This is a genomic window from Hydrococcus rivularis NIES-593 (assembly GCF_001904635.1).
In the GTDB taxonomy this organism is placed as follows: Bacteria; Cyanobacteriota; Cyanobacteriia; order Cyanobacteriales; family Microcystaceae; genus Hydrococcus; species Hydrococcus rivularis.
Genome location: NZ_MRCB01000010.1, coordinates 1 through 57,671, shown reverse-complemented (window position 1 = coordinate 57,671; position 57,671 = coordinate 1). Strand labels below are relative to the sequence as shown.

The 57,671-nt window shown below is 44.4% G+C and carries 51 protein-coding genes, 1 tRNA gene and 4 pseudogenes (1 of these 56 running past the window's edge); 19 read left to right on the top strand and 37 right to left on the bottom strand.

Translation table 11 applies throughout. The annotated features are described in order from the left end of the window. Both NIES593_RS10400 and NIES593_RS10395 read left to right on the top strand, forming a co-directional pair. Positions 1-1,628, top strand: the 3' portion of a protein-coding gene (locus NIES593_RS10400) for a glycosyltransferase family 39 protein (RefSeq protein ID WP_073599519.1). Its footprint begins 22 nt before the window's first position; only the last 1,628 of its 1,650 coding nucleotides appear in the window; its start codon lies beyond the left edge, outside the window; it ends in the stop codon at positions 1,626-1,628. 40 nt (positions 1,629-1,668) lie between these two features. Beyond that, the gene (locus tag NIES593_RS10395) at positions 1,669-2,655 is read left to right on the top strand and encodes a DapH/DapD/GlmU-related protein (protein ID WP_073599518.1); all 987 of its coding nucleotides are present in this window, start codon (positions 1,669-1,671) and stop codon (positions 2,653-2,655) included. 106 nt (positions 2,656-2,761) lie between these two features. On the opposite strand, the gene NIES593_RS10390 is transcribed toward NIES593_RS10395, so the two are convergent. The 5 genes from NIES593_RS10390 to accA all read right to left on the bottom strand — a co-directional run bounded on the left by NIES593_RS10390 (position 2,762) and on the right by accA (position 8,399). After that, a complete protein-coding gene (locus tag NIES593_RS10390) occupies positions 2,762-4,486 on the bottom strand; it encodes a TonB family protein (protein WP_073599517.1) in 1,725 nt (574 codons plus the stop codon). A gap of 252 nt (positions 4,487-4,738) precedes the next feature. Further along, on the bottom strand, positions 4,739-5,914 hold the full coding sequence (locus tag NIES593_RS10385; RefSeq protein WP_073599516.1) for an LL-diaminopimelate aminotransferase: 1,176 nt from the start codon (positions 5,912-5,914) through the stop codon (positions 4,739-4,741). A gap of 86 nt (positions 5,915-6,000) precedes the next feature. Next, complete coding sequence (locus tag NIES593_RS10380) at positions 6,001-6,327, bottom strand: thioredoxin family protein (RefSeq protein ID WP_073599515.1); 327 nt, start codon at positions 6,325-6,327, stop codon at positions 6,001-6,003. A 132-nt stretch (positions 6,328-6,459) separates the two neighbouring features. Continuing rightward, positions 6,460-7,233 (bottom strand): PspA/IM30 family protein, encoded by a 774-nt coding sequence (locus NIES593_RS10375; RefSeq protein ID WP_073599514.1) that lies wholly within the window; start codon positions 7,231-7,233, stop codon positions 6,460-6,462. A gap of 185 nt (positions 7,234-7,418) precedes the next feature. Beyond that, positions 7,419-8,399: an acetyl-CoA carboxylase carboxyl transferase subunit alpha gene (gene accA, locus NIES593_RS10370; protein WP_015142285.1), complete on the bottom strand. Its 981-nt coding sequence runs from the start codon at positions 8,397-8,399 to the stop codon at positions 7,419-7,421. 258 nt (positions 8,400-8,657) lie between these two features. Here accA and ffh point away from each other — a divergent pair, with 258 nt between their 5' ends. Beyond that, a complete protein-coding gene (gene ffh / locus NIES593_RS10365; RefSeq protein ID WP_073599513.1) occupies positions 8,658-10,118 on the top strand; it encodes a signal recognition particle protein in 1,461 nt (486 codons plus the stop codon). A gap of 324 nt (positions 10,119-10,442) precedes the next feature. Here the strand turns inward: ffh and NIES593_RS10360 are convergent, their stop codons facing one another. The 5 genes from NIES593_RS10360 to NIES593_RS10340 all read right to left on the bottom strand — a co-directional run bounded on the left by NIES593_RS10360 (position 10,443) and on the right by NIES593_RS10340 (position 13,757). Then, a complete protein-coding gene (locus tag NIES593_RS10360) occupies positions 10,443-11,606 on the bottom strand; it encodes an LptF/LptG family permease (RefSeq protein ID WP_073599512.1) in 1,164 nt (387 codons plus the stop codon). 38 nt (positions 11,607-11,644) lie between these two features. Beyond that, positions 11,645-12,373, bottom strand: a complete 729-nt coding sequence (lptB, locus tag NIES593_RS10355; RefSeq protein ID WP_073599511.1) for an LPS export ABC transporter ATP-binding protein — start codon at positions 12,371-12,373, stop codon at positions 11,645-11,647. Between the two features lie 29 nt (positions 12,374-12,402). After that, positions 12,403-12,882 carry an LptA/OstA family protein gene (locus tag NIES593_RS10350; protein ID WP_073599510.1) on the bottom strand — a complete coding sequence of 160 codons (480 nt, stop codon included), beginning with the start codon at positions 12,880-12,882 and terminating at the stop codon, positions 12,403-12,405. 81 nt (positions 12,883-12,963) lie between these two features. Next, positions 12,964-13,380 (bottom strand): DUF309 domain-containing protein, encoded by a 417-nt coding sequence (locus tag NIES593_RS10345; RefSeq protein ID WP_073599509.1) that lies wholly within the window; start codon positions 13,378-13,380, stop codon positions 12,964-12,966. An 8-nt stretch (positions 13,381-13,388) separates the two neighbouring features. After that, positions 13,389-13,757, bottom strand: a complete 369-nt coding sequence (locus tag NIES593_RS10340; protein WP_073599508.1) for a ferredoxin-thioredoxin reductase catalytic domain-containing protein — start codon at positions 13,755-13,757, stop codon at positions 13,389-13,391. Positions 13,758-14,121: 364 nt separating this feature from the next. On the opposite strand from NIES593_RS10340, the gene NIES593_RS10335 reads away from it, so the two are divergent. Genes NIES593_RS10335 through NIES593_RS24075 form a run of 3 tightly spaced genes read left to right on the top strand, consistent with a single transcriptional unit; the run spans position 14,122 to position 15,347 of the window. Continuing rightward, positions 14,122-14,412 carry a DUF1816 domain-containing protein gene (locus NIES593_RS10335; protein ID WP_073599507.1) on the top strand — a complete coding sequence of 97 codons (291 nt, stop codon included), beginning with the start codon at positions 14,122-14,124 and terminating at the stop codon, positions 14,410-14,412. A 53-nt stretch (positions 14,413-14,465) separates the two neighbouring features. Then, on the top strand, positions 14,466-15,149 hold the full coding sequence (locus NIES593_RS10330) for a ComF family protein (RefSeq protein ID WP_073599506.1): 684 nt from the start codon (positions 14,466-14,468) through the stop codon (positions 15,147-15,149). 48 nt (positions 15,150-15,197) lie between these two features. Beyond that, positions 15,198-15,347 carry a hypothetical protein gene (locus NIES593_RS24075; RefSeq protein ID WP_175561094.1) on the top strand — a complete coding sequence of 50 codons (150 nt, stop codon included), beginning with the start codon at positions 15,198-15,200 and terminating at the stop codon, positions 15,345-15,347. Here the strand turns inward: NIES593_RS24075 and NIES593_RS10325 are convergent. After that, a complete protein-coding gene (locus NIES593_RS10325) occupies positions 15,303-16,535 on the bottom strand; it encodes a DUF4336 domain-containing protein (RefSeq protein WP_073599505.1) in 1,233 nt (410 codons plus the stop codon). The two genes, NIES593_RS24075 and NIES593_RS10325, sit on opposite strands and share 45 nt — an antisense overlap. Before the next feature lie 192 nt (positions 16,536-16,727). Here NIES593_RS10325 and NIES593_RS10320 point away from each other — a divergent pair, with 192 nt between their 5' ends. Beyond that, positions 16,728-18,647 carry a GTPase family protein gene (locus tag NIES593_RS10320; RefSeq protein ID WP_073599504.1) on the top strand — a complete coding sequence of 640 codons (1,920 nt, stop codon included), beginning with the start codon at positions 16,728-16,730 and terminating at the stop codon, positions 18,645-18,647. Positions 18,648-18,694: 47 nt separating this feature from the next. Continuing rightward, entirely contained in the window at positions 18,695-19,795 is a 1,101-nt protein-coding gene (gene leuB / locus NIES593_RS10315; protein ID WP_073599503.1) for a 3-isopropylmalate dehydrogenase, read from the top strand. Between the two features lie 167 nt (positions 19,796-19,962). Here the strand turns inward: leuB and NIES593_RS10310 are convergent, their stop codons facing one another. The 5 genes from NIES593_RS10310 to NIES593_RS10290 form a co-directional block, all read right to left on the bottom strand. Beyond that, entirely contained in the window at positions 19,963-21,639 is a 1,677-nt protein-coding gene (locus NIES593_RS10310; RefSeq protein ID WP_073599502.1) for an NAD(P)H-quinone oxidoreductase subunit 4, read from the bottom strand. A 242-nt stretch (positions 21,640-21,881) separates the two neighbouring features. Further along, a complete protein-coding gene (locus NIES593_RS10305; RefSeq protein ID WP_073599579.1) occupies positions 21,882-22,241 on the bottom strand; it encodes a DUF6464 family protein in 360 nt (119 codons plus the stop codon). Between the two features lie 111 nt (positions 22,242-22,352). Next, complete coding sequence (locus tag NIES593_RS10300; protein ID WP_073599501.1) at positions 22,353-23,258, bottom strand: S1 RNA-binding domain-containing protein; 906 nt, start codon at positions 23,256-23,258, stop codon at positions 22,353-22,355. Between the two features lie 233 nt (positions 23,259-23,491). Then, on the bottom strand, positions 23,492-24,358 hold the full coding sequence (locus NIES593_RS10295) for a carbonic anhydrase (protein ID WP_073599500.1): 867 nt from the start codon (positions 24,356-24,358) through the stop codon (positions 23,492-23,494). A gap of 141 nt (positions 24,359-24,499) precedes the next feature. Continuing rightward, positions 24,500-25,705: a tetratricopeptide repeat protein gene (locus tag NIES593_RS10290; protein ID WP_073599499.1), complete on the bottom strand. Its 1,206-nt coding sequence runs from the start codon at positions 25,703-25,705 to the stop codon at positions 24,500-24,502. A gap of 58 nt (positions 25,706-25,763) precedes the next feature. Between NIES593_RS10290 and NIES593_RS24070 the strand changes: the two genes are divergently transcribed. The 3 genes and pseudogenes from NIES593_RS24070 to NIES593_RS25510 form a co-directional block, all read left to right on the top strand. Further along, the gene (locus NIES593_RS24070) at positions 25,764-25,901 is read left to right on the top strand and encodes a hypothetical protein (protein WP_175561093.1); all 138 of its coding nucleotides are present in this window, start codon (positions 25,764-25,766) and stop codon (positions 25,899-25,901) included. A gap of 241 nt (positions 25,902-26,142) precedes the next feature. Continuing rightward, entirely contained in the window at positions 26,143-26,418 is a 276-nt protein-coding gene (locus tag NIES593_RS10285) for a pirin family protein (protein WP_217651869.1), read from the top strand. 673 nt (positions 26,419-27,091) lie between these two features. After that, a pseudogene (locus tag NIES593_RS25510) lies at positions 27,092-27,331 on the top strand (TIGR04283 family arsenosugar biosynthesis glycosyltransferase); the annotation flags it as partial. On the opposite strand, the pseudogene NIES593_RS10275 reads toward NIES593_RS25510, so the two are convergent. The 8 genes and pseudogenes from NIES593_RS10275 to NIES593_RS10240 form a co-directional block, all read right to left on the bottom strand. Then, a pseudogene (locus tag NIES593_RS10275) lies at positions 27,323-27,625 on the bottom strand (Uma2 family endonuclease); the annotation flags it as partial. The pseudogenes NIES593_RS25510 and NIES593_RS10275 sit on opposite strands and share 9 nt — an antisense overlap. A 19-nt stretch (positions 27,626-27,644) precedes the next feature. Next, positions 27,645-28,559 carry a branched-chain amino acid transaminase gene (locus NIES593_RS10270; protein WP_073599578.1) on the bottom strand — a complete coding sequence of 305 codons (915 nt, stop codon included), beginning with the start codon at positions 28,557-28,559 and terminating at the stop codon, positions 27,645-27,647. A gap of 40 nt (positions 28,560-28,599) precedes the next feature. Then, entirely contained in the window at positions 28,600-30,381 is a 1,782-nt protein-coding gene (locus NIES593_RS10265) for a M61 family metallopeptidase (RefSeq protein ID WP_073599497.1), read from the bottom strand. 2 nt (positions 30,382-30,383) lie between these two features. Then, complete coding sequence (locus NIES593_RS10260) at positions 30,384-31,067, bottom strand: Crp/Fnr family transcriptional regulator (protein WP_073599496.1); 684 nt, start codon at positions 31,065-31,067, stop codon at positions 30,384-30,386. 87 nt (positions 31,068-31,154) lie between these two features. Next, entirely contained in the window at positions 31,155-32,135 is a 981-nt protein-coding gene (locus tag NIES593_RS10255; RefSeq protein ID WP_073599495.1) for an ABC transporter ATP-binding protein, read from the bottom strand. A 256-nt stretch (positions 32,136-32,391) separates the two neighbouring features. Next, positions 32,392-33,180: a hypothetical protein gene (locus NIES593_RS10250; RefSeq protein WP_073599494.1), complete on the bottom strand. Its 789-nt coding sequence runs from the start codon at positions 33,178-33,180 to the stop codon at positions 32,392-32,394. Positions 33,181-33,322: 142 nt separating this feature from the next. Beyond that, positions 33,323-33,592 carry a SemiSWEET family sugar transporter gene (locus NIES593_RS10245; RefSeq protein WP_083602410.1) on the bottom strand — a complete coding sequence of 90 codons (270 nt, stop codon included), beginning with the start codon at positions 33,590-33,592 and terminating at the stop codon, positions 33,323-33,325. Positions 33,593-34,030: 438 nt separating this feature from the next. Continuing rightward, the gene (locus NIES593_RS10240) at positions 34,031-35,065 is read right to left on the bottom strand and encodes a Gfo/Idh/MocA family protein (protein WP_073599493.1); all 1,035 of its coding nucleotides are present in this window, start codon (positions 35,063-35,065) and stop codon (positions 34,031-34,033) included. A gap of 327 nt (positions 35,066-35,392) precedes the next feature. On the opposite strand from NIES593_RS10240, the gene NIES593_RS10230 reads away from it, so the two are divergent. Then, positions 35,393-36,601: a 4-hydroxy-3-methylbut-2-enyl diphosphate reductase gene (locus tag NIES593_RS10230; protein ID WP_073599491.1), complete on the top strand. Its 1,209-nt coding sequence runs from the start codon at positions 35,393-35,395 to the stop codon at positions 36,599-36,601. Positions 36,602-37,119: 518 nt separating this feature from the next. On the opposite strand, the gene moeB is transcribed toward NIES593_RS10230, so the two are convergent. The 4 genes from moeB to recN form a co-directional block, all read right to left on the bottom strand. Continuing rightward, positions 37,120-38,298: a molybdopterin-synthase adenylyltransferase MoeB gene (moeB, locus tag NIES593_RS10225; RefSeq protein ID WP_073599490.1), complete on the bottom strand. Its 1,179-nt coding sequence runs from the start codon at positions 38,296-38,298 to the stop codon at positions 37,120-37,122. 142 nt (positions 38,299-38,440) lie between these two features. Continuing rightward, positions 38,441-39,421 (bottom strand): class I SAM-dependent methyltransferase, encoded by a 981-nt coding sequence (locus NIES593_RS10220; protein ID WP_083602409.1) that lies wholly within the window; start codon positions 39,419-39,421, stop codon positions 38,441-38,443. Positions 39,422-39,473: 52 nt separating this feature from the next. Next, positions 39,474-39,929 carry a M67 family metallopeptidase gene (locus NIES593_RS10215; RefSeq protein WP_073599488.1) on the bottom strand — a complete coding sequence of 152 codons (456 nt, stop codon included), beginning with the start codon at positions 39,927-39,929 and terminating at the stop codon, positions 39,474-39,476. 7 nt (positions 39,930-39,936) lie between these two features. Next, positions 39,937-41,745, bottom strand: coding sequence for a DNA repair protein RecN (gene recN / locus NIES593_RS10210; RefSeq protein WP_073599487.1), 1,809 nt, complete (start codon positions 41,743-41,745; stop codon positions 39,937-39,939). A 230-nt stretch (positions 41,746-41,975) separates the two neighbouring features. On the opposite strand from recN, the gene NIES593_RS10205 reads away from it, so the two are divergent. Then, the gene (locus tag NIES593_RS10205) at positions 41,976-43,994 is read left to right on the top strand and encodes an ABC1 kinase family protein (RefSeq protein ID WP_073599486.1); all 2,019 of its coding nucleotides are present in this window, start codon (positions 41,976-41,978) and stop codon (positions 43,992-43,994) included. 91 nt (positions 43,995-44,085) lie between these two features. Here the strand turns inward: NIES593_RS10205 and pgsA are convergent, their stop codons facing one another. Together pgsA and NIES593_RS10195 are read right to left on the bottom strand one after the other, a co-directional pair. Continuing rightward, positions 44,086-44,628, bottom strand: a complete 543-nt coding sequence (gene pgsA, locus NIES593_RS10200; protein ID WP_073599485.1) for a CDP-diacylglycerol--glycerol-3-phosphate 3-phosphatidyltransferase — start codon at positions 44,626-44,628, stop codon at positions 44,086-44,088. Positions 44,629-44,730: 102 nt separating this feature from the next. Further along, on the bottom strand, positions 44,731-45,405 hold the full coding sequence (locus NIES593_RS10195) for a sugar transferase (RefSeq protein WP_073599484.1): 675 nt from the start codon (positions 45,403-45,405) through the stop codon (positions 44,731-44,733). A 305-nt stretch (positions 45,406-45,710) separates the two neighbouring features. Here NIES593_RS10195 and NIES593_RS10190 point away from each other — a divergent pair, with 305 nt between their 5' ends. Then, complete coding sequence (locus NIES593_RS10190) at positions 45,711-46,160, top strand: DUF4278 domain-containing protein (RefSeq protein ID WP_073599483.1); 450 nt, start codon at positions 45,711-45,713, stop codon at positions 46,158-46,160. 206 nt (positions 46,161-46,366) lie between these two features. Here NIES593_RS10190 and NIES593_RS10185 read toward each other — a convergent pair whose 3' ends face one another. The 4 genes from NIES593_RS10185 to NIES593_RS10170 all read right to left on the bottom strand — a co-directional run bounded on the left by NIES593_RS10185 (position 46,367) and on the right by NIES593_RS10170 (position 49,912). Beyond that, on the bottom strand, positions 46,367-46,555 hold the full coding sequence (locus NIES593_RS10185) for a DUF2949 domain-containing protein (RefSeq protein WP_041392677.1): 189 nt from the start codon (positions 46,553-46,555) through the stop codon (positions 46,367-46,369). Positions 46,556-47,190: 635 nt separating this feature from the next. Then, on the bottom strand, positions 47,191-47,901 hold the full coding sequence (locus NIES593_RS10180; RefSeq protein ID WP_073599482.1) for a hypothetical protein: 711 nt from the start codon (positions 47,899-47,901) through the stop codon (positions 47,191-47,193). A gap of 45 nt (positions 47,902-47,946) precedes the next feature. Then, positions 47,947-48,411 carry a hypothetical protein gene (locus NIES593_RS10175; protein WP_073599481.1) on the bottom strand — a complete coding sequence of 155 codons (465 nt, stop codon included), beginning with the start codon at positions 48,409-48,411 and terminating at the stop codon, positions 47,947-47,949. Between the two features lie 22 nt (positions 48,412-48,433). Next, a complete protein-coding gene (locus NIES593_RS10170; RefSeq protein WP_073599480.1) occupies positions 48,434-49,912 on the bottom strand; it encodes a MotA/TolQ/ExbB proton channel family protein in 1,479 nt (492 codons plus the stop codon). Positions 49,913-50,065: 153 nt separating this feature from the next. Between NIES593_RS10170 and NIES593_RS10165 the strand changes: the two genes are divergently transcribed. Both NIES593_RS10165 and hypE read left to right on the top strand, forming a co-directional pair. After that, entirely contained in the window at positions 50,066-50,527 is a 462-nt protein-coding gene (locus NIES593_RS10165; RefSeq protein ID WP_073599479.1) for a cupin domain-containing protein, read from the top strand. Then, positions 50,517-51,620, top strand: a complete 1,104-nt coding sequence (hypE, locus tag NIES593_RS10160) for a hydrogenase expression/formation protein HypE (RefSeq protein WP_073599478.1) — start codon at positions 50,517-50,519, stop codon at positions 51,618-51,620. Before NIES593_RS10165 ends, hypE begins: the two co-directional genes overlap by 11 nt. Positions 51,621-51,862: 242 nt before the next feature. Here the strand turns inward: hypE and NIES593_RS10155 are convergent. Next, positions 51,863-51,934 (bottom strand) — tRNA-Cys (locus tag NIES593_RS10155). A 173-nt stretch (positions 51,935-52,107) separates the two neighbouring features. Here NIES593_RS10155 and NIES593_RS10150 point away from each other — a divergent pair. Both NIES593_RS10150 and NIES593_RS25770 read left to right on the top strand, forming a co-directional pair. Beyond that, on the top strand, positions 52,108-52,446 hold the full coding sequence (locus NIES593_RS10150) for a hypothetical protein (protein ID WP_073599477.1): 339 nt from the start codon (positions 52,108-52,110) through the stop codon (positions 52,444-52,446). A 101-nt stretch (positions 52,447-52,547) separates the two neighbouring features. Further along, positions 52,548-55,380: pseudogene (locus NIES593_RS25770) on the top strand (efflux RND transporter permease subunit). Positions 55,381-55,413: 33 nt separating this feature from the next. Here the strand turns inward: NIES593_RS25770 and NIES593_RS24065 are convergent. Then, the gene (locus NIES593_RS24065; RefSeq protein WP_073599474.1) at positions 55,414-56,265 is read right to left on the bottom strand and encodes a PEP-CTERM sorting domain-containing protein; all 852 of its coding nucleotides are present in this window, start codon (positions 56,263-56,265) and stop codon (positions 55,414-55,416) included. Between the two features lie 229 nt (positions 56,266-56,494). On the opposite strand from NIES593_RS24065, the gene hpnA reads away from it, so the two are divergent. Further along, entirely contained in the window at positions 56,495-57,481 is a 987-nt protein-coding gene (gene hpnA / locus NIES593_RS10130) for a hopanoid-associated sugar epimerase (protein WP_073599473.1), read from the top strand. A gap of 110 nt (positions 57,482-57,591) precedes the next feature. Here the strand turns inward: hpnA and NIES593_RS25505 are convergent. Beyond that, a pseudogene (locus NIES593_RS25505) lies at positions 57,592-57,671 on the bottom strand (photosystem II protein D2); the annotation flags it as partial.

Genomic DNA, 57,671 nt, shown 5'->3' with positions numbered 1-57,671 from the left:
CCCCAAACTGGTTACGTTTTTTAATTATTATTCTGCTAGTATTAGGTGTGTTTTTTCGCTTTGCTAACCTTGATGGCAAAGTTTACTCGATTGAAGAAGCTGCTACCTCTCTACGAATTTCTGGCTACACGGAGCAAGAGATTAGGCAACAAATCTTTAACGGTAAAGTAATTAGTCTCAAAGATTTGCAAAGGTATCAACACCTGAATCCTGAAAAGACTTTAGCTGACACTATCAAAGGATTAGCTATTGAGGAGCCTCAGCTACCTCCCCTCTACTATGTAATGCTACGCTCTTGGGTACAGTGGTTTGGCGATTCCATAACAGGAATTAGAAGCCTATCTGCTGTCATTAGTCTGTTAGTATTTCCTTGTCTTTATTGGCTATGTATAGAACTATTTGGGTTGCCTCTCGTAGCTTGGATTGCCATTGCACTTATGGCTGTCTCGCCATTTTTTATGCTCTATGCTCAAGAAGCACGGTTATACAGTTTATGGACAGTAATTATACCGCTAACAAGTGCTGCATTGCTGCGAGCCATTCGCGTCAAAACTATATTTAGTTGGGTATTTTATTCACTTACCTTATCATTAGCATTTTATACTACTGTCTTATCTGGATTGGTTGCCATTGGACATGGGATTTACGTAGTTGGGACGCAAGGCATCCGATTGAGTAAAACCTTAAGTGCTTATCTGATTGCCTCTATTGTTGGACTGCTAACTTTTGCACCTTGGATATATGTAATTGTTAATTACTTTTATGCAAGTTATAGTGCAACTGAATGGGCTTCTTTAAGAAAAATACCTTATGTATTCGTAATTGTTGGTTTTCTATCAAATATCATCCGCGTTTTTTTTGACGTGCCTAATAAGCTTCTTTGGCAAGCACTTCCAAATACCTATCAACCTATAGATGTAATCCTGGGAATAATTAGTTTACCACTCTTCTTATCGATTTTATTTTTAGTTGGCTATTCAATTTATTTTCTCTGCTTAAAAAGCCCTAAACGAGTTTGGTTGTTTATCGTTTCTTTGATTGCAGTAAATAGCCTAATTTTTCTCTTGCCAGATTTGTTTATAGGTGGCATTAGAGCGGTGATACCAAGATTCCAAATACCTAACTATATGTGTATACTGCTAGCTGTCGCTTATTTATTAGCTATTAAAATTAGTGCTGTATCTAATAGTTTTCGGCAACAACAGATAGGGAAAATTATTATGCTTGCTCTTATTTCATGTGGAGTTATATCTTGTACAATTAGTTCTCAAAGTAATTTATGGTGGAATAAATATTTCAATATAGACAATATCCCTATAGCAAGGATTATTAATCAAACTCAATCCCCCTTAGTTATTAGCGACTCTGGAGGCAGTCACTATATTAATATTTTATCACTTAGTCATGTTTTAGATCCAAAAGTCAAATTTCAATTAATATCTAAGATAGAGGATTTAACTAAAATTCCTTCAATTTCTAATTCCTTCAGCGATCTTTTCTTGCTTAATCCCTCTGAAATCTTGCGAGAAAGACTTGAAAAAGAACAAAAATTTAAGACCAATTTAGTTTTCGATGGAAGTAAAATAAATCCTTGGAAAAGCGATCTTTTTCTTTGGAAATTAGAATGAGTTTAATTAAGCTACTTTAGCTGAATAGTGGGGTAACATCATGACAAAGACTAAAAATAAAAAAAGCATGAATAGTCTTTATGTTTTGGGGTTTCCTATCAATCTTTTCCTTGAATTATTTATCCAGTTTACTTCATTAGTCATTCCCGTTACTTTATTTAGGAAATCGCTTCAAGAAAGTAATATAGTGATAGCAACTATAGTAGTTCTTCTTGGATTATATATTTATCCTCTAACGATCTTATTTCTTAGCGCTATTATAACAAGACTTCTTCCTAAGCCAAGATTAGGCAAGATTGAAACTCAAAAGGATGCACTTAAATATCAAACCTTAATTGCTCTTAATACTTTTGTAAGACGAACACCTGCACGATGGCTATTGATCTTTCCTTTTCCAGGTTATCTCTTTTATAAAATTAGTGGAACTAAGATAGACAGTAGCGCACTAATCACAAGTCCTGATTCTTTACAAGACGTTTATTTAGTATCAATTGGAAAAAATAGCTTGCTTGGGTGGGGCTGTCTTGTTCTCGGTCATTATTCTGGTGATGGTTCTACGACTTTTTTAGGTGAAGTGAAAATAGGCAATAACGTTTTGATTGGTGAAGGTGCTACAGTTTGGGCTAATGTTAGAATAGGCGACAGAGCGATTGTGCAAAATAAATCTGTTGTTATGCCTGGTACGATTATTCCCCCTGATGAAATATGGGGAGGTGTGCCTGCTAGAAAGATCAAAAGTATAAAAGAGAACGAAGAAAGTTCCAAAAGCAGTTTTGTTAGTCCAGATGAACTTGAGATTTATCTTCTAGAGTTGTTGAAAAATAATTATGGAATTCAAGAGTTAAATCGAGATGCTCCATTACTATCTTTAAATTTAACAGTAACTGATATTACGCATATATTACGTCTTCTAGAAAAGAGATATAAGATTTCTATTAATAGAACCTGCATCAATATTACAACTTTTAGTCTTAACGAGATGATTTTAATTACAGAAAAAGAGATTAAACAGAAAAGATTGCTTTAGTTCTTTAGCGCGATCGCTCTTTATAATAAAAATAAGAAAAGATGAGAAGCGATCGCATTTCTTTGGTAAAAAAAGAAAGAGAAAATTCTCTTGTATTTTCTAATAATCAATCGTTATCTTCCGTTGATTGCTTTTGCTCGTCCGAAGAGGTTTCGCGAGAATTATTAGAATCTTCTTGAAGTTTCCGAGGAGCGACCGTACCGAGAGGGCGAGATTCTGGGTTCTTTCTAAAGCTTGCAGATGCAGGAGCAGGTTCCCATTGTGGCTTGGGCTTGATCGATGTTTCTGTCTCATTCGCTTCTGGAGTTTTCCGAGGAGCCGTTAGCGCAGGGCTGAGGCTTTCCTGTTGTGGCTTAGACTGAGTGGGCGTGGTAGTTGCCTCAGACTCCTGCGGAACTTGCCGCCAACTATTGCGCGTCGGTGGTGTCGTCTCTGCTGGGGCTGGTTTGGGTGCGGGTGTAGTAGTCGCCTCAGTCTCTTGTGGCACCTGTTGCCAGGTATTGCGCGTCGGTGGCGTCGTTTCTCCGGTTGCTGGTTCGGGTGCGGGCGTGGTGGTTGCACCAGTCGCTTCTGGTGCTTTTCCGGGGGTAGCTGGTGGGGTGGGTTTTTGCGTTGCCGACGGTTCTCCAGTCGGTTTATTCTCGGTAGACTCTGGTGGGGCTACAGCTAAAGACGGACATACCTTTGGATCGTATTTATAGTTCACGACTACTCGGTAAGGTTGCGTTTGTCCGGTTTGATTGGTGAAACTGCGCTCTTTAATCTCATTGAGTGCCTGCTGATTTAGAACGGGATAGCCCGCGCTTCTGATTAAATAGGGACGGTACGGAGAACTTGCCACTCTTCCTTGGGAATTGACCATTACGCCATAAACGGTCGTCCCTTCTAGCTTTCTCATACAAGCTGCTTTCGGATACGTTCCTTCAAGGGTAATCTCTGTCGGTTGCGCGACTTTTACCCTGACTCTCCAGTTCACCTCATTTTCCCTAGCTTCTTCGTCGGTCGTATTTTCTTTATCCGCGATGAGACTCTCTGCCCCTCGGATGTTTTCAGCAACTAATTGTTTGATGCGTCTCTCTTGCAGGGCTGCTCTATCATTGACTGCGGCATTGGTTTGTCCTCCATTGCCATTAACCATTGCCTGTTGAGAGGTTTCAGCAGGATTGTCCGTTGGCGTACCGCTTCTAGTAACGACAGAATCTCTCCTATTAATCAATTCATCAGCCGGAATTGGCGGTCTGAGTTCGCCGAAATCGGGTCTTTGAGTTCTGAGTTCGTTAATTGGAGGGGGCTGAATCGGTGTCGATGTCGAGGTATTGGAGGGATAGGTGGGAGGATATTGGAAGTTAGGTGGTTGGGAGGGTAAAGTGGGCAATGTACTCGGTGAGGGCAATGCTCTCGGCAAAGACGGCAAGGCTGGTATTGACTGTTGCGGAGGAACGACGACGGGTAAGTTATTGCCAAGCGCTATGGTATCGGGAGGAGGCGGCAGAGAAGGAAGATTGCTCGTGCTGGGATAAGATGGTGGCAGAGAAGGCAGAGAAGATGAGTCGAAAAAGGAGCCATTGAGAGAAGATGGATTGGGATATTGCGGTATGTCTTCTAAGGAGGGCCGATCGAGATTCGGCAAACGGCTTTGCTCGGCGGGGTTTAATTCTATTAATCCCACTTCTCGCGGGTTCGTTGATTTGTCTTTTTGCCAGGTATTTGGGAAGATTGGCAATCCTACTCCTAGAACAAAAGCATGAATCCCTATAGAGGCAAGAATAAAAAGACTCTTGACATTAAATATCTTGCTGGATGTGGTTCCGATTATCGAGGGGGAAGACATAACTATTCTCGTCCAACTCCGCTTTGTCTTTTATAGCAAAAGTAAATATATTCTTTGAGGTTTATGGAGGTTTATGTAGGTATTTTAGTAGCCAAACTCGTTATTTCAGCAAAAACTTACTATGTACCTTACCAGAATTGGTGAAGACGATCGCGGACGGCTGACAGTCAATCGCTTAGCATTACGGTCAATCACCTTAGAGAGACTACTCTTTGTCTGATGCCAAAGAATAACTTTCTCCCAACCAATTATCTACTCTCTTTGTAAAAATCCGGCTATTTTTTCGACTGCGATTTCTAAAATTTCTGGTTCTTGTACGAGGGCAAAACGAACGTAACCTTCGCCGCATTTTCCAAATCCCGAACCGGGAGAAACCGCTACTCCAGTGGCAGCGACTAATCGGGTACAAAATTCGACAGAGTTATTCTGCCAGGGTTCGGGTAATTTTGCCCAGATATACATGGTAGCTTTGGGTGTAGGGACTTGCCAGCCAATGCGATGCAGGGCACCAATGAAAGCATCTCTTCGTTTTTGGAAGGTGGCAACGGTTTCTTTGACCGATGCTTGAGAACCTTCTAAAGCTGCGATCGCTCCCTGTAAAATGCCTCGATATTGATTAAAATCGACGACGGCTTTGATTTGTCTGAGTGCCAAAATGAGCTGAGGGTTGCCAATCGCGTAACCGATGCGAAACCCGCCCATATTGTAAGACTTGGAGAAGGTAAAAAATTCTATAGAAACTTCTTTATGAGGATCGGCTTGCAAAATCGACGGGGGAGGATTCGTCTGGTCAAAAAAGATATCGACGTAGGGGAAATCGTGGACTAGGACGAGGTTATGCTGGCGACAGAAATCGACCGCTTGCTCGAAAAAAGACAAAGGCGCGATCGCGCTGGTAGGATTGTGGGGATAGCTCAGCACCATCATGCGAGCTTGTGCGAGAACTGGTGTAGGAACGTCTTCGAGGACGGGTAAAAATTGATTTTCTGCCCATAGCGGCATCGGGTAAATCTGTCCGCCAGCGAGATAAACGCCGCCTGCATGAGAAGGATAGCCGGGATCGAGGAGTAGGGCAAAATCTCCCGGATCGAGCAGCGCTAGGGGCAAATGCGCCGTTCCTTCTTGGGAGCCAATCAGGGAAAGAACTTCTGTTGCCGGATCGACGGGAATGCCAAATCGGTTAGTATACCAGCGAGCCACGGCTTCTCGAAACGCTTGCGTTCCGTGATAGAGCAAATAGCCGTGAGTGCTGGGATCGTGCAGCGACTGTTCGATCGCGGCAATAACATGGTCTGAAGCGGGCAAGTCGGACGAACCCAGGGACAAGTCTATAATTTCTTTTCCTGCTGCCCTCGCCTTTGCCTTCGCCCGATCCATATCGGCAAACACGTTGGTTTGTATGGCTTTTAACCGTTCGGCGAATTTCATTTTTGTGAGATGTTGGTTAATCGTTAGTTGTTGGTAGTTATTAGTTAGGGCAAAACTCTACTAACCAATAACTAATAACCAATAACTTAATTCAGACAACCATCCACCAATGTCTGGAGTTGCTGTTTGCCGATCGCGCCTTCGTGCGATTTCACAAGTTCTTTGTCTTTGAAAAGTCTGAGGGCAGGAACGCCTTCGACCTTGCATTTAGCAACTGCATCTGGATTAGCATCTACCTCTAGTTTAACGACTTTTAAGCGATCGCTGTAGGTATTGGCAACCCAATCGATTGACGGCGAGACTAGGCGGCAAGGACCACACCAACTCGCCCAAAAATAGACGAGAACGGGTTTGTCTTCGCTAAATACTTCTTTCTCGAATTCAGTATCTGTGATTTCTAGGACACTACCCATATCAGTTATTGGTTCTTTTGTGCTCGATTATTAATTATCTCAGCTAGCCGTTCTCGCTTCTCAAAAAAATGAAAAATAAGGGGCAGGTAACGGGAAAGCGCTATCGTTTCCCCATTTCCTACTCCTTAGTCTCTATACATCTTTGAGCTTCGAGCGCAGTTCTTCTAGCTCGGCATCGACAACCGAGTCGGAGGCAGAAGACGATTTAGTTTCTGAAGCTTGAGGTAAGGCTTCTGGAGGTTTCGACCCTTCTATCATCTGAGCTTTGAGCATTGCCAGTTCGTCGTCTACGTCGCTGCCCGCTTCTAACTGAGCGAACTGTTGTTCTATACCATAACCGCTCAATTCCCCAAATGCCTGAGAGCGAGCTTCCATTTCTAGCACTTTGGTCTCCATGCGCTCGAAGGCTCCCGTGGCACTGTTGATATCGATATTGCCCAGAGTCTTTTGCAGTTCTTCGTTGGCTTTAGCCGCTCTAGCCCGTGCCTGAAGCATATTTTTCTTGGTTTTGGCTTCAGAAATCTTGCTTTCTAGAGCCACCAAATTCTTTCTGAGGCTATCGACTTGAGCGACTTGCCCCTCGAGTTGCTGTTTGAGAACGGTTGCCGTATCCATATGGGATTTTTTGCGCATCAGAGCTTCGCGAGCTAGGTTCTCGTCTCCTTTAGAAAGAGCGAGTCTCGCCCGTTGGTCCCACTTGTTGGCTTCTCCTAGGTCTTGGTTGTACCTTTGCTCGGTACGTTTCTGCTCCGCAATTGCCCTAGCAACGGCTTGGCGTAGCTGCACCAAGTCCTCTTGCATATCGATAACGGCTTGTTCCAGAACTTTTTCTGGATCTTCAGCCTTGCTTACCATATCGTTAAGATTAGCTCGGACAACTCGGCTAAGGCGATCGAATAATCCCATGGCGCTGTCTATCCTCTCGGAATTTACAAAAGTAGTAGCAATGCAGGTTTAATTGATTGACCTGCCTATTAAAAGTTTATCTCGATGGGATTGGGAGCTTGACGATCTCCCGTTTGCCCAATAGAGCGGGCAATGCCCGCTTTATCGATATTAACTTTCTTAAATTCTATTAATCAACCTATTTTCTATTCTAGGCATTCTTCAAAAGCCCCTATGCGACGAAATTTCTGATAGCGCAGTTCTTGTCGCTGCCCAGGGGACATTTGCGAGAGTTTTTCTAAATTTTCCAGTAGGGCGGTTTTGAGAAGCGCTGCTGCCTCAAGGGGATGGGAGTGAGCGCCACCAGAAGGTTCTGGTACGATCTCGTCGATAATGCCCAATTCTTTTAAGTCTGAGGAAGTAATTTTCAGCGCCACGGCCGCCCGATCTGATTTTTTAGCATCTTTCCAGAGGATGGCAGCGCAGGCTTCCGGAGAAGCTACCGTGTAAACAGAATGCTCTAGCATCAAGAGCCGATCGCCGACCCCAATCCCCAAAGCGCCGCCAGAACCGCCTTCGCCAATAACGGTGCAGATAATCGGGACTTCAAAATCGAACATTTGCCGAAGGTTATAAGCGATCGCTTCTCCCTGCCCTCGATTTTCGGCTTCTACTCCCGCCCATGCTCCCGGCGTATCGATAAAGGTAATAATTGGCATGCCAAACTGGTTGGCATGTTCCATCAGGCGCAGAGCTTTGCGATAACCGCTCGGAGAAGCCATGCCGAAATTGCGAACGACATTATCCTTGGTATCTCGACCTTTCTGGTGTCCCAAGATCGTTACGGGTCGTCCATCTAAGCGAGCGATGCCACCTACGATCGCCGGATCGTCATAACCGCCGCGATCGCCGTGCAACTCGAACCACTCGTCGCTCATCGCTTGGATATAGTCGAGGGTGCTGGGACGGCGAGGGTGACGCGCTAGTTGCAGGCGTTGCGAGGGGGTTAGGGCGCTAAAAATTTCCTGGCGCAATTGTTCGGCTCGATTTTCTAACTCGACGATTTTCTCAGAGACATCGACATTATTTTCCTCAGCGAGTTCCCGGATTTGGTTAATCCGAGCTTCTAATTCGTATAAGGGTTTTTCAAAATCCAACAGGAAGGTTCGGCGATTGGTCTTTGTCATAGTTTCGGCTGCCTCGACGATTTCTAGAGATTTTTAATAGGCGGACAGAAGTTGAAAAATTATCTAAATATAGGGTTCTACATCTTTTGAGCAACCACCTCCAAGAATAACAAATCCCATCGCCTTTATTCCTCCTAATTGCCTTGTCTCCAAGAACTACCGGAAAGAGACAAGCCTCATACTAGACCCTAAAAACGTTATTCTGGTAAGAAGCCTAACCACTACAGTAGAGAAACTAATAACGCTAAATACTGCTTTATGTTTGATGCTCTTGCCGAACGCCTAGAAGATGCCTGGAAAAAACTGCGCGGTCAGAACAAAATTAGTCAATCGAATATTCAAGATGCGCTTCAAGAGGTACGTCGCGCCCTCCTAGAAGCCGATGTCAACCTGCAAGTCGTAAAAACTTTTGTTGCCGAAGTTGAACAAAAAGCACTCGGTGCTGAAGTGATTTCTGGGGTTAACCCAGGTCAACAATTTATCAAAATTGTCTATGACGAATTAGTTAAAGTAATGGGGGAAAGCAACGTTCCCCTCGCCCAAGCCGATAAGCCACCTACCGTCATCCTGATGGCAGGATTGCAAGGGACGGGAAAAACCACCGCTACAGCTAAACTCGCCTTGTACCTGCGCAAGCAAAACCAAACTTGCTTGATGGTGGCGACCGACGTGTATCGACCTGCCGCGATCGACCAATTAATTACCCTCGGTCAGCAGATAGACGTTCCCGTCTTCGAGATGGGCAGCGATGCCGACCCGGTAGAAATTGCCCGCGCTGGGGTAGAAAAAGCCAAAGAAATGGGAGTCGATACCGTTCTCATCGATACTGCCGGACGTTTGCAGATCGATCGAGATATGATGGCGGAATTAGCCCGCATTAAAGCCACGGTTAACCCCCACGATACGCTACTGGTCGTGGATGCGATGACGGGTCAAGAGGCAGCTAACCTAACCCGTACCTTCCAAGAACAAATTGGCATTACTGGAGCCATTCTTACTAAACTAGACGGGGATACGCGCGGCGGGGCTGCCCTATCGGTACGGCAAGTTTCCGGTCAACCGATTAAATTTGTTGGCGTTGGGGAAAAAGTCGAGGCGCTGCAACCGTTTTATCCCGATCGCATGGCTTCGCGCATTCTCAACATGGGCGACGTTCTGACGCTGGTAGAAAAAGCCCAAGAACAAATTGACATCGCCGATGTCGAAAAGATGCAGTCGAAGATCTTAGAAGCCAAATTCGATTTCAACGACTTTCTCAAGCAAATGCGACTGCTCAAAAATATGGGGTCTCTGGGCGGTCTTTTGAAAATGATTCCGGGCTTCAGTAAGCTTAGCGGTGCCGATATCGAGAAAGGCGAAACCGAACTCAAGCGCACCGAAGCGATGATCAACTCCATGACAACGGAGGAACGGGCGAACCCCGATTTACTGGCAAAATCGCCCAGTCGCCGTCGTCGTATTGCCAGAGGTTCCGGCTACGAGGAATCGGATGTTACCAAGCTCGTTTCCAACTTTACCCGCATGCGCAACATGATGCAGCAAATGGGTCGAGGCGGAATGCCTGCTATGCCCGGAATGCCTGGAATGGGCGGTATGGGAGGAATGTTTGGCGGCATGGGCGGACAAACTCCACCGCCAGGTTTTCGCGGTTATGCTGGCGGCAGTTCTAAACCCAAGAAGAAAAAAGAGAAGAAGAAGAAGGGATTTGGAACCTTATAGGGTAGAAGGCAGGAGGCAGTTACCAGTAATTCGATGAAAGGATCGATCGTAGGGGCGGGTTTTTGCAGTAGGTGTGAGTAAATCTCTAATACCATTTTTCATTCATTAATGACAGAGATGGTCGATTGTCCTCACCCCTAACCCCTCTCCCTATTTGGGAGAGGGGAGAAGGATGTCGATCGCGAAAACCTGAAAATTGGTAGAATATTTTCAATTTAGATCGACCCGCCCGTACAGTGGTTAGTAGTTAGTAGTTAATTGTCCCCTTGCCCCTTTGTTCCCCATCTCCCCACACTTCCCACACTCCCCACTCTCCCCACTCTCTCACTTAGAGGAGCGGAATAATAAAAATCCTCCCGCAGCCAGCCCTAAAAAGTTAGGCAGCCAAGCTGCCATAAACGGCGATACAAGCCCTTTAGTCCCTATCGATCGCGTCAAAACCAATAACATGTAATAACCAAAAATCAATCCGATGCAAATGCCAAAACTGGTTGCCCTGCTGGCATTTTGAGGGCGAAGGCCCAGAGCGGCTCCTACCAGCCCAAACGCGACGCAGGCAAAGGGAATGGCTAGTTTTTCTTGGATGCGGATTTCTAGCTTGCGAACTTTCTCTTCGTTGCCGCTAAGTTTGACGATTTCTAGATACTCTCGCGCTTGGGCGAGACTCATTTCTTCGTGATCTCGCTTTTGAGTGAGATCGAGAGGTGCTCTGGGAAATGCCAATTTATGGTGTTTGAAGCGAACGATATTGCGATAGGAACCGTCAGGCGCGATTACATAGATAGTTCCATTAAAAAAATCCCAGATATTTTCGTTAAAATTCCAAGTTGCCGATCGCGCGGTTACAATTTGGTTGATTCCTTCTTGAGAGCGATCGAGAATCGTCAACCCTCGCATTTGCTCGCCATCAAACTCTTCTGCATAAAACAGCCGCGAGAGAACATTTCGTCTATTGCCATTTGGCAGCTCGATTTTTTTGTATTCGGGAAAAATCATATTTCTATCTCTGAACGCGGGTTGTTTGTCGTTCAGCGCCGTTTTGAGCGTCACAGTAGCTTGATAATTGGCTGCAGGAGTAACAACATCGCTGACAAAAAAGGTTAACCCCGCGATCGCCAAGCTGAGGGCTAGGGCTGGAATCACCAGTCGATAGACGCTAAGACCCAAGCTACGCAAGGCAATCAGTTCGCTATCGCTCGCAAGGCGACTGTAAGCCATTAGCGCTGCCAAGAGGGTTGCCATCGGAAACGCCAAGACGACGAAGGCTGGTATTTTCAGCAACAGGATTTGAATCGCGATGTTAAACGGCAAGCCGGATTCGGTGACTCGGCGAACGAGATCGAATAAAGTGCCGATTGAGATGCCTAACGACGTAAACAAACCCATTCCGAACAGGAAGGGTAACAACAGCTCGCCGATAATGTAGCGATCCATGACTGATAAGCCAGGAATTCGCCTTTTAAACCAGTGATATTCACCTATCTTCATCCTATTAACGGTTATGTCATTCTGTTTATATTTAGCGTTTAGAGGTAGTATTTGTCTCCCAAATAATATTGCCGAACTTGGGGATTATTGTAGAGTTCTTCAGCGCTTCCAGAGGCAAGAATTTGACCGTCGCGCATGATATAGGCGCGGTTGACGATTGCCAAAGTTTCTCGCACGTTATGATCGGTAATCAAAATACCGATATCGCGATCGCGCAACTGACCGATAATTGCCTGAATTTCGGCGACGGCAATGGGATCGACTCCAGCGAACGGCTCATCTAACAATAAAAATTTCGGACCCTCCAATCCTACGGCTAGCGCTCTTGCCAGTTCTGTTCGCCGCCGTTCTCCCCCAGAGACTTGAAAGCCTTTCGTCTCAGCCACTCTTTCGAGGCGAAACTCTTTGAGTAATTCGTACAGGCGGACGCTTCTGTGACGAAACGGTACGCCGGTCTGCTCTAGGGCTAATTCAATATTCTCCCGCACGTTGAGATAGCGAAAAATGCTTGGTTGCTGAGTTAGATAGCCGATCCCCAAACGCGCTCTCTCGTTGATGGGTAGGGCAGTGATCTCCCTGCGATCGAGCCAGACTCTCCCCTCATTTGGCTTAACTAAACCCGTCGCAATGTAAAACGTCGTTGTTTTTCCAGCACCGTTGGGGCCGAGCAAGCCCACAATCTCGCCCGGTGCCACTTGAAGATTGACCCGATTGACGACGAATCGTCTGCCGTAAGCTTTATGAATGTTCTCCAGGATGAGTGTCACGATATCTAGAAATTTTCAATCGGAGGTTCTTAGGGTTGGGGATTGAGCGACGGACCGGGCGGAACCTTGACAGGATCGGAAGAAGTCGCTTCGGGATCGGTAACGAGGTAAATCGATTCTACCTGTTGATTGGCTTGCGGAGTCGCAATAAAACGCCCCTCATCGACTAGATAAGTCATCGTTTCTGCTCTCATGCTATTGCCTTCTTGCAAGACGTAAACATTCCCGCTCAGAACCAGACGACGCTCTCGGCTAAAGTATTGTGCCTGCGCGGCGGTGGCTTGAATTTTTCTAGCTGGATAATTTACCTGTACGTTACCTCGCGCCGTAATTACTCCCGTGCGCGAGTTTGCCTCCTGAATATCGGAACGGACGGTCATAGCGTTTCCCGACGAGGGCGAGGTTTGAGCTTGAACATTTGTCGGCAAACCAGAGGTAGCCATAATGCTACCCAAAAAAATTGGCAGTCCCAAAAGAAAAGACGAGCGGTGTTTGCGAGCGATAGACATAGCGACCAACTGAGTGTGGAGATAAGTCTAGTGTAATCAATCGGTTACCCGTTACTAACGACCTGTTACCAGTTTCTTAACTTACACTCGCTCGTTCTCAATTGCGATTATTTTTGGCAAGCTGCAAGTTAAATTTTCGTCACTCTTTTTTGAGGGGTCTAAGCGTTCTACAAACTCGGCAATTCGATCTGGCTCTATTTGTTGTAATGTTTTGAGCAAGCGATCGCTCTGTTCCACTAACCGCTCTACGTCAATGCCTTCGTGGATGGGTTGGTAGTCTCGCAGGCGCCTAATTCCTTCCCCTAATAAAATGACTGCTCCACGCCAGTTATAATTTCCCAGGTGATAGCAGCCAACAGCAATTTGTAAAATTCCTTGATAAAAATTTTTTTGCGTTTGTGTGGCTTCCATCCACAAAGCTTCTAGGGTATCGTGACAGGCATAAAACTCCTGCCGATTAAATTCTTCAACACCTTGCCAAAACGCTTGCGGTGGCATTACTGTCCTTAGGAAGCCATACTTGCACGGACTTCTTTTATGTACTCTAGATCTATCTCTTGCTTGTCGCCAGCAAACTCGTTATCTGGCGTGATAAACAACATGCAGTGACATTCTTTCCGCTCGCGCATGGGTACGCAAGGACAGTTCCAATAGGTATTTTTTACCTCAGCTTCCTTATCTTCATAGTGACGGCAAGGGCATAGGGGGGCACCTAACTCTTCTTTGTGTTTTGCAAGTCCTTCAATTACGACTGCTGTAACGGAGGGATCGCTACAAAAATAGGTACCAGTACGCTTAGCGTACTGTTCGGCAAAATTTTTCATTGCCTCAAGGACTTTATCGCTGCCTGTTTTATCGGTGTTTACTGAAGTCATAAATTTAACAGGTGAATCATAAACTTTTTAACATGGTATCTCAAAACTTTGCTGGACTTATAAGGTTATACGATTNTTTCATTCATTAATGACACAGATAGTCGATCGCCCTCACCCCCAACCCCTCTCCCAAATAGGGAGAGGGGTGAACAAGGTCGATCGCGAAAACCTGAAAATTGTTATTACTTGCCATTGACAGTCAGTTGCGATCGCGCTATGGTTGCTACTCATCAATTGATTGTTGCAAAAATTGCATGATTTGGTTCTCAAGAAAAAGCTTTTCTATCTAAGATAGTAAAAATTGGGGAGTCCGCCTGGGAAAACTATGGACAGACATATTTAAGATAGTGCGGGAGCCATTTCAATGCTTGGCATACTTCTATTCGGTCTATATTTCACCCTCTTTTCTTTAGTTGTTTATTACTTTAGGTCTTGGGCGCAAAATCGATGGTGGGTCAAAATAGATACTCAATCTCCTCAATGTACGTACTATTTTGGCCCTTTTGACGCAGAGGAAGAAGCTAAAAGTCTCTACGGCGACTATATCGAGGATCTGCAAGAAGAAGGAGCGCGTGGAATCAGCATTCAGATTCAGCGCTGTCAACCCCAACAGCTAACGATTTTTGAGAAAGATTCTGAAGCAACGTGCCAGTAAGAAATCTTAATACTATTTGCTCCCTTAGCGCGATCGCATCGAGATTTTTTTTCATGATAAAAAGCTGGTTTTCTCTATTTCTTAAATCTAACTGTCCTTTATGCGATCGCTCGGCTGACGAGTATATTTGTCACTACTGCCAACAACAACTAAACAACTGTCGTTTCCAAAATCCCTGTCAATTTTGGTCTGGCGATCTACCTCTATTTGTTTGGGGGATTTATAGCGGAAAATTAAAGATGGCGATCGCGGCATTAAAATATAACAATTCTCCCCAGTTAGGAGAATTAATGGGATATTGGTTAGGGGAAGCATGGCTCAATGCGCCTGGGCGCGATCGCCCTAAAAAACTTATCGTTATTCCCATTCCCTTACATCAAAAGCGATTGCAACAAAGAGGATTTAATCAAGCCGAATTAATTGCAAAAAGTTTTTGCCGATTGACCGGACATAGTTTGCAAGTCAAAGGATTGGAACGAATACGAGACACACAACCCATGTTCGGTTTGAATTCTCTTGTAGAGAGAGAAAATAATCTTAGCAAGGCTTTTATTTTGGGGAAAGACTTGCAAAAACGCCGTCCCAAAGAGCCTGTTTTATTAATCGACGATATCTATACAACGGGAACGACGGTTAGAGAGGCAGCCAATCTCCTGCGTTCTCAAAAAATTCCGGTTTTAGGAGTAGGCGCGATCGCGATAGCAGAAGGCAGAAGGGAAAACTCAGGTTATCCTTAAATTTGAGTCTATAAAACCAACAAGTGTCATACCATTTTTCATTCATTAATGACACAGACAGTCGATCGCCCTCACCCCCTACCCCTCTCCCTATTTGGGAGAGGGGAGAAGGATGTCGATCGCGAAAACCTGAAAATTGGTATTAGACTCAACCTACACCTTCTCCTTGGGTGGCGGCACGATCGCACGCTTGGTTAGACCTTCATCGATTTCTTTAAGTGCCTTAAAATCCTCTTCTGGTAAAGGATATGTGCTACTCGCGAACAAGCCCGCACTGACAGAAGGGAGCTTCTCTAGAAAAGAAAATGCTCGGCGGAACTGCTGCGGTTCTGCTGTAATGGGCGAGTCAAAGTGACAGGGAATGATGCGCTCAAAGTTCCAACTCGCCACCTTATCAGCCCAAGCGAGGGTTTCTCTAGGTGCGCGGTTGAGAATGAGCGTCTGTAGAATCGGTGCTACGAACAAACGACCGTTTCCTCGTAGGGCATTAAACGATCGCTGCCAGTCTTTTTTCCATTTAAAGGGAAATAAACCAAAGTAAGCTTTTTTTGAGCGATCGCTAGCTTTAAATGCGTTGAGAAATACTTCACCCCATGTGGGAACTTCTAGCACGCTCGCTCGAAAGTACAATGCAAATAAAGAAATGCGCTGCCATCCCTTACGGCGATTTTCCTGAGTGTCTTCGATCGGGTCGGTCGCCTTGTCTCTGGCATGAAATAGCAAAGGGTATGGTTCTAATTGCACGATCGCGGGCGGATCTTCTGGGACGCAAACCACTGAATCTGTAACAAGTAAAGTGCGCGATCGCTTGTCGAACAAGGCAACTTCCTCAAACGATCGCAGTCCTAAGTCGATAGGACCCAGAATCGCGTAGTCAAATTGTTCGGCAAAAGGCGCTTTGCTACTATCTTCTGGAAGTACTTGAGTGCGTTTGGCAGGAAAGCCAAGCCAACTTAACGGAAGATCGATCGGGAAACTCCACTGATTGGGAGCCACAAAAACTTGTGCGTTCCGAAAATATCTGGCAAAGGGACCGACGAAAACCTTGTGTTCTAGACCGGAGATCGTTGGCAGGATAATGTATTTAACATCGCCGTGTTCTGCTACTAACTCATTGACGAGCCGAATGCATTCTGGAGTAGGCGCAATGGGTGCATAGACGAGCAGTCCCCCTTCCTCTAGCTTAACGACGGTCATGCGAATGGGCACGACCACATAAAAGATGCCCTGGATCTGATCGAAAGTCCAAATCCTATCCTTGATGACCTCGTGACGAATCGTTCGCCGCCTGCCATATGGATATATTGGTACAACGAACCAGAACGACCACGAAAAGTCTCTCGAATGAATGTGTTTTAAGTTTTCTGTGCGTTCGTCATCAGCCACTTCACAATTCCCTTCCCCATTCCCAATCTCTAAAAGTTGGAGTGTAGCAAATTGTTGACCCGATCATCTAATTTTTTCAAAACTTTAGTCGATCGCGAGAGGTTTCCTGCCACAGGCAGACTAACGCCGATCGCAAGTGTGTTAGACCAGAAATAATCCTATGAGACGTTCGAGCTAGGCAGGTACGGAACAATGGTGCGTTTAAAACCGTGGCAGTGGATAGTATTAGCAATCCCGCTCGTCACGATCGTCGCTTTCTTACTAATAGCGGCGGGGTGGCAAATTCATCGATGGGGCATTAACTGGATCTGGGGGGTATTCACGCTTCTATTCGTAGGCTGGCGTTGGCTATTGGTCAAGTGGACTCGATCGCAGATGGCGCAGGTTGAAGCGGCTATCGCAGAAGCCGAAGAAGAACTAGAATCTTCTGTAGAAGACACGATAAAGCTATCGGCAGATACTGATGCTGCTAAAAAAGCAGAAACAGCACTCCAAGAAATTCTCAAAGCAGCACACAACGATCGCCCCATCTGGGAAGACTGGTCAACCTTTTGGAAGCGATGCCAGGAACTTGTCGCTGCGATCGCTGAGATCTACAATCCTGAAGTTAAATATCCCCTGTTGAATATTTATGTTCCCCAAGCTTACGGATTGATTCGGGGAACAGTAGACGATTTGGATAGGTGGATACAAAACTTATCTCCTGCCCTCAATCAAGTTACAGTCGGACAAGTATACCAAGCCTACGAAGGCTATCAAAAGTTGGAGCCATCGGCGCGGAAACTTTTGCAAGTGTGGAACTGGGCGCAATGGTTCTTGAATCCTGCGGCGGCATTGGCAAGACAAGCGAGCCAGCGTTCGAGCGATCGCGCTACTGAGCAATTGCTGGTGAATTTAAGTCAATTGCTCCGAGAAGCGGCTTTGAGAAACTTATATCGGCAGGCGATCTCGCTCTACGGCAGCACTACCCCACCAACTTTGGCACCCTCTCCTATGCCGACGTTACCCAAGGCGAAAACCAAAACCCTGCAAGAAATCCTAGCTCGTGCCGAACCCATTGAAGCAGTCGAGCAAAAACCCGTCAAGATTTTGCTGGCGGGGCGAACGGGAGCTGGAAAAAGCAGTCTGATCAATACCCTATTTCAGTCGGAACTGACACAAGTCGATGTTTTGCCCAGTACCGATCGCATTGGCAGTTACCACTGGCAAACCCAAACCGGAGAAACGCTGACCCTTTGGGATACGCCAGGGTACGAACAGGTAAACCGTGGGGAACTGCGGGAGCAAGTGTTGGACTGTGCTACCCATGCAGATTTACTTTTGTTAGTTACGCCTGCCCTCGATCCTGCCTTGCAAATGGACGTGGATTTTCTCAAAGACATCAAAGCACAAGTGACGGATCTGCCTGCGATCGCGGTCGTTACCCAAGTCGATCGCCTGCGCCCCATCCGCGAGTGGGAACCTCCCTACGATTGGCAATGGGGCGATCGCCCAAAGGAAAAAGCGATTCGAGAAGCTACCGAATATCGCGCTCAGTTACTGGGGGATTTGTGCGATTTGGTTCTGCCTGTCGTGACGGGGGATTTCAAAACGGGTCGAGTTGCCTGGGGTGCGGACGCGCTCTCGTTGGCATTAGTAGACGCGATCGCGCCTGCCAAGCAACTCCGTCTCGCCCGCTTCTTAAGAAACCTGGAAGCTCGTACTGTTGCTGCCGCCAAGATTATCGATCGCTACACCTTTCAAATGGCAACCGCCCAGAGGTTGACTGCCCTGCTTAAAAGTCCCGTTCTCCAGTTCATTTCCACGCTGTCCACCGGATCTCCCAACCTAGCTTATCTGCTAGCAGAGCAAATACCAGTCGAACAGCTACCCGTCGTCATTGGCAAGCTTCAGATGGCCTACGAGCTGTTCTCGCTTTTGAATGCAAGTGAAAACCCGCTCAACTTTGACTTGCGCTCCCTCTGGCTGTTGCTGCTGGAAACCCCTGCCTCGCCCGATCGCAATGCTTGGGCATTCGGTCATGCCCTAGTGGAGTATTGGACTCAGAATCTGACGGTCGAACAACTGCGAGAGCGGTTCGAGCATTATCTAAAGCAGGTTTCGAGGGAATAAATAGGATATGATAATAAATTGACATCGAGCAGATTTAGAACTCAACCATGACTCAGCAATACCGAATCACCTTACTTCCTGGCGATGGCATCGGCCCCGAAATTTTGGCAGTAACGGTAGAGGTGCTGAAAGTCATTGGCAAGCAATTTGAGATTCAATTCGATTTTCAAGAAGCCCTTATCGGCGGTGCGGCAATTGATGAGACGGGAGAGCCGCTACCAGAAGAGACGTTGAAATGCTGTCGCAGTTGCGATGCGGTTCTCCTGGCTGCCATTGGCGGCTATAAGTGGGACGATCTCCCGCGCCATCAACGCCCGGAAACTGGCTTGTTAGGGTTGAGGGCAGGCTTAGGACTATTTGCCAATTTGCGACCTGCGACGATTTTTCCGCAACTGATCGACGCTTCTACCCTCAAACGAGAGGTGGTAGAAGGGGTAGATATTATGGTAGTTCGAGAATTAACCGGAGGGATTTACTTCGGGCTGCCCAAAGGGATTTTTGAAACGGAGACGGGAGAAAGGCGAGGCGTGAATACGATGGCGTATACCGAGTCGGAAATCGATCGCATTGCCAAGGTTGCTTTTGAAATCGCCAGAAAGCGCAGGAACAAGCTATGCTCGGTGGATAAGGCAAACGTGCTAGATGTTTCCCAATTGTGGCGCGATCGCGTTACCAAAATCGCACAAGACTATCCCGATGTCGAACTTTCTCACCTGTATGTAGACAACGCTGCCATGCAGCTAATTCGCGCCCCCAAACAATTCGATACGATCGTCACGGGGAACTTGTTTGGAGATATTCTCTCCGATGAAGCGGCAATGCTGACGGGAAGTATCGGCATGTTACCCTCTGCGAGTTTGGGGGCTGACGGTCCCGGCGTATTTGAACCCGTTCACGGTTCTGCGCCCGATATTGCAGGTCAAGATAAGGCAAACCCCCTCGCTCAAGTCCTCAGCGCCGCTATGATGCTTCGCTACGGCTTAAATCAACCCCAAGCGGCTAATAAAATTGAAGAATCCGTCTCCCAAGTTCTGGAGTTGGGCTATCGGACGGGAGATATTATGTCGGCACGAATGCAGCAAGTCGGCTGTCGGCAAATGGGAGAAATGCTGCTAAAAGTTTTGGAATCGGGATCGATTCTTCGGTAGGGGCAAGATCTGGGGAAAAGAAAGAATTAAATTTTCTGATTTGAAGCAAGAGACGAGCATGATGGCGCGCGCTCTCACAATCGAGGATGAAAATCTATTTTCACCCACAGGTTTATTGAAAGACCAAAAAGCGATCGCCCCTGCAAAAGCGATCGCTCGATTAAAGATTACTCGACCATTCCCGAAACAGAAGCTACTTCAGGCTCTGCAATTCTAGGAAATAAGAATCCTTTGGCATAGATTTTGGGATTTGCTTGCGCGATTTGGGCATAAGATTGGCGAACCTGAGCGTTCACCGCCACAGTTTTCGCGTCGTACATCTGCGTAGCCAGCTTGGGATAGAACCCGATGCCGATAATCAGCAACAGGAGGCAAGCAGCGATAAACACTTCGCGCGGTTTTGCATCGCTATATTTTGCCTCGGCAGGCAGGACGCAGTTCGTGCCGAAGCAAACCGCATCCTGATTCTCCGAACCTGCGTCGGTCAGGACGCATGCGGGTGCTGCATTAGAGCCGTAGAATAGCTGTCGCAGCATGGAGAGCAGATAAATCGGCGTCAGGATGAGTCCTACTGCGGCAAGGAAGACGGTCGCGGTACGGAAGGTCGAGCTGTAGATGTCGCTGGTCGTCACGCCAACAAAGACCGAGAGTTCGCTGACAAAGCCGCTCATGCCGGGGAGAGCTAGCGATGCCATCGCACCTGCCGTAAACAGGGCAAACACTTTGGGCATGACTTTACCAATATCGCCCATCTCATCCAAGGCAAGCGTATGGGTGCGATCGTAGAGCACGCCTGCTAGGAAGAACAGTACCGCTGCTATCAAACCGTGGGAGATCATTTGTAGTAGCGCCCCGCTGATTCCTAAATCGGTGAAGGACGCAATCCCCAGCAGGACGAAGCCCATATGAGAAACCGACGAATACGCTAAGCGGCGCTTCATGTTGGACTGGCCAAAAGAGGTAAACCCGCCGTAGATAATGTTGACAACACCGAGAACGACTAGAATTGGTGCAAAGTAAACGTGTGCGTCGGAGAGCATTTCCAGATTGAGCCGAATCAGCCCGTATCCGCCCATTTTTAGCAACACGCCAGCCAAGATCATCGATACCGGGGCGGAGGCTTCGCCGTGCGCGTCAGGCAGCCAGGTGTGTAGGGGGAAAACAGCTAGCTTGACACCAAACGCAATCAGCAATCCCGCATAAATCGGCAGTTCTAGAGCAAGCGGGTAATCTTTCATGGCAAGCTCGACCATATCGAAGGTCATATTGTTGCCATAGAGCGCCATTGCCAGTGCCGCTATTAAAATAAATATGGAAGCGCCTGCAGTATACAGCAAGAATTTCATTGCTGCATAGCGACGTTTCGGTCCGCCCCAAATGGAGACGAGCAGATAGACGGGAACCAGTTCCAGTTCCCACATAATAAACAGCAGCAGCAAATCTTGAGCAACGAACACCCCTATCTGCGCACAATAGAGTACGAGCATCAGGAAATAGAAGAGGCGAGGCTTGCGATCGACTTGCCAAGCTGCAAGAATCGAAAGCGTTGTCACCAATCCTGCCAGAAGCACGAGCGGAGCAGACAGCCCATCAACTGAAACTGCCCAGTTCAGACCTAACTGAGGCACCCAGGCATACTTTTCCGCGAGTTGAAAAGTAGCGCTGCTTGCATCGTAATGCTTCCAAAAAACGTAACACATTAAGACAAAATCCGCGATCCCTACACCGAGGGCATACCACCGCAGGCGCTTGCCGTCTTTATCGGGCAGCGCGGGAATAACTAAGGAAGCAACGAGCGGCAGCAGTACAATCGCGGTAAGCCAGGGAAATCGATCCGCTATCATGGCAATAAGAATAAATACTTACCTGTTGATAAGGATATCTTACTAGACTTTGTAAACTTTTGTGAATAAATCTTTGTCGCAGATGGCTATATAGAAAAATCTATATAATTTGATATCAGTATAGTTAGATATCAATGTAGGATGAGCCGTGAGGCGATTTGCACCCGCTGAGAACCTCCGACTCCGCTACGCGAACGCGAACGCACTACGATCTAAGCAATAATTATGTTTACTTACTTAGTTTACTTACTTAACAGCTCGTAAAAACGACAGCCTTTGCAGGGACCTTCAGGATTAACGGCACAGCGCAGGAGTTCCGATTTCGCATTAAAGCGACAACTTGCATCGCCAACGACCCAGCGTCCATCGATAAGGCTTTTTTCTGCAGGACTTTTGGCGGATTGAACGTAGAGAGAAATTTTGTGCAAACTGTAGCCACCGATTTTATATTGGTAGTGGTGGTGGCGTTCTAGAACAGCGTAAGTTTTTCCTTTCAATTCGAGATAGTTGCCGGGCTGGGGCATCCAATCCAGACAAACTTTGCCGAGGAACTGACGCGGATGCGTCAGAATCACCTCTGTTGGTAGTGAATCTGGCTCCATGGACATCTAATGTATTACTGGCTACATGGAAATAGTAACGCGATCGCAGCTTCTTGGCCCGATCTGTGTCACAAATTATCAAGACAACCCACTACCGCTTATGATAACTAATCATTGATTAGAAAGGTTAGTTCTAGCTTGTTCGGCTCGTTCGATTGCGCGTTCCATAACTTCGTCAAGCTTTTCTAAAATTTCTCCGGGATAACTTTCTAAGACTTTAGTCGATAAAGAAACGCGATTTTTATACTCGTCGATCTCCAAAATGACTACTTTAATCTCTTGTCCGATTTTAAATAAGGTTGTTAAAGAATCAATGGGAGAGCCGCTAACTTGTTTGATATGCAGTAATCCCGTTACTCCATCCAGGTCAACAAATACTCCATAGGGTTGTATTTTGACGACTTTACCTTCCATTAGCGCCCCCGTCTCCAGCTTTCTAATTGCGGCAGCGCGGGCAGCTTGTCGTTGAGACAGGACGAGTTTTTTGTTGTCTGGATCGACTTCTAAGAAAGTTGCTGTCAGCAATTGGCCGACTAACGATTCTAAGTCTTCTTTTTCAATTAAATGCGATCGCGGAATAAATCCTCGCAATCCTTCTACTTCCCCAGTTACGCCGCCCTTATTGACTCCCGTCACTCGCATTTGTACCGATTTTCCGCTTTGAGCGATTTCGCTTACGCTGTCCCAAGCTTTTTTAAGTTCGAGTTGACGGCGCGACAGCGTTACCTGACCTTCTTCATTTTGCCCGCTGACAATTAAAAAGTCCTTTTCTTCTCGTAGCGGCAGACTCTCAGCCAAGGAGACTCCGGATTTTACAGACGCTTCTCTGAGAGGAACGAAACCGGGAGATTTGCCGCCGATATCAACATAAGCTCCCTCGGAAGTATGTTCAAAGACTGTACCGCGTACTATTTGTCCTTTGGCAAATTGATAGTCGTGTTGGTCGAGAGCTTTAGCAAAATCATCGAGAGAAAAGGATAATCCAGGCTCTTGAGAAGAATTAGATTTAGCAATCATGGTATTATTGTGCGTGAATGATTAGCTCGCGGGTTCGATCGCGCTATAGAGTTGTGCAAAATAACTCTAACACGTGTGTCTGGGAATCTTCTGCTCCTTATTGGTTGTAGCTTGCTTGCCGAGCCGTCCAGGCACCTGCAATCGGCTCTAGAGAAGCAAAAGAGACGTTAGCGAATAGTGTATTTTTGTGAAGCCACCAATCGCTAATTCAATGAATTCGATCTGAGTATTGATTATCGAACTTTACTCTGAGAACCTCGGTAAATGCGTTCTGCCTGTTCGGGAGATAAATGGGAATAGCCCACAGGATTATTCCCGTTTCCGTTACTCGCAGGCAAAGATTCTTGAATCCTCGATCTAGTCTCTGGTGTAGACATTGGTGAGATATCCGGCACCTTATCCGGCACTTTAAAAGGGGCATAGTGCGCAAGTGGCGCACTCGGATGCAGAACGTATTCCGGTTCGGGAAAAGTTAGACGACTCTGAGGAGGAACAAAGTCGTGCAATACGGGATCGTAGGCTAATACTTCCCCAGTTTCGATGCGATAGATCCAGCCATGGAGAGATAGTTTTTGCTGGTGCTGTTTAGATCGAATGCTCGGATAAGTTTGTAAGTTACTTAACTGATTGAGAACGTTTTCAGCGATAGTAAGCTCTAATAATTCTTCGCCCTCTATATAACTACTGTAGTTCTCATTGACAACTCGGCGCGTGGCTTCTGCATGTTTGAGCCAATTGTACACCAGGGGCATTTTTTCTTCTAAGCTATTTAATTTCAATAGCCCCTTCATCGCTCCGCAGTGGGAGTGTCCGCAAACGACGATTTGCTCGATCCCTAACGCATCGATCGCATATTCTATAGAAGCACCTTCTCCGCCATTGGCAGCCCCAAAGGGCGGAATAATATTGCCGGCATTGCGAATTACGAATAACTCGCCTACTTCTGCTTGGGTAATTAGATTGGGGTCGATCCGCGAGTCCGCGCAGGTAATAAACAAAATTCTGGGGTGTTGACCGTGGGCAAGTTGCTCGAAGAGTTCTCTGTGGGAGCTAAAGTAGCCAGTTTGAAACCTTTGCAACCCCTCAAGTAGTTTTTTCATAGGGAGAATTCGGACTTAGATCGAAGTTTTCTAACACTGATTAGATAATTAATTCTCCAAAGGAGAACCTGTATTTTCTAATACTCATTTAATTATCGACTAGAAGGGAACTTTTGCAGTTCATTCTCTTGTGGAGAATTTTTAAGCATTCGGACGATTGTTTTGAAGCCGATCTCGCTTGGATTTAGCTAACTCAAAATCGGGGTTAATTTCTAGGGCTTTATTATAGCTGGCGATCGCCGACTCCAGTCGTCCCCAATTTTCTAGGGCAACGCCTCGATTGTACCAGCTTTCATAAGAGTTCGGTTGCAGTTCGACGACTTTATCCCAACACATAATCGCCTCTTCCCACCGCCGCAGATTAAACAAGGCATAGGCGCGATCGTTCCAGGCTTGAGGGTCGCTGGGATCGAGTTCTAGGGCTTTATTATAGCTGGCGAGTGCTTCTTCCAATCTGCCCAGATGCGCCAAGGCACTACCCCGATTGTGCCACGCTTGAGGGAGGTTGGGGTTGAGCGCCAAGGCATATTCCCAAGAGGCGATCGCGCCTTCGAGATCGCCCAAATTTGCTTGTTGCAGCCCGCGATTGAACCAGCCTTCTACCGTATCGGGCGCAGGCAACCCTTCCAGCTCTTGCTGAGCGGTTTGGAACTGCTCGATCAGCCTCTCGACAATAACTTGAGGATCGTTTGTTTCAACTCCTAACTGTTGAGCCATCTGCGCTAGTAGCTTGCTATCCTGCTGCAACCTGGCGAGTAATTGTTCTATCGTCAGGGTTTCTGTTGTTGCTGAATCAGCAGAATAAGCCTCAGTTTCTGGCGTTACCGACTCAAATTCCCTGCCTTCGTTTGTCTCGGAAATTGTTGGCGCTGCGGGCATTTCTAGATCGGGTCCGTCATATTCCCAGATAACGCTGCCGACATTTCTACTATATAGTTGTCTGCCGATAGAATAAGAAGTCTCTCCAATTTGCTCGATCGCCGGAAAGGAGCGCGCTAGCTCGCCCAAACGCATCATGCGGGCAGCTAGCTGCTGATTGGGTGCGCTTGAGGCGAGAACTCTCGCTCCGAAGCGTTCTAACCATGCCACCCAATCTTTTTGCTTGCCTCGTTCTTCAAGTTGTTGAAAAAACTTAAGGATTCGTCCTTCGTGCCAGCCGTGGGCTACACCTTCAAGCAACTGGCTAAATAAAAATTCGTAATCGGTATCGGAAAGCCCCGACGGCGCATCCTCCGCCTTGCTTTTTCCTTTCCGATAGCGTCCGGAAGCTTTCGTCCTTCCCAGACTAAATAACTGCTTGAAGAAATTCTTAAGCCCTTGCCAGATTTGGCTGAATAATCTCTGCATTCTGTAATCTTACTTCTACTCTACTTCTAAGGATGCGATCGCAATTCTTATTGTGCCAATGACCTCATTCTACGGCATATCATTCGGTTCGGCAGGAGATGTTTTCTGTCAAAGTCAAATAGGGAAACGCTATGCGCCTCGAAACCAAGGACATTTATGGATTTATCGATCGCTTCGCACTCTCTTCTTATTTTAAACAAACCTTACTCTCATCCCCTAAAGGTATTAATTTAATTCAAAATCGGTATTGGAAGATCGTTAATTTGCTCTGTAAGATTTAGGAATTTAAGACTTAAACTAAAGTCGATTGATATAGATCGATAGCATGGATTGGTAATATTATCTATCAACTAAAAGCACAATTTTTGAAAATTAATATCAATTTTGCTATATCTTTAAAAAGATTTTCCGAATTCATCAAAAACTTCTCTTTAGAATTGTGTTTAATAAAAAACTCGATTCAAGGAAAATATTACAGAAAATATGTCGTATCTCCCGACGGACGAGAAGGCAGCGCGACCATTCATCAAGATATCTGTCTCTATGCTTCTATACTAGAACCGGGCAGCGCGATCGCGTATCAGATTCAACCAGGTCGCTACGGATGGCTGCAAATAGCCCAAGGTATAGCCACCTTAAACGGCGAACGCTTCGGGCAGGCGACGGGGTGCAAATCAACGGTGAGGGAGATCTTGAAATTAGCACCGATGTAGGTGGGGAAATTTTGCTGTTTGACCTAGCGTGACCAAAATAATTCGTCATTCGTAATTCGTATCGATGCTCGGAGCACTTCGCTATCCCCCCAAGGAAGGGGGGACAAGTCGAGAACAATCATTGCTGTCCCCCCTTGATAAGGGGGGTTGCTCGTGCAGCGTGCGCGTCGGTTCGTAATTTTTGGACACAAGCCCGGAGGCGGAGCGTCTCCGGCTCCGCTCTTCTTTCAAGAAGAAAAACTCATACAATTCAATCCTTATTTCAAGCCTCTGACTTTAGTCATGGGGTAATAATTACGAACCGCCGCGCAACCGGGGGGCGAGCAGCGACGAATTGCCGCTGTGCGGCTTGACGCTCGTAAAACCAATTTAGTTTACTAAAGGAGAACTAATCGTGATTCCCTCTCTTGTTCAAGAAGTTCCCTTTCCCAGCTAGCCTGCGATTGCTGTTCTCCAGCTCGTTTACAAAGTCCACTTAAGTGGACTTACACGATTAGCCAGGAACTTAAGTTCCTGGCTCCCTATTGGATGGCTGCTAGATGTAAGGATTCCCTTTTTGGTTGGGCACCGCTAAAGTAATTACAATTTTTTTATAACTGTCAGATGACTAAAATTAGCATCATTATTCCTGTTTTAAACGAAGCCGCAAACGTTCAAGAATCTTTATCTAGACTCTTTACGATTAGTTGAGAGGATGGTGAATTTGCGATCGCGCTTTTGTTCTCTTCCCTATGGCGATCGAGCTATCTTTCTCAAAGCCTCTATTTTTCGGGAAATCGGAGGCTTTCCTATTCTTCCTATCATGGAAGATTTTGAATTCATATTACCCCTAAAGAAAAAAGGTAAAATTACGATTGCGCCAGCTAAAGTTATTACATCGGGTCGTCGCTGGCAAAAGTTAGGGGTTTTGAAGATAAAAACATTCATCAGGTTCGGCACCACTTAATTGTGGGCGTTGGAAAGTAGTTGAACCAAGGGGATAAATGTTTATTTCCAACTCTTCGGCTATAGTTTCAACGAAGCGACCTAATACTTTTTTATACAGTTCGTGTTCGGGGGACGGTGCCATAATTTCTAGAGTGCCACGATTGTAGGTCAGGCGTAGGCGGCGATGGCTGAGTTCTTTCAGTAAAGTTTCATAGGTTTGCCAACTAATACCTGACAAAGTAATTTTTTCTTCTGGCGGTGTGAAAATTTTACTACTCATGACACTCTGAAATTTAATTTCAATCCAAGGGAATAATGTAGACCCACTCTTTATAGTCGGGATCTTTATTTTCTACGATTGCCGTTAATTTTTCTTTTAACCGATCTGTAATTGGTCTCTCTGGTGATAATTCAAATCTCTCGATCCTTTTAACAGGAGTGATTTTAGCCGCAGTTCCGCTTAAAAATACTTCGTCAGCAATAAATAATTCAGATTTATCAACGGGTCTTTCTACGACTGGAATTCCCATATCTCTCGCAATCGTTAAAATACTATCTCGGGTAATTCCTTCGAGAATATCTTGGTCGTATCCAGGGGTAATTAATTGTCCGTTTCTGACAATAAATATATTCATGCCCGTTGCTTCGCAAACTTTCCCCTGAGAGTTCATTAAAATTGCTTCGTCAAAGCCTGATTCTACCGCTTCCGTTTTGGCTAAAGCTGAAGTAATGTAAGCAGCCGTAATTTTTCCTCTGAGAGGGAAACTGCGATCTTCTTGACGATACCAAGAACTAATGCGACAGCTAATTCCGCCGGGAGATAAATAATCTCCCATTTCTAAACCATAGACCAAAAAATCTTTTTCAATATTATGAAGTCTGGGCGCAATTCCTAATCCAGAACTATAGACTAAAGGACGTATATAAAAAGATACTGTAGGTCTGTTTTTCTTGACAAAATCAACTATAATTTGCTGAATTTTATCGGCTGGTATTTCGTAATTTAGAAATTTAGCACTTTGGCTTAGTCGTTTGCAATGGCGATCTAATCTGAATAGTAAAATTTGGTTAGGATTTTGAGAATCGGGAATGCCACGCAATCCGCCAAATGCTGCCGTTCCATAATGTAAGGCATGGGTAGCAACAGAAATTTTTGCGTTTTCAAATTCAATAAATTGGTTTTCAAAATAAGCAATGGGAAGGAAATTATGCATCGTTTGCATTTTGGATTTTGGATGAAAGGATCTTGGATTCCTAGTTAACTCTTTCCAGCCAACCAACGAAATTCTGTTTTTGAATATTTGAAGGATTCTCAATCCGTACAATTTCATAACGACTGGGTTGGGGGGTTGCTAGTTGGACTGTAAGCGTTCTCAGTTCGTCCTGGTGGAAGACTGTAACTTGAATGATATCACCAGCTTGATAATCTTTGAGTCGTTCGTTCAATAGTTCGGCAGTGACTCGCATCCCATTTATCGCTAGCAATTCATCATCTGCATCGATTCCAGCTACTCCTGCTGGAGAACCGGCTTCGACAAATTTAATGACTTGTTTGTTGTTTTCTGCCTGTACTTTCATGCCTAGATACGGATAGGGATCTTCTTCTAGAATGCTTTTGAGTTGCAAGCCGAAGGGTTCGAGATATTTATCGAAGGGTAATTCATCAGTTCCATCAATATAACGCTCAAAGAAGTCGCTTAAGTCTATTCCAGCCACCGATTCGATCGCTTCGTGCAATTGTTCGGGAGTAAAACCAATTTCCTCTTTCCCAAACTGCTGCCACATTTGACGCATAACATCATCAAGCGATCGCGCATTATTATGGCGTTCTCGAATTAATAAATCTAGCAATAATGAAACTAATTCCCCTTTTAAATAATAGGAAATTTGGGAATTATCGCTATTAGCATCTCGGCGATATAATTTAATCCAAGCGTCAAAACTCGATTCGCTTAAAGGTTGTACTTTTCGTCCTGGAATAGTTAAAAAGCGAGTAATTTCTTTGTCTAAATTCTCCAAAAAGGTCTTATCATCATAAATACCCGCCCGTAATGGAATTAGTAGGTCGTAATAACTGGTCGTTCCTTCCGAAAACCATAAGGATGTCGTGTAATTTTCTCGTTCGTAATCAATGGTTTCTAAAGCTTTTGGGCGAATTCGCTTTACGTTCCACAGATGGAAGAATTCGTGAGCGACTAATTGGATAAAGCGATTATATTTATCCTTGGCACGAAACCCAAAGCGAGGATAATTTAACGAACAAGAATTTTGATGTTCTAATCCGCCAAAACCATTATTTGATAAATGAAGTAAAAAGACGTACTTTTCATAAGGCAATTCTCCATAGAGGTTGGCTTCTACCTCAATAATTTTTTTCGTATCTTCTATAATTTTCTCTGGATTGGCATTGCCTTCTCCCCAGATGGCTAATTGATGCGGTTTGCCCAAAACTTCAAAATTGTAGAGGCGATGGATGCCAATTTCAAAGGGACTATCGACTAAAGTATCGAAATCTTGTGCCTTAAAGGTATTATTTTTTCCGGCGACTGAAGGTAAGGAAGTCGTTATTTTCCAATCGGGGTTTGGCGGTAAAATTGTCACTTCGATAGGCTGCTTTTCTAAGCCTGGAATAAAGAAGAATAATGCCGCACCATTGAAATAGCCGTGGGTTGCATCTAAATGATTGGTGCGGACTGAAAGTTCGTTGGCAAAGACCCGGTAGTAGACAGTTATTTTCGAGCAAGTTGAGGTTTTTACTTGCCAGTGATTTTTACTAATTTTACGACTAATTAATGACTGATTTTTGTCGCTACTGTGGGCAACAAAATCTTGTATATTTCTCGCATATTCCCGTACTAAATACGATCCGGGCGTCCAAACAGGCATTTTGAGATCGAGCGTGGGAGATTGCCAATTTTCAACTTGTAAAGTTACCTCAAAGAGATGAGAGGTAGGTTGAGGCATGGCTACCTCATAAGAAATAATAGGAAGAGTTAAAGATGAGCTTTGCTGTTGGATGAGATTCGCTTTGGTCATGCTTATAACTGTTTGGCAAGGTGATAGAGTTGTTTGATATTCGTTAAGTATAAAGCGCGATCGCTCGGTTCGATTTCTAGCCAACCTCTATCCTGCAATTTATTCAAAAGTCGGCTCGTTTCTTCACAGTTAATGCCTGCCAGATCGGCTAAATCTTGATGGGGAATATTTAAAATTTTAGTACCTTTTTCCGTAGGTTGACCGTAGTTCTCTGCAAGAAAAATTAATGTTTTAATTAGCTTAAATCTAGGAGGATGACGATATAATTGAAAACGATAGTACAATTGGCGCATTCTGTGTGCCATTAACTGTAACATGCGGTGATGCAGCGCGGGATCTTTGAGGAGCATTTGCAGGAAGCGTTGAGCCGAAATACTTAGTAATCGTACGTCAGAAAGTGCGATCGCTTCTGTAGCGCGAGGAGATTCATCGAGGACTGCCATCTCGCCAAAACAATTGCCGCGACTAAGAATTTCTAGGGTAACTTCCCGATTGCCATACAAAGAGCGGATTTTTACCCAACCGCAGACAATAAAGAAAACCGCCTTGCCCCAGGCAGATTCCGTAATAACGGCACTATCTTTTGAGTAGTCCTGTTTTTGGGCAACAGAAACAAGCCTTTCTAACGTTTCTGGACTGGCGCCGATAAATAAAGGAAAAAGCTCGCCAATGGCTTTAGTCTCCATCAAAGGTTTGTTTGTAGAAACAGCAACAATTGTGCAACGGCTATCCTTTCATTACAACACAATGTCCGTTAACTGACTAATTAGTTGCTACTGGCTAGAAGTAATCCCTCGCTCTCTCAACTGACGGATAAAAAATTCTTCCAGGGAAGCACGCGCTAGGTTCATGCTAATAAGTTGGGCATTCATTTTATCGATCGCAACGAGAAATTCTTGAGGATCGCCTTTGAGATGACCGTGCCAGCAACTATCTTCCCAGATTAACTCATCAATCCACTGCTTGAGTTCTTCGGCATCGCCTCCCTTGACGACGACTTGGTAAATGTCTGCTCTACCGAGAATCTCATCGAGAGAACCCATACAAATTAATTCTCCTCTGGCTAAGATGGCAATGCGATCGCAAATTTGCTCGACATCCGATAGGACGTGAGAATTAAAAAAGATAGTTTTTCCCTGTTTTTTGAGGGAGAGAATAATTTCCCTAACTTGGTAACGTCCCATCGGATCGAGTCCCGACATCGGTTCGTCTAAAAAGACCAATTCGGGATCGTTGATCAATGCCTGCGCCATGCCAATGCGTTGCAGCATTCCCTTAGAATACTGTCTCAGTTGCTTTTTGCGAGCAGTTTTGCGATCTAATCCCACCAAATCGAGAAGTTCGGGAATGCGTTTTTTCTGCACCGATGCAGGGATTTGAAAGATGCCAGCGGCAAACTGTAAAAATTCTATCCCCGTGAGATAATCGTAGTAATAGGCATTTTCGGGAAGATAGCCGATTCGTTGTTTGACACAGCGATCGCCTATGGGACGATCGAGTAATACAGCGCGTCCTGTAGTAGGGCGGACTATGCCTAGTAGCGTCTTTAATAAAGTCGTTTTTCCCGCGCCGTTAGGTCCGAGCAAGCCAAAAGTTTCTCCCTCATATACTGACAGAGAGCAGCTTTTTAAGGATTGAATTTTTTGATTGAGCCAAAAGCCTGTGCGGTATATTTTCCCCAAATTCCAAGTTTGCACTACTGGCATTGGTTTGGCGGTGGTTGATTCGGTTTGCAGGTGCGCAGAAGAATCCATCCCAGTTCCAACAGAACTCGTAAGGTTTGCGATCGATAGATCTAAAATAGAATTTTAAATTAAATACAGAGACTCGTAACTCAGTAATTACACTGATTTTTGTAGATCTGCTGGTAATTTAAATAAACTATCCTCATTCGATTCGAGTTCGGCGACTCGCAAAAACAGCATCGAGGTTTAAGGCACCATAAATGTCATGAATTCTCTTGTGGGGTAAAGCGTAAGTGCAAGAATGAAGAAACAGGGCTCCGAAAATTTATGCTATGTGAGTACACAGTTGATAGGTCAAGATATTATAAAGTGGAGATATAGGCTTCAAAAAATCTATAGTGGGATCGATAATTATATATTTATCTTGAGAGAGCAAAATATTTTTTTGATTTAAACTAAAAATTCTAATTCCTTTTGATAACAATCTCCGAAACAGATAAACTGTTTGAATTTTTAAGAGTTGTCGTTGACGATCTTTATCTAGTAATAGATGTAAATTAAACTGAGGCTTGACAAGAATTTCTTCGAGACTAGGTATCTTAAAAACTTGGCAGAATTCCAGACTAAAACCAGTTTTTGTTTCTCCTAATGTTACGCCGCCTTCAATATTTTGCATAAAGAGAATCTGTTTAAAAAAGACATCGATCGCGCTGGTTTCAAAATGCAAATAAACCGGACAAATTTGCAGCATCGCTCTTTCTTTAGCATTGAGTTTAGTTTCAAACTCAATAGACAGTTGAATGCTCCTGTCAAACTGTTTTTTCAGATTTTCAGCCAAGAATTTTCCTTGAGAGCATTTGAAAGCTAGACTAGCATGAGGAAAGATTTCTAATTCAGAACTATCTTTAGCGAGGATATAAATTCCTTGTCCGAGTTTGTCGGAATAGGGATTGATATTATATTCGTCTCTATTCTTCTCCAAAGTGACATTGAAAGACTGTAATTTATCTATAAATTTAGCCAAACTTCCATAGTGATTTTCTATGCGATCGCAAGTATCTTTAGTAATATCGATCTTTATTCGCTCTTGGTTATAGGTTTTAATTGGAAGCATCAAAAATTTTTTTATTGATTCAAGAATCCTGTCGTCCTGGGACTCAGGATAGCAGTTGCCAAGCGGATGCTGCTTGCCAATCAGCTATTCGATCTTCTTAAAGCTTTGCTGACTCCGAATCGCTATTCAAACCTCGATCTTTCTAGACAACATTCTTGTATCGAATTTTCAAAACCAAGATTATAGAGGTTAGAAAAAAAGTCACCACATTTGCGACAATCAAGGGGATGTTGCGAATCGAAACGCCGTATACTAGCCATAGCACGATTCCCACGCTGAGAATTATCAACATGCTCCAGGAAATGTCGTCAGCCGATTTAGATTGCCAAGTTTTGATCGCCTGCGGTAGATAGGCAAGCGTCGTCAGAATTCCAGCTATTAATCCCAACAGAGTTATAAAATCGATTTTCATCTATAACGCGATTGAATTAACTTTATACAAGTTAAGCACGATCGCGTTTAGCTCGGCAATCTCTCCAAAACAATTCAAAATTCAAAATTTAAGAGGGTACAAGCTTCTCCTTTCAAGGAGAAAAAGAAAAAATATCTTCCTGATTTCAAACCTCTTAAAATAGGTGCTAATACCATTTTTCATTCATTAATGACAGAAATAGTCGATTGCCCTCACCCCCAACCCCTCTCCCTATTTGGGAGAGGGGAGAAGCATAAGTAGGTAGTGCGAGCATCTTACTCGCGAGCGGGATGCTTGCACTACCCAATACTATGCTTGTTCAACCAGATTTAATATCAGTAATAATTTGGCGCTGCTTGGACGCTCCGCTTGCCTCCTGCGCGGCGGCTAACTTTGAAGGCGAAGGTTCATAATGTCCGAATCCGTCGCGAAGCACCATCACTGGTGCAACTGAGGCACAAAAATTATCTCTCCTTGTCGTTGTAGAGAAAGGCTCAAACAACTGAGAACTTGTACTAATTGAGCGCCAACCCAACCAGAAGAAAGGGAACAAGTTTCTTGAGAACGAATCATTTGCAAAAAGCGATCGCAAACTTTTTTCAACGGTTCAGCCGCTTCGATTTCCAACACCTCGCTTGATTGTCCGACAGGAATAAACCCTTCTCCTTGCTTTTGAAAATAGCCATGCTGAAGCATTAACGGTGCTTGTAAGTTCATCTCATCAAAAATTAAACTTCCCTGCGTTCCCACCAAACAGAGTCGTCGCTGTTTGTCGGGATTCAACCAACACAAATGAAGATTGGCTTGAAACCCATTTGGATAAATCAGCGTCGCCCAAACTAAATCCGGCAAACCCTCTTGCAACCAAACGCTTCCCCTAGCCTGCACCTGCGTAGGAATTTGCCCCAACCAATCATTAAAAATGGCAATATCGTGAATTGCTAAGTCCCACAAAGCATCCACATCTTGACGGACTGGTCCTAAATGGGTACGACTGGCATAACCATAGCGCAATTCTCCTAACTGTTGCGATCGCGCTACTTGCCGACCTCGTTCCACGGCAGGATGAAATAGATAGGTATGATCGACCAATAACTGTCGCTGTTGTTGTTGAGCAAGGCGCGTCAGTTCTAAGCATTCACTCGGATCGAGGGTAAGGGGTTTTTCTGCCAAAACATGATAGCCAAGCCGTAACGCATCGGCAATGAGTGGATAATGAGTCGAAGCAGGCGTAGCCATGACTACTGCATCGATGCCTTTTAGCTGTCGTACCGCTTCCCAATCCTTGGCGAGAACTACTTTCGTCTCGTCGAGATGAAATTTCTCGCGACATTCTGCTAATCTTTGAGCAGAGAGATCGACAATGGCAAGAAGTTCGGCTTGGGGATGGTGAAAAAAATTTCGTACCCAATGGACACCCCAGCGTCCGACCCCTAAAATAACAATTCCAGTTTTCTTGACATCCTCCCCCACTTAAGCCACCTCGCTACGCTCGATGTCTTTGTCGAGTAGAGAGGAATATGTCGCCATATCCTCCCCCTCTAAGAACCGTGCTCGACGATTTTTCATCACACGGCTCAAGCTATCTGGACTAAGCTCTATGACCATGAATTTGTTTGTGGCACTGTTGATGAACATGAATGAGGTTAAATGAGGACGGGGTTTTATAGCTCTCTCAAACTCTCTCATTGGATAAAAAAATTGTAAATCGATTGGAGCGATCGCTTCTACAGGATTTGGTTATCGCTAGGGGTCGCCTCTACAATGAGTTAAGAATAAGGGAACATAGCTTGTAAAAACATGGATACTAAAGCCTTTAAGCGATCGCTGCAACAGTCTGAAAACTACCACCGTAAGGGATTCGGTCGCGAAGCCGAAGTCATGGGGGTTTTGAATACCGAATATCAAAGCAATCTAATTCAAGAAATCCGCAACAATAACTATCGGCTGCAACGGGGAGAGGTTACGATTCGACTGGCGGAAGCGTTCGGTTTTTGTTGGGGAGTCGAACGCGCAGTCGCGATGGCGTATGAAACCCGCCAGCACTTCCCCACCGAACGGATTTGGATTACCAATGAAATTATTCATAACCCGTCAGTGAATCAGCGTTTGCGGGAGATGGAAGTAGGATTTATTTCTGTTGTAGATGGCAAAAAAGATTTTTCCGTTGTCGAGAGCGGCGATGTCGTGATTTTACCCGCCTTCGGTGCTAGTGTCGCGGAAATGCAACTGCTCAACGAAAAAGGTTGCACGATTGTGGATACGACTTGTCCTTGGGTCTCTAAAGTTTGGAATTCGGTCGAAAAGCATAAAAAACGCAATTATACTTCTATTATTCACGGCAAATACAATCATGAAGAAACGATCGCGACCAGTTCTTTTGCAGGAACCTATTTAGTCGTCCTCAATTTAGAACAAGCTAATTACGTCTGCGACTATATTCTCAACGGCGGCAATAGAGAAGAATTTCTAACGAAGTTTAAAAACGCCTATTCAGAAGGCTTCGATCCTGACAGGGATTTGGAACAAATTGGCATTGCCAACCAAACTACCATGCTCAAAAGCGAAACCGAACAAATCGGCAAGCTTTTTGAGCGAACCATGCTTAAGAAATATGGTCCCACGGAGTTAGATCGGCATTTTATGAGCTTCAATACTATCTGCGATGCCACTCAAGAACGTCAGGATGCAATGTTTAACCTCGTCGAAGAAAGTTTAACTTTGATGTTGGTCATCGGCGGCTACAACTCGTCTAATACGACTCACCTGCAAGAGATCGCGATCGAGCGCGGCATTCCCTCCTATCATATCGACAGTGCAGCTCGTATTGGTCCAGGCAATCGCATCGAACACAAACCACTGGGTAAGGATTTAGAAGTGACAGAAAATTGGCTGCCAGAAGGTTCTATCGTCGTTGGAGTCACTTCTGGCGCCTCTACGCCAGATAAGATCGTAGAAGAGGCGATCGAGAAATTATTTGAATTGAAGGGATCGATCGCGATCGCTTAATTTTTAATAAACCTAAACCCGAAAGCTTGTCCTAAGCTAAACCAGCAAGGATAGGCTTTCTCTTCCTTTATATAGATTAATTTAATTCTGAAATTTCTAAATTTTTATGGAGTATAGCAAAAGAAGGAGAAAACCTCTGTCTTTCACCTTAAAACTAAAAATTTCATCTCCCATTACTATGAAAATGACTGTGATTTAAATAATCCACAAGATAGATGTATTTATCTATATTTATCTCAGAATATTAATAAAAAGTTCGCAATAGTTTTCTAAAAAGGAGCCAAGTTTTAGTCATGACAGAATATGGCGTTCCCCCAACACCTCGTACTCGCGATGTTTTGACGATAGTAGGTATTATTTTGGCTTTGAGCATTATCGTAGCGCTGCTGACCCAACTCTAAAAAATCACAAAGAAAATATTTTTTATCTGTTATCTAGAAATTCTTTTGCCAACAGCAATTAGGAACGGTTGGCGAACCGTTCCTAATTGGAATAGGATAAAAGACCCAAAATTTTAATCAGTATTGTGGGACGCTGGGGTCGATTTCCTTACTCCAAGCAGTAATTCCGCCTTTGACGTTGATGCCTTTAATACCTGCTTCTTTGAGGATGCTCAATGCCTTGGCAGAACGTCCTCCCATCTTGCAATGGGCGATTAAGCGATGACCGTTGACCAGTTCTTTAACTTTTCCGATACCCGAACCATTTTCGATCTCAGGCAACGGAATTAAAATCGATCCTGGAATTTTGGCAATTTCGTATTCATTGGGGTTGCGAACGTCAATTAGAACGTAACCATCTGCACCACTGTCGATGAGTGCTTTTAACTCCTGAACTGTCATTTCTGAAATTTCCATCTGCTGTTGCGCCTCCTGTGCTTTTGCTTGAGGAATGCCGCAGAATTGTTCGTAGTCAATCAGTTTCTCAATCGGAGCCAGATTGGGATTGCGTCTGAGTCTCAATTCCCGAAACGTCATATTCATGGCGTTGTACACCAGCAACCGCCCGCTGAGGGTATTTTCTGGGGGTACGCCCAAGATAATTTTAATGGCTTCGGTAGCTTGAATCGTACCGATGACCCCAGGTAAAACGCCTAAAACTCCTCCTTCCGCGCAAGAGGGAACCATTCCCGGCGGTGGTGGTTCTTCGTATAAATCGCGATAATTAGGTCCGTCTTGGTAGTTGAAAACGGTCGCTTGTCCGTCAAAGCGGAAAATAGAACCGTAAACGTTGGGTTTATTCAAGATGACGCAAGCATCGTTGGTGAGATAGCGGGTGGGGAAGTTATCAGTTCCATCGATGATGACATCGTAGGGTTTGAGAATATCTAGGGCATTGTCGGAGGTGAGGCGGACTTCATATAAGTCCACCTGACAGTAGGGGTTAATCTCCAGAATGCGATCCTTGGCCGATTGAATTTTCGGTTTCCCTACCCAAGAAGTTCCGTGGATGATTTGACGCTGCAAGTTGGAACTATCGACTACATCAAAATCGACAATGCCGATGCGTCCGATTCCCGCAGCAGCTAAATAGAGTAGTAAAGGCGAACCGAGTCCACCCGTACCGATACAAAGTACGCTAGCAGCTTTAAGGCGTTTTTGACCTTCTAGCCCGACTTCTGGCAAGATAATATGGCGAGAATACCGTTGATACTCTTCTTTAGAGAGTTCTATTTCTTCTAAGTTCGGATTTAACATAGCAGTTGTCTAACAAACAATATCGCTTTCTCTAGAGGACTTCAGCAAATGTTCTTAAATGCCTTATTCGGTCTGCCAATGGCTTCTCTAGACGATCGCTTTTCGTTTTTGCAACACAAGGCTCCAAAAAAACTAACAAGGTTCATGGTCGTATTGCTATGATACCAACAGAGTCATATTTCTTTTCAGCACGAGCCAATAAAGAAACGAATAAGTGTTTCCAGACGCGGACTTGAGAGATTCTCTTCGGTAATGGATAGGCATCGGCTTGAGCTTGAGCGTCTCTAAGGCGATCCCAAATGAAAGCTTGCGTATTAATCCAGGAATTACTAAATTGCCGAGTATAGCCTCTAAAAAATAAAGACTGCATCTTAAAACCCGATTTCTCGCAAATTGCACGCAGACTTGTAGGTGTAAAGAAGTTTAGGTGGCGCGGTATATCGAGAAAGGGCCAAGTGACTCCATCATAAGACAGTTGCAGCGCACAATTGTTAGGGACTTCGCAGACTAATATCCCACCCGAACGAAGTAGCTGGTATGCATTCCTCAAAGCTACTAAAGGATCGAGGCAATGTTCGAGAACGTGTTTGATAATAACTAGATCGAAAGAGCGCGACATAACGGCTGTGGGCATTTCTTCTGCTGTCCCAGGATAAACATCTAGGTCTTTGAGAAAGGCAAGCGCTTTTTCATCGGGTTCTACCCCGCAAACCTTATGTCCGATCTCTTTTAGTTGTTGCAGTAATTCGCCGTTGCCGCAACCGATTTCACAAATACTAGATATTTTACCCGCAAGAGAGCGATCGATAAAATTGGCTGTTATCTCAGTTCCTCGATCGAATCTCCAGGCAATGTTAACGCGAAGCCAATCTAAAAAGGTATTTTTTTCACTTTCTGTAACATGATTGCTTCCGTGAGTATAATAAGCTTTCAAATCGTAAAAGCTTCGTACCGATTCTCGATCCGGACGCGGCATTACAAGTCCGTATTGGGATTCCTCACACCAATAAATTTCTCCATAGGGAGTGGGTTCGCCTTTCAGCCAATCGATAGGCATAGACATCCAAGGTTTCATCGCGTTATCTGATAGCGGACATCTAGGCATTCGAGCGAGAATTGTCATGGTTGGTATAATTACCAAAGGTTTTAAAATTGTGAACCAATAGAAAAATTAGCTATAGTTGGTTAGAGAAATTGTTTTCGGGTTGAAATTGACGATTTTCATCCAAAAACCAACTGCGTATCTCTACGGCACGTCCTTGACTTAGGGATATTATCATATACGAGTATTGCTGCCAAGCGATCGCGCGGTCAAATTCTGAGGGAATGGCAGGATGGTCGGGATGAGAATGATAGATGCCAATAATAGATAAATTGCGATCGCGCGTTTCCTTCTGTACCCGAAACAAAACCTCTGGCGCAATGCTGAAGCGATTTTGCTTACTCCCAGCCTCTACGGACAAAAACTCTGTTGCTTCTGCATTCCAGCTATTTTCTGTCGCTATCACTTCTATCAGAATTTTGTTTTCTCCCTCAATCTTCCCTATCAGCAAACCGCAACATTCTTCAGGATAAGTGTTTTCTGCATGAGCGCGAATTTGTTGGATTTGTTCTAAAGTAGCTCGAATCATATTGAGATTAACGCTTTCTCCTTCCTCTGCGCCTCTGCGCCTCTGCGTGAGGCTCTTCTACGCTCAACCCTTTCGCCGCTTGAGCTTTCGCCAATAAAGACTCTGCAAACGCGATCGCATCTTCTGCCGAATGTCCTCCTGTCAGTTGTGCCAGTTCCTCGCGCCGCATCTGAAGATTTTCTAGCGATCTCACCCTTACAACCGTCCGAATTTCTGGCAGATGACTCTGACCGTTATTATCTTGTAGGTCTGAGGGGAATTCTTCAATAATTTGTTTATCTACTCGAAAATGGGAATCTGCCATTGCTGCTACTAAGGGTTGATGAGTAACGCACAAAACCTGATGTTTTTGACTTAAATGATGAAGTTTTTCAGCAATTGCCTGAGCGACTTTTCCCGATACTCCCGCATCGATTTCGTCAAAAATTAACGTCCCCGATTGCTTTTCGGAGTCAGAAAAACACGCTTTGAGCGCGAGTAAAAATCGGCTCATTTCGCCGCCAGAAGCGGTGCTAGCAAGCGGTTGAATTTTTTCTCCCGCATTGGGACTAAAATAAAAAACAACGCGATCGCTACCCGTCGCCGTGGGAGGGCAAGGATCGATTTGACACACAAAAACTACCTTGTCCATTGCCAAGGGTTTTAATTCTTCAGTCAACTGTTTCTCTAATTTAGTAGCGGCTTGTTGGCGTAACTTGGTTAACTCTTGACAAGCTTGATTTAAATTTTCTTGAGCCATTCGATCTTCAGCTTCTAGTTTTTCTACCGATCGATCGCTATCGGTTAATTCGGCAAGTTCTTGCTGTAGTTGTTGATAATAGGAAATGACTTCGGCTAAACTCGCTCCATATTTGCGGCAGAGGCGTTTTAGGAAAAGAATTCTTTCTTCTACTTCTGCGAGTCGTTCGGGATCGGCTTCTAATCCGTCGCCATAGGTATTAATTTGATGTCCCGCTTCGATGACTTCATTGAGTGCCATTCTAATGATTTCTAGAATCGGTTCGATCCCTTCGTCATATTTAGCCATATCCATTAAGATAGATTCCGCTTGTCCCAATAGATCGGCAACGGCGGGTTGTTCGCTATCGCTTTGGTAGAGAATCTGGTTAGCCTGATAGCTCAATTGTTGCAAATCGACGACGTGAGCGAGGCGATCGCGTTCTTGTTCGAGTTGCTCGAGTTCTTCTGGTTCGCTCAAGTTAGCAGACTCTAGTTCTTTGACTTGATAGTTTAGTAAATCTAGTCGTTGTAATCTTTGCTGCTCCGATTGACGGCGTTTTTCTAAAGCCGATCTAGCCGCTTGAGCGATATTATAGGTAGAGGCGACTATTTCGCGCTGTTGCCATAGGGGTCTGCCACCATAGAGATCGAGCAACTCTCTTTGCATGCTAGAGTCCATTAATTGAACGGTTTGACCTTGAGCGGTAATTTCTACCAGGCGATCGCGCAACTTCGCCATCAACTGACGGTTAGCGAGTATGCCATTGATCCGAGAACGCGATCGCAAAGAATCTCCCACAACGGTCAATTCTCTAGAGCAAACCACGCTTTCATCTTCTAGTAGATCGATCTCTAACTCTTGTAGCCAAGCTCGAACGTCGGCATTCACCCGAAACGTCGCTTCTACAATTGCCTGTTGAGCGCCTTGCCGAATTAGGCGGTTATTCGCTTTCCCCCCCAAAGCAATGTCAATTGCATCTAAAATAATCGACTTTCCCGCGCCTGTTTCCCCCGTCAGGACGGTTAAACCCCGACTGAATTCCAGTTCTAGTTGGTCGATCAGAGCAAAGTTTTTTATCCGCAAGCAAGAAAGCATTTTAAATTCTGAATTCAGAATAGAGAATTCTAAGAAGCGATCCCTTTGTCAACTTCCCTTGGCGTAAAGTGGAATCAGTTATTTTAGCTTCCTAAACTACTCACACTTTATTTAATTTACCAATACGACTTGGAAGGGAAGTTGTTACAATAGTTTACAAAGAGAAAAGACAAACTATATCCTAACCTTTTATTAAAAGGGTCTATCCCCAAACGCCTGGATTTAAGCTTATGTCACAAACTACTCTATCGCCAACGTTGCAATCTCAAGACATTGTAACGATTGAAGATCGGCCGCTGCACATTCCAGAAAAACACAGAGAAAACCTAGGACCGGTAAACGATAAGGACCCTGAAAGTTGGCGCTACCATCCAGACGTTATTAATGCCTATTATCGCTCTCGTCCCTTCCAGGTTTTAGGACGATTGATTGAGATTATTTTGCCGCTTATTTTTTTTGCTTTCAGGCTATGGACGGACAAAATTAGCGGAAGACTCGAACGCAATCAACAAAAACGAGCAATTCAACTCAGAGAAATGTTAACGAATTTAGGACCTACCTATATTAAAGTAGGGCAAGCTCTCTCGACGCGACCCGATTTGGTTCCACCAGCTTATCTTCAGGAATTAACCACGCTACAAGATCAACTACCTTCATTTCCTAATGAAATTGCTTATCGCTTTATTGAAGAAGAACTCGGTGCCAAACCAGACGAAATCTATGCAGAACTGTCTGAAAAACCGATCGCAGCTGCTTCTCTAGGACAAGTCTATCAAGGACGGTTGAGAACAGGAGAAAAAGTTGCCGTTAAAGTTCAGCGTCCCGATTTAGCTCGACGCATTACTTTAGATATTTATATCATGCGTTCTTTGGCTGGCTGGGCGCAGAAAAATCTTAAGCAAATCCGTTCCGATCTAGTGGCAATCACTGACGAACTCGCCAGCCGAATTTTTGAAGAAATGAATTATTGCCACGAAGGCAAAAATGCTGAAAAATTTGCCGAACTCTACGGGCATCTTCCTGAAATTTACGTGCCTAAAATTTATTGGGAATACACGGGACGGCGCGTTCTGACAATGGAATGGATCGACGGGACAAAACTAACTAATATTAAAGCCATTGAAGCGCAAGGAATTAATGCCGCCCATTTAGTAGAAGTAGGCGTTAATTGTTCTCTGCGCCAACTGCTAGAACACGGTTTTTTTCATGCCGATCCCCATCCTGGCAATCTATTGGCTACGACCGATGGAAAATTAGCTTATATAGACTTTGGCATGATGAGCAATATCAAGCCTTATCAACGCTACGGTTTGATCGAAGCAGTCGTGCATTTAGTGAACCGAGATTTTGAAGCTTTGGCTTATGATTATGTCAAGTTAGATTTTCTTAAGCCCGATACCGATTTAAGTCCAATTATTCCTGCTTTAGCGAAGGTATTTGGAAATGCTTTAGGAGCAAGCGTAGCGGAGTTAAATTTCAAAAGCATTACCGATCAAATGTCGGAAATGATGTATGAATTCCCCTTCAGAGTTCCGGCATATTATGCTTTAATTATTCGTTCGATGGTAACTTTAGAAGGAATTGCGATCGGTATTGACCCTAACTTTAAAGTTCTGAGTAAAGCCTATCCTTATATCGCTAAACGCTTGCTTACCGATCCTTCCCCGCAATTGCGATCGTCCTTGCGCGACCTTTTATTTAAAGAAGGGAGTTTTCGCTGGAATCGACTGGAAAATTTATTACGAAATGCCAAAAATTCCCCCGACTATGATTTCAGTAGCGCACTAAATCAAGCGATCGATTTTCTCTTTTCGGATCGCGGGACATTTATTCGCGAGAAATTAGTCGATGAATTAGTTAATGCGATCGATCTTGTTGGTCGTCGAACTTTGTTTAATTGGTCGGCTGCCGTTCGCGAACAAGTGGGAGTAGCCGTGCAAGAAACTCCCCCAGAGTTGAGAAAGAATTCTCAGACTATCGAACATCTAAAAAATATCTTGCGTATCTTACAAGAAACGCCCGGATTCGATCCAATGCATTTGCTACCCATGCTAACGCAACTGGTAACTAAGCCAAAAACTCAACAAATGGGTCAACAAATAGTCGAGAAATTAGTGCAAAAAGCGATCGCGAGATTCATTCGCAGCCTCTTGTTAGAATCGCAAGAGCCTCAAAACGAGATTTATAATTATCCCGATTCTCAGAAAGCGCTTCAACCAGCAGCAGCTTTTCGTTCATGGGAATGGTAAAGTTTCTGCGATCGCAAGATTTATCCAGCAGCAGCTTTTCGTTCATGGGAGGTGAATTTAGTTAGTCGAAGATGCTAGAAATAGCAAATTTTCAGCCTGCTGAAGAGGAATAGCTACTTTTTTGGGGTAACAGATAAATAACGCCAGAAATCAAAGTAAGAAGAACGGAAATCCAAAAAGCGACCAGCGATAGGATAGTCCATGCTTCTGATAATGGGGCAATCAAAAGCGCAACGGCGATGATTTGACTGACAGTTTTTAGTTTGCCCCAGAAATTAGCCCCTTTAATAGAGCTTTCGCCTGTCAAATTGGGATTGATGCGCCAACCTGCGATCGCCAATTCTCGTCCTAAAATTAAAAAAACTCCCCAAGCAGGAATTTTCTCTAACTCAATTAAGACTAACAGGGGAGCTAGTACCAGTAACTTATCTACCAAAGGGTCGAGAAACTTTCCCAGCTCCGTTATTTGGTTGAGTTGGCGTGCTAAATAGCCATCAACCCAATCAGTACTAGCTGCTAACAAAAAGATTGCCAAGCCAATCCAGCGATTTTGAGGAGTTGGCACCTGCAAAAAATAGAAGATAAATGGCAATCCTAATAGACGAGAAAACGTGATCCAGTTTGGTAAGTTCATCAGTCAAGGTAAAAGGCAAAAGGTAAAAATCAAAAACGGTAATTCGCCCTTGAAATTCTCTCTCTATTATTTTGCCTTTTTACTTCTAACTTTTTACTTTCCTCAATACGCTCCTTGGCCTGCGAATACGACGGCAATCGTCCTGAAAATCAGATAGAGGTCGTATAGAATCGACCATTGGCGTTGGTAGTCGATATCCATGCGAACGATATCTTCAAAATCTTTTACGTTAGAGCGACCCTTGGCTTGCCATTCTCCGGTCATGCCCGGTTTGACCTTAAGACGCTCGAAATGATGGCTGTCATATTTTTGAACTTCATCGGGGGTAGGCGGGCGAGTTCCTACCAAACTCATTTCCCCCATCAAAACGTTCCAAAATTGGGGTAATTCATCTAAGCTAGTGCGACGGAGAAACCTGCCAACGCGAGTAATGCGAGGGTCGTTTTCGTTTTTGAAGATATGTCCTTGAGCTTGATTTCGAACTAAATGTTTTTTTTGGTCGGCATCTACTACCATGGAGCGAAATTTCCAGATTCGGAAGGGTTTTCCCCTCAACCCGCAGCGAACTTGACTGTAAAAAATAGGGCCCGGACTATCGAATTGCATTGCAATGGCAATAGGAACAGTCAAAATAGCAGTAATTCCTAGTCCTACTAAAGCTCCTGCAATATCGATTAAGCGTTTCCTTTTGCTATAGACGGAGGGATGAACTGCTTGCTCTGCGCTCGGTTGTTCTAGGTAAGATGTCCGAATTAGAGAGCTAACGGATGAATCCATAGAGGTTCTTGTCAGGATATCGTGGTTAATTCTATATAAGACTACAAGCTGTAATAGTTATTATTCGCATTTATTATGGAGAATTTGCCAGCTAAAATTCAGAAAAAATCAAAACTTCACGAAAAATTTAAATTTATTGCCCATTTTTTTAAGTTTTCATGAAGATAGGTTCGTCAAGGCTGAATTATGTACTTAAGATCACGGAAAATATCGAGCAGATCTAAGACATAAAAAATAGGATAATTAGTGGCGATCGCTTTATATACTCGCTAAAACATTTCTACTTTGGCATCGAGGTAGCAATTATGCGCTGGCTTTTCTTGATTCCCCTAACTACTGGTCTGATAAGTGGCTACATCTCTCAAAAATCCGCCGATGAAATCGCCTATTTAACTGGCGCATTGACGATTATGAGTCTCCTTGCATCTCTGGTTATGGCACCTTGGCAAGTTCAGCTTTTAATTCTTGTTTTGGTTTTTATTATTGTCAGACAATTCTGGTTGAAACTAGAGTTGGAAAGTCAGCTTGAGACAGAACGGCAAGAGAAAGCCGACGCTTTTCGTGCTACTTCTACATCCAATGAAGTTGAGAGAAAAACGATCCGCAAGTATCGCGGCGTCACCTACGAACCGCCGGCTTCTACCAGTAGCGTCACTGAAGTGGAGATAGAAGGAAAGTATCGCGGGGCTACTTGCAAAGTACATTATCTTCAACAAACTTCCGATCCCGCACAAAATAGCGATCTAAAGGAATAGTAATGAATTTAATTTAAACGCGCTTGTAGCTTATCAAGGCTTTTTTGAGGGAAAAAAAGAGCGGGTCTTAAATCGACCCGCTTTGAAGTTATATTTGAGGGTTTTGGCAATCGATGTTTTAAACCGAAATCCTGAGAGAAATAGTTGTCTCTAAAATTGAGTTGTCTAGACATTAACGATTTACTCCTTGCCGATGTTCGCTGACGTTAAATCTCTTCAAGCCAGTCATAAATCCGGTCTAATTCTTCTAGGGTGATTAAACCGTATTGCCAGAGAATCATTGGCAGCGGACCTCGATCTTGTTCGGCAGATCGTTGTGCGATTGCTAGGGAATCGGCAGGCAAAGCCAGTTCTTCTTGTAAAAAGCGTAGTAAATGAGAATGAGTAACGTTCATGTTTTTTTTCACATCCTTATCTTCAAACTCCATTTTTAAATGAGATGATTTCGGAAAATAGATCGTCTCAGCCAGTCTTTAGACTGTCTACTCGATTTTTGGGGGCGCTACTTATTAAGATGTCATCTCAGAGTCTTTGCGCCTACGATCTAAATCACACGCTAGATAGGATCTTGCTCGACTTAGGCTGTGATTAGCTTCTTTTACCAGCCTCAACCATAAAGCCACTCTAAAAAGCGACTTGAATTTGTTGCTGAGTCTTAGACAAGAAACTAATGACTTTTAGAAGAAGAAGACTTCAAGCTTGACTTGCTTTCGATCTTAGAACTTTTGCTTAACTCGTCTATCAGTCTAGAGAGTTAATTTTCGTACTTGCCGCGATTGACTGACCTCACACCAATGAGCGATCGATTGGGTTACATGTCAGAGTTCCCAACGATCTATCCTAATCCTAGACAGCAGAGACTCTTAGAATAGACAATCCAAGCACGAGTAGCTTGAGATTTTTTCCGAATATATTGTTATAGTGTAATACACAAATTTTTTTTCGTTCCATCTAATTATTCTAAATTTAGGAATTTTTTAATAAGTAGCGCTAAACAGCGATCGCGTCTATTTTAAGTATTTATCCCGATCTATTGTACGCCCACCGCTCTGCCGCCCGAACCGGAGATATTAAAGACAATCGGTTTCTCTACTGACTGAGGTTCCCAACCGATTTCAAAGCCTTTTTCCCAAGCTTGTTGTCTGGCAGCACGAAAAGCAGAAAAGCTATCCGGTCTGACGATAAAAGCGAGATAATCGGTTTGAGGATTGAGCTTTCTTAAAACGGTTCTGAATTCGGAATCCGATTTGGCGATTTCTTTGATCGTTTCGCCGCTATTTTCTCCTGTGGGTTCGTACATTATGGCATCTACGCCGACTAATCGCACGTTGTAGTTTTTCGTCTGCGCTTGAAAGCCTTTCAATCTCTCGAAAACTCTATTCGTGCAAACTTCGTATTCTTCTATATCGCTGAGATAGTATTGGTAGAGATCTGAATCTAGATTCTGAGGGATATCGGGGCGATCGCATCTGGGCAAAGATGAGACTAAAATAGTTAGCTGGCGATCGATTGCTGCATCGTCTAGATAAGTAACTCTATTGCCGCGAACCTCAAAATAGTGTGCTTTTTTCTCGCTTTTAGAAACTAAAGGAGTGCGAATTGTCGTACTAGCTTGAATCGAGATCAGACTAATAAACAAACTGATAAACATTAACACTCCGACGGTATTAGTCAGAATATCTAAGAATGAATCTAAATTTTGGGTAGGATGGGCAGGTTTTAGATGTCTTCTTCGGTTCATTTTTGTGTCTAGAGCCTGATTTGTAATACAATAGCTTGAAAAAGATTAATTATTTATTTTAAGTTTCCAATCTTTCTCGACGGGTTCGTAACCGATATCGATTTCCTCTTTTTCGATTAAATCTCTAACTTTTTGAAAAACTTCAAGCCCATCCGGTCGGAGAGCAACGATTACATACTCGCGATCGCGTTTTGCTTTTACTTCGCTGATCAAGTTAATTAAAGCAGAATTTGGATCTTCTAAATTTTCTTGGGCAACAAATTTTTGACTGGGATGAATAATCACTCCGTCGTGGCGACATTCAATATAGTGAGGAGTTTTACTTCTATTTTTACCTATTTCATTGGTTTTATTTTTAGCAACTATAGCCACTTCCCGTTGGCTGGTAAAAAGCTGCATTGTTAGGACAATAATTAAGAGAATTAACGTCCCAATCGTACAAGCAAGAACCGATAGAAAAGGAAATAATTCTGTTTCAATAGATGGTCGAGAATGAGAACGTCTGCTCATAATTGAATACTAATTTTGGATTTTATTCTTCTGAATCGACGAATGTAATAATGCGGGGCTTGCTCATTTTTTCTAAAGCGGGTTTAAGCTGAATAAGACTTTCTCTAACTTCTATAAGAGCTTGATTTAAATAGCGAGCTTGTTCTAGCGATGCTACAACCCGTTCTAGACTTTGTGTAAGTTGATTAATTTCTGATAGCTGCATGGCTGCTTTTTCTAGATCGGCTATTCGAGTTCCTAGCATTTGTGAAGCGCGTTCGAGTCGAGCGTTAATTTGTTGCGTTTGACTGACAAAACTTGTTGACATTTCTGCATGAGTTGTTTTTACTGTCCCAATTAGATCGCGAATTTCTCCCAGCAAAGTTTGATGGATTTCTTTCTGTTTCTCCAAAACAGATACATTGTTTCCTTTTATCGCTTCAACAATGCCGCGAATTTCTGCGATCAAGTTTTGATTGGTATTTTTTTGTTTTTCTAAGGCAGTTGTATAAGCATATCTGTCTTCAAGAGCCATGCGATTTACTTGACCGATTTGTTCGATAAGTTTAGAATTAACCTCTTGAAGTTTGCTCACTTCACTAACGAAGTTTTGGGCTAAAGCTGTTGCTGCTTGTCGAGCATATTCATGGGCGGGTTTAATTAAAGCTTCAGGCTCTGGTAAATGTTCTTTAACAGCTTTATCGATCGCGCGATCGATCGCTTGTTCGTCGAGATCGGTTTTATCTTTAAAACGAGGCAGAAGGTGGTCGTTAATATAAACATCAATTCCCAATAATAATCGAGACTCAAGACGCTCGATCGCTACTAAGGGAATCATCACTAAAACGCTAAGAAATAAGGCTAATAGCGTTGTATCAAAAGCGATTGCCAAACCAGTAGTAACCGTTCCAATTCCTTCTTTAATTTGCTCGACATCTGCCGCTTTTTCTAGTAACCCAGAAAATCCATTAACGGCTTCACTTATCCCAAAAACCGTGCCGATAAATCCTAATAAGGGAATTGCCCAAATCAGAATGCGCGGGAAAGTATAAGATGACTCCGAAGCACTAACATAAAAAGATGAATCATCTAAAGCTAATTCTGATGCTGCTTTTCGATTGCCTGACTGAATATAAGCAGCAATAACGCGGCTGCAACGAATTGCAATTAAACGACCATCTCTTGCTAAAGTTTTTTGGACTTGTACGATATCTTTGGCATTGGGATCGTCTAACTGAATAGTTTCAGGAATCCAAAAATTTTTGAGCGCTTTCAACTCTTTTTGCAGCTTGATAAACTTAAGAAAATTTAAAGTTGCTACAATACATGCAAAATAGATTGCAAAAGGTTGGGTCAGACCTCGGTCATATAATAAAATACCAATAAAAGAAGTTCTAAAAGGAAGTACAATTAAATAAATAACTATTGTTATAAGCAAAGCAATTAATGAAACCGTTAAGAGATCGACATCTAATTTTTTGCGTTCAAAATCTCCAGAGGTATTATTAGATGCTTTTTTCATGCTAAGTAATTATTAACAAATTCTAAAAGTGCATTAACGATAAGTCTAACGCACTCGATCGCGAAAGTTAAGCAATTCGGCTACGCTAGAGGAAAAGTGCATCGATCCTGCTGAAGTTTGCCTCAGGTTGTATAAATCTGCTAGCGCGTAATTATGATAATCGATCCCAAAGACGTACCCGAACGAAGAGGTTCAAATTACCCCGAACAATTTAAATCCCTAGTCGCAGGAAGAGTAAAGAAACGGCTAGGGGATGTGGCAAAGCTCAAAAATTTTGGGGTCAATCTGGTCAAACTCAAACCGGGAAGCCGTTCTGCGCTGCGTCACTGGCATACGAAACAAGATGAATTTATCTATATTTTGGAAGGTGAAGCTACGCTAGTAACCAATGCTGGCGAACAAATCTTAAGATCGGGCATGGCAGCAGGATTTCCGGCAGGAGAAGCAAATGGTCATTATTTACTCAATCGTTCTAGTGCAGATGTCATTTACTTAGAGATTGGCGATCGCACTTGCCATGATACAGTCAATTACCCCGATGATGACCTAATTGCAACAGATCGTGCTGGCGCTTGGATTTTTATGCATCGAGATGGCAGCCCCTATGACTCATAATCCAACTAACCCGACTCAACATTCCCTTTTCCAAAAAGTCGAACAAGTCCGCCGCCGTCGCGCCAAGGTACGGGATGCTACCATTACTCTCGCTCACGGTAGCGGCGGTAAAGCAATGCGCGACTTAATTGACGATATTTTTGTCGGTAGCTTTGATAATCCCCTGCTGGCAGAACTAGAAGATCAAGCTAGAGTCAGTTTAGCAGAGTTGATTGCTGTTGGCGATCGCTTGGCTTTCACCACCGATTCCTACGTCGTCGATCCGATTTTTTTCCCAGGCGGCGATATTGGTTCCTTAGCCGTACACGGTACAATAAACGATCTTGCCGTCAGCGGCGCAAAACCTTTCTACCTTTCCTGTAGCATGATTCTCGAAGAAGGATTGCCCGTAGACGCGCTGCGTCGAGTAGCTAGAAGTATGAAAGCGGCGGCTGATGAGGCTGGCGTAAAAATCGTCACGGGCGACACGAAAGTCGTTCACCGAGGTTCGGCTGACAAAATTTTTATTAATACGACAGGAATTGGCGTAATTCGCCCTGACGTTTCCATTTCTGCTCGCAACCTCCAGCCGGGAGACAAAATTATCGTCAATGGCTATCTCGGCGATCATGGTGCGGCTATTTTAATTGCCCGCGGCGAACTGTCTTTCTCTAGCGCGATCGAAAGTGACTCTCAGCCACTCAATAGCTTAGTCGATGCCATTCTCGATGTTTGCCCAGAGGTTCGGGCGATGCGGGATGCCACGCGCGGCGGACTGGCAACGGTACTCAATGAATTTGCCCTCAGTTCTGAAGTGGGAATACGCCTGTATGAGTCTTCAATGCCCGTGCGAGAAGAGGTTCAAGGCATTTGCGAACTATTGGGACTCGATCCCCTATACTTAGCCAATGAGGGCAAGTTAGCGGTAGTTGTTCCTAGCGATCGCGCCCAAACCGTTCTAGCTGCTATGAGGGCACATCCTACCGCAGAAAAGGCAACTATTATCGGAGAGGTAATCGACTCGCCGCAGGGAGTGGTGCTGATGCAAACTTTATTCGGCACCGAACGCATTGTAGATATGTTGGTTGGCGATCAACTTCCAAGAATTTGTTAGGGATTTTTTCTCATCATTGGATTGGAGATCCTAGTTGAGTTTTGTCTGAAGTTTCTTCGCCCCTTGTGGGAGAAAGGATTTAGGGATGAGGGGACAAAGATTTGTCACTCAACCAGTTGGAAATCTTTTTCACTGATATCGTTTTCAAAAATGCTTGCTACAAATCCCTTATTTAATTCCACCCACACTTCCCACAGTTCCCTCTCTCTTCATCTGTAGTCAGAAAGGAGGAAATTGATATAAGGCGACACCCGGATTCGAACCGGGGAATAAAGGTTTTGCAGACCTCTGCCTTACCACTTGGCTATGTCGCCACTTTAGCACCTATATTAGTATAGCAAAAGCTCTGCGGTTTCTATAGAAGGAACTTTTTTCTAGAAGACGGTTCAAGTAGGACTATTTGACCAGATTAGAGCAAAAGACTACACTTTCGGAGGACAGGTGCTTATTGTGGCTTGCCAGGAAAGTTTTTTCCTAATTAAATGTTATGAAAACAGTACTGCATAACCTTTTTCTTATCGGTATCCTGGAACTAACCCTATCCTCTCCAGCAAAAAGCCGAATATTATCCGTAGCTCAAGCTTCATCTACTCAATATACTTTTGAAGATTATAGAAAAGAATGCCTTCAACGAGCGACTAGGGAAAAATTACCCCAAGACGTAGCTGAAGATTTATGCAATTGCACGATTAATCGATTTCGCTCTCGGTATACACTTGAAGAATTTAGATCGTTAGTAAAAAAATCTAAAAATAATACAGCAGCAGCAGAAACCCTAACAGCAGTGGGAGAGTCCTGTTTTGAGGAAGTTATGTACGAGGAATAACTTGATAGAACCATAACAGAACAAGCTTTTTCGACGACAAATCGACGAATCTTTCAGAATCAGACAAATCCCAATCGCTAGCGTTTATCTTAAATTTGGTGATGAAACAGTCTTCGCGCAAGCTTTCTTTGAGAGAACGACTGAATATTTCGCGTCTTGCTATTCAATTTCCTCGAATAACAATCGCTTTTTGGATTGCCGTAAGCGTGGCAGGAATTTTTGCCTTTAGTTCTCTCAAATATGCCTTGTTTCCCGATATTACTTTTCCTGTAGTAGTCGTCACCGCGCAAGCACCGATAGAAACAACGCTAGATACAGAAAACCAACTCACCAAACCAATCGAAAAACCGCTTCAATCTCTAGAAAGACTTGACGAACTTTCCTCTTCTACCTATCCCGGACAAACGGTTGTCAAGGTTTTATTCGTGCCGGGAACCAAGCTAGAATCTGCCACGGAAAAAGTTAAGGAAGCTTTAACGCAAGTTTCCCTACCGCCAAAAACAACCTTTGAAGTAGTTCCCATCGATCTCAACGAGTCGTCTGCAATTAGCTACGCTATCAAAGGTGAAAATAAAAGCCTCAGCCAATTAATTCAAATTGCCAAAGCACAGATTGTCCCGCAGATCGAGCAATTGCCGGGAGTTCTCAAGGTTAATCTATTGGGAGATCTTAGACCTAACTTGCCGACGCGGGTGCGTTTTAACGGGCAAGATGCGATCGCTCTCCAGATTATCAAGCACAGTCAAGCAAATACCTTAGATGTCGTCACTCAAGTTGAGCAAGCCGTCCAACAATTACAAGCCAAATTTCCTGACCTACAGCTAGTTTTAGCAGAAACGCAAGCCGATTACATCCGCGAAGCTACCCAAGCTACGATTGATGCGCTGATCGGCGCGATCGTTTTGGCTATCTTAGTCATTTTTCCGTTTTTGCGCAATTTCAAAGCGACCCTAATTACTGCTCTCGCCATTCCCATATCGCTGCTGGGAACTTTTATCGTAATGGCGATCGCGGGGTTTAATTTAGAAACCATTACTTTACTTGCTCTGGCATTGGTAATTGGGATAGTTGTAGACGACGCGATCGTCGATGTCGAAAATATCGCTCGCCACGTTGAGAAAGGAGAAAATTCAAGAGAAGCTGCCATCAAGGGAACCGATGAGATCGGTTTGGCAGTGACGGCTTCAACCTTAACCATTGCCGCAGTATTCGTACCAGTGGCGTTGATGCGAAATGCCGTCGGCGAGTTTTTTAAGCCCTTCGGACTGACTGTTTCTGCCGCCGTTCTGTTCTCCTTGTTGGTTGCTCGAACTTTATCGCCCGTCTTGGCAGTTTACTGGCTCAAACCCAGAAACAATGGCAATGAATCTTTACAAAGACTGGAAGCGAGGAATAATTCCCAAGGCGCGATCGCCAATAATTACCGAAATTTACTTCGCTGGTCGCTGCACAATCGTAAAGTCGTAGTCGCAATAGCAATCTTGAGCTTTGCCTCAGGAATTGCCCTTATTCCCCTCATTCCCAAAGGTTTTATTCCCAAACTCGATCGCGGCGAATTTAATATCGTCTACACTGCTCCCCTACCCAAGCTAGCAGGACAATTTCAGTCAGGAACCTCTAATACCAATCCAAAATCCGCCGTTCTCCCGGAAGCGGTTCAAGGANGCGTGCGGCGGCTTCGCCAAAATCTGCGGAACGCAGTCGCCGCACGCCGCTGGAATTGACGAAGTGCAAGCAGGCTCCGCCGTCAGAAGGCGGAGTACCTTGCACTTCCAGCACAACGGCGACCAAAATCCAAAATCGAATGATAGTGCATTCGCTTGGATGGAAAATTTAGCCAAATCTCCCGAAAGACTTTTACTTAGAAAAACTATTAAGGTAGGTCAGCAACTTGAAGAGGTCGTCTTGACTTTTCCTGAAGTGGAGTCGGTCTTTATCACGGCTGGGTTGCGAGGAGATCCCACTAAAGGCAAACTCTATGTTCGGCTCAAAGGCGATCGCAAACTTACAACCGCCGAAGTCCAAGCAAAAATTCGCGTTGCCCTACCAACTCTCAAAGGCGTTAGCGCCAGCGTTGAAGATATTCCCTTCGTGCAAACCGAAGCCGAAAAACCGATTCAGATCGCCATCTTGGGCGAGAATCTCAATCTTTTGCGTAAAACTGCCCAACAGCTCGAAACTCGCGTCGAAAAATTGCCGGGATTGGTCGATGTAGCGCTTTCAGGACAAGAAAAACGAGGAGAAAACGCCTTAGAAGTCGAGCGCCTCAACGGTCAACGAGTCGTCTATCTCAGCGCTAACCTCGCCCAACAACAAGGCTTAGAGGATGCTGCTTTGCAAATCGAACAAATCGCTCAATCTATATTTCCAAAAGGCATTACCCTAAAGCGATGGGGCAGTTCCGCCCACAGCAGCGACGTGTTGGGTAGTTTTGGCTCGACGATGACTTTATCGATTTTTCTCATGTTATCGCTGCTCCTATTGCTTTTCGGCAGATTATTGGAACCGATCGCAGTCGGTTTGTCTTTACCTTTGTCGATCGTGGGAGCTATGTTAGGGCTTCTGGTAACTCAGAGCGACTTTGGGGTCATTTCGCTGCTCGGTTTGATTTTTTTATTAGGGTTGCTCGACAAAAATGCCTTACTTTTGATGGATTATACCAATCAACTACGTGAATCTGGTTTGAGTCGAGAAGAGGCGCTCGTAGAAACTGGAGCCGTTCGCCTGCGACCAATTATTATGACGACTGCCTCGACGATTTTAGGAATGCTGCCGATCGCGTTGGGATGGGGAGCCGGAGCCGAGTTGCGCCAACCAATGGCAGTGGTCATTATTGGGGGATTGATAACTTCTTCTTTGCTCAGCTTGATTGTCGTGCCCGTGCTTTATACGCTCCTAGAGGATGGGTGGGCGAAAATGTTTGGAAAAAGGTAAGAAAAAATCGATGAGAAGGAGAATCATTTGGTGTTAATTGCTCTCGATTTTTTCTGATTGGCTTTTACGTTTCATTGTAGCGGTAGCACCTAAAGCTCCTAGAACCAGCAGACCAAGCATTGAAGATGGTTCAGGGGTTTTAGCTGCTTCGGAAATAACAGAAGTGCTATTAGAATTAGAAACTGGGGGATCGAACATTTTAATTTCAAAGGCTACGCGAGAACCAGCATTTTGTCTCTGAGGATTAATGGCGTTCCAATTCATAGCAAAAGTGCCTGACATAGAAGTAATCTCTACTCCATTTTGTCGATCTCTAGGAGAGAGGATAAAAAATTGTTTATCAAATCGCTTGGTTCCAGAAGTAGATTTAACAGACCGATTTAGTCTTGTGCGAGTATTATCGCTAAAGGCGACCCGATCGATCGATAGTTTTATGGTGGTTCTAGATTTTACTTTAGAGCTAGGATTGTCGGCTCTAGTAATCAGGCCAAAGGCATTGAATCGATCGAGGACGTTAGAGGCAAACGTATAGTTGAGCGTCCCAATTATTCCCGAACTTTGTGCGATCGCTAATTCTGCCTTATTATTGGTCGCATCCCAAGTCAACTTCCAATTATAGATTTTCTCATCTATCCATTGAAGATCGATACTGCTCTGTGGCGTGCCCGTACTGGCACCATTAAAACCAAAGAAAATTTCTTTACCAACTCCGCCAGCTTGACCTTCGACTTCCCCGATTTTGGTAATGCTGTTGTTGAAAATAAAGGCAGATTCGTTAGTTCCCCCATTTCTCAGGTTGGCACCATAAACCGATTGGGATTCTAGAGCCAAATTTGCTACTGTGGTTCCCACTACCACAGACATCATCAGAGATATTTTTTTCATTTTTTCTACCACCAGAAGCCTCAGCAGAATTTCTCTCCATAGAGAAATCTTTTTGTCTATCTAATTTACATAGAATATTAGACTCTAATATCTTCTGACAAGAGTTTTTAGAATTATATTTATAACTTTTAGTTTTGCGCCACTATAAAAGCCCTTCGGTCTTATTTCTCTTGACACTTTCGAGCTGTATGAATAAATTCCTATAAAAATCGATCGCTGATTACCACCTATGACAACACGCGCTTTTGTGACAGGAGGAACGGGATTTATCGGGGCTAACCTCATCCGGTTGCTTCTGGACAAGGGATACTCGGTACGAACGCTCGTGCGTTCCAACAGTAGCTCGAACAATTTGCAAGGTTTAGAGCTAGAAATTGTCCGAGGAGATCTCAACGATCCAGATTTGTACCGACAGATGCGGGGTTGTCAGGTACTTTTTCACGTCGCCGCCCGTTACTCTCTCTGGCAAGCAGATCGAGAAAAGCTATATGAATCGAACGTGTTAGGAACCCGCAACGTCCTAGCAGCAGCGAGAATGGCGAAGATAGAGCGTACCGTTTACACCAGTTCTGTAGCTGCAATTGGGGTTGGCAGAGTGGGGGAAGCCGTCGATGAAACCCATCAAAGTCCAGTCAAACAATTAGTCGGTCACTACAAAAAATCCAAGTATTTTGCCGAGCAAGAAGCCGTCAAAGCCGCTCGAATGGGTCAAGATGTGGTCATCGTCAATCCTTCTGCTCCTATCGGTCCTTGGGATATTAAACCGACACCGACAGGAGATATCATTCTGCGTTTTTTGCGTCGGCAAATGCCTGCATACGTCAATACGGGTTTGAACTTTATCGACGTGCGGGATGTCGCGCAGGGACATTGGTTAGCTTTGGAGAAAGGAGTAAGCGGCGATCGCTATATTTTAGGTCATCAAAATCTTTCCCTCAGAGAATTATTAGAGCAATTAGCAGCCATTACGGGTTTAGATGCGCCTCAGAATATCGTTCCGCTTTGGTTGCCCTTAACGGTTGCTTGGGTTGAAGAACGAGTCCTCGCTCCTTTTGGCAAATCTCCTTCCGTTCCCCTCGACGGCGTTCGCATGTCCAAACAGCCGATGTATTACGATGCCTCAAAAGCTGTCAGAGAATTAAATCTCCCCCAATCTCCACTCGATCGCGCCCTTAAAGAAGCCGTGGAGTGGTTTGTTAGTCGGAGATATTTATAGCGCCGCTCTCAGTTACAAATAAAAATAAGCCCCAACAATGGGGGCTTCTTCATACTTTCTACCAACTTTAGAAGGATGAAAAAAACTCATCCTTCGCAATTAGCTGTAACTTAGAGAGCGTTACCGCGAGGTAGAACCTCCTCAGGGAAGACAAAATTCTCGTGAGGCTGATCCTGCGGAGCCATCCATG

Bases quoted from the DNA above. Each gene is read 5' to 3' on its own strand.
- NIES593_RS10395 (WP_073599518.1), top strand. From the start codon at position 1,669: ATGACAAAGACTAAAAATAAAAAAAGCATGAATAGTCTTTATGTTTTG.
- NIES593_RS10390 (WP_073599517.1), bottom strand. From the start codon at position 4,486: ATGTCTTCCCCCTCGATAATCGGAACCACATCCAGCAAGATATTTAAT.
- NIES593_RS10385 (WP_073599516.1), bottom strand. From the start codon at position 5,914: ATGAAATTCGCCGAACGGTTAAAAGCCATACAAACCAACGTGTTTGCC.
- NIES593_RS10380 (WP_073599515.1), bottom strand. From the start codon at position 6,327: ATGGGTAGTGTCCTAGAAATCACAGATACTGAATTCGAGAAAGAAGTA.
- NIES593_RS10375 (WP_073599514.1), bottom strand. From the start codon at position 7,233: ATGGGATTATTCGATCGCCTTAGCCGAGTTGTCCGAGCTAATCTTAAC.
- accA (WP_015142285.1), bottom strand. From the start codon at position 8,399: ATGACAAAGACCAATCGCCGAACCTTCCTGTTGGATTTTGAAAAACCC.
- ffh (WP_073599513.1), top strand. From the start codon at position 8,658: ATGTTTGATGCTCTTGCCGAACGCCTAGAAGATGCCTGGAAAAAACTG.
- NIES593_RS10360 (WP_073599512.1), bottom strand. From the start codon at position 11,606: ATGAAGATAGGTGAATATCACTGGTTTAAAAGGCGAATTCCTGGCTTA.
- NIES593_RS10350 (WP_073599510.1), bottom strand. From the start codon at position 12,882: ATGTCTATCGCTCGCAAACACCGCTCGTCTTTTCTTTTGGGACTGCCA.
- NIES593_RS10345 (WP_073599509.1), bottom strand. From the start codon at position 13,380: ATGCCACCGCAAGCGTTTTGGCAAGGTGTTGAAGAATTTAATCGGCAG.
- NIES593_RS10340 (WP_073599508.1), bottom strand. From the start codon at position 13,757: ATGACTTCAGTAAACACCGATAAAACAGGCAGCGATAAAGTCCTTGAG.
- NIES593_RS10335 (WP_073599507.1), top strand. From the start codon at position 14,122: ATGCTTGGCATACTTCTATTCGGTCTATATTTCACCCTCTTTTCTTTA.
- NIES593_RS10330 (WP_073599506.1), top strand. From the start codon at position 14,466: ATGATAAAAAGCTGGTTTTCTCTATTTCTTAAATCTAACTGTCCTTTA.
- NIES593_RS24075 (WP_175561094.1), top strand. From the start codon at position 15,198: ATGACACAGACAGTCGATCGCCCTCACCCCCTACCCCTCTCCCTATTT.
- NIES593_RS10320 (WP_073599504.1), top strand. From the start codon at position 16,728: ATGGTGCGTTTAAAACCGTGGCAGTGGATAGTATTAGCAATCCCGCTC.
- leuB (WP_073599503.1), top strand. From the start codon at position 18,695: ATGACTCAGCAATACCGAATCACCTTACTTCCTGGCGATGGCATCGGC.
- NIES593_RS10310 (WP_073599502.1), bottom strand. From the start codon at position 21,639: ATGATAGCGGATCGATTTCCCTGGCTTACCGCGATTGTACTGCTGCCG.
- NIES593_RS10305 (WP_073599579.1), bottom strand. From the start codon at position 22,241: ATGGAGCCAGATTCACTACCAACAGAGGTGATTCTGACGCATCCGCGT.
- NIES593_RS10300 (WP_073599501.1), bottom strand. From the start codon at position 23,258: ATGATTGCTAAATCTAATTCTTCTCAAGAGCCTGGATTATCCTTTTCT.
- NIES593_RS10295 (WP_073599500.1), bottom strand. From the start codon at position 24,358: ATGAAAAAACTACTTGAGGGGTTGCAAAGGTTTCAAACTGGCTACTTT.
- NIES593_RS10290 (WP_073599499.1), bottom strand. From the start codon at position 25,705: ATGCAGAGATTATTCAGCCAAATCTGGCAAGGGCTTAAGAATTTCTTC.
- NIES593_RS24070 (WP_175561093.1), top strand. From the start codon at position 25,764: ATGACCTCATTCTACGGCATATCATTCGGTTCGGCAGGAGATGTTTTC.
- NIES593_RS10270 (WP_073599578.1), bottom strand. From the start codon at position 28,559: ATGCATAATTTCCTTCCCATTGCTTATTTTGAAAACCAATTTATTGAA.
- NIES593_RS10265 (WP_073599497.1), bottom strand. From the start codon at position 30,381: ATGACCAAAGCGAATCTCATCCAACAGCAAAGCTCATCTTTAACTCTT.
- NIES593_RS10260 (WP_073599496.1), bottom strand. From the start codon at position 31,067: ATGGAGACTAAAGCCATTGGCGAGCTTTTTCCTTTATTTATCGGCGCC.
- NIES593_RS10255 (WP_073599495.1), bottom strand. From the start codon at position 32,135: ATGGATTCTTCTGCGCACCTGCAAACCGAATCAACCACCGCCAAACCA.
- NIES593_RS10250 (WP_073599494.1), bottom strand. From the start codon at position 33,180: ATGCTTCCAATTAAAACCTATAACCAAGAGCGAATAAAGATCGATATT.
- NIES593_RS10245 (WP_083602410.1), bottom strand. From the start codon at position 33,592: ATGAAAATCGATTTTATAACTCTGTTGGGATTAATAGCTGGAATTCTG.
- NIES593_RS10230 (WP_073599491.1), top strand. From the start codon at position 35,393: ATGGATACTAAAGCCTTTAAGCGATCGCTGCAACAGTCTGAAAACTAC.
- moeB (WP_073599490.1), bottom strand. From the start codon at position 38,298: ATGTTAAATCCGAACTTAGAAGAAATAGAACTCTCTAAAGAAGAGTAT.
- NIES593_RS10220 (WP_083602409.1), bottom strand. From the start codon at position 39,421: ATGACAATTCTCGCTCGAATGCCTAGATGTCCGCTATCAGATAACGCG.
- NIES593_RS10215 (WP_073599488.1), bottom strand. From the start codon at position 39,929: ATGATTCGAGCTACTTTAGAACAAATCCAACAAATTCGCGCTCATGCA.
- recN (WP_073599487.1), bottom strand. From the start codon at position 41,745: ATGCTTTCTTGCTTGCGGATAAAAAACTTTGCTCTGATCGACCAACTA.
- NIES593_RS10205 (WP_073599486.1), top strand. From the start codon at position 41,976: ATGTCACAAACTACTCTATCGCCAACGTTGCAATCTCAAGACATTGTA.
- pgsA (WP_073599485.1), bottom strand. From the start codon at position 44,628: ATGAACTTACCAAACTGGATCACGTTTTCTCGTCTATTAGGATTGCCA.
- NIES593_RS10195 (WP_073599484.1), bottom strand. From the start codon at position 45,405: ATGGATTCATCCGTTAGCTCTCTAATTCGGACATCTTACCTAGAACAA.
- NIES593_RS10190 (WP_073599483.1), top strand. From the start codon at position 45,711: ATGCGCTGGCTTTTCTTGATTCCCCTAACTACTGGTCTGATAAGTGGC.
- NIES593_RS10185 (WP_041392677.1), bottom strand. From the start codon at position 46,555: ATGAACGTTACTCATTCTCATTTACTACGCTTTTTACAAGAAGAACTG.
- NIES593_RS10180 (WP_073599482.1), bottom strand. From the start codon at position 47,901: ATGAACCGAAGAAGACATCTAAAACCTGCCCATCCTACCCAAAATTTA.
- NIES593_RS10175 (WP_073599481.1), bottom strand. From the start codon at position 48,411: ATGAGCAGACGTTCTCATTCTCGACCATCTATTGAAACAGAATTATTT.
- NIES593_RS10170 (WP_073599480.1), bottom strand. From the start codon at position 49,912: ATGAAAAAAGCATCTAATAATACCTCTGGAGATTTTGAACGCAAAAAA.
- NIES593_RS10165 (WP_073599479.1), top strand. From the start codon at position 50,066: ATGATAATCGATCCCAAAGACGTACCCGAACGAAGAGGTTCAAATTAC.
- hypE (WP_073599478.1), top strand. From the start codon at position 50,517: ATGACTCATAATCCAACTAACCCGACTCAACATTCCCTTTTCCAAAAA.
- NIES593_RS10150 (WP_073599477.1), top strand. From the start codon at position 52,108: ATGAAAACAGTACTGCATAACCTTTTTCTTATCGGTATCCTGGAACTA.
- NIES593_RS24065 (WP_073599474.1), bottom strand. From the start codon at position 56,265: ATGAAAAAAATATCTCTGATGATGTCTGTGGTAGTGGGAACCACAGTA.
- hpnA (WP_073599473.1), top strand. From the start codon at position 56,495: ATGACAACACGCGCTTTTGTGACAGGAGGAACGGGATTTATCGGGGCT.